Origin of the sequence: Microbacterium algeriense, assembly GCF_008868005.1 — a bacterium.
Lineage (GTDB): Bacteria > Actinomycetota > Actinomycetes > Actinomycetales > Microbacteriaceae > Microbacterium > Microbacterium algeriense.
On the sequence record NZ_WAAO01000002.1, the window covers coordinates 899,979 to 956,523 of the forward strand.

At 69.3% G+C, this 56,545-nt stretch carries 50 protein-coding genes, 1 tRNA gene and 1 other RNA gene (2 of these 52 only partly in view); 24 read left to right on the plus strand and 28 right to left on the minus strand.

Going from position 1 to position 56,545, the window contains the following annotated elements; translation table 11 throughout:
* Window positions 1-1,841, plus strand: partial view of a DNA gyrase/topoisomerase IV subunit A gene (locus F6A08_RS11955; protein WP_017202207.1) — the 3' portion only. Its footprint begins 601 nt before the window's first position; only the last 1,841 of its 2,442 coding nucleotides appear in the window; the start codon falls outside the window, past its left edge; the stop codon is at window positions 1,839-1,841.
* A gap of 72 nt (window positions 1,842-1,913) precedes the next feature.
* On the opposite strand, the gene F6A08_RS11960 is transcribed toward F6A08_RS11955, so the two are convergent.
* Window positions 1,914-4,040, minus strand: a complete 2,127-nt coding sequence (locus F6A08_RS11960) for a DNA gyrase/topoisomerase IV subunit B (protein WP_017202208.1) — start codon at window positions 4,038-4,040, stop codon at window positions 1,914-1,916.
* A 181-nt stretch (window positions 4,041-4,221) separates the two neighbouring features.
* On the opposite strand from F6A08_RS11960, the gene F6A08_RS11965 reads away from it, so the two are divergent.
* On the plus strand, window positions 4,222-4,440 hold the full coding sequence (locus F6A08_RS11965) for a DUF7455 domain-containing protein (RefSeq protein ID WP_017202209.1): 219 nt from the start codon (window positions 4,222-4,224) through the stop codon (window positions 4,438-4,440).
* Between the two features lie 13 nt (window positions 4,441-4,453).
* Here F6A08_RS11965 and F6A08_RS11970 read toward each other — a convergent pair whose 3' ends face one another.
* Window positions 4,454-5,494: an alanine racemase gene (locus F6A08_RS11970; RefSeq protein WP_017202210.1), complete on the minus strand. Its 1,041-nt coding sequence runs from the start codon at window positions 5,492-5,494 to the stop codon at window positions 4,454-4,456.
* The gene (locus tag F6A08_RS11975) at window positions 5,491-6,195 is read right to left on the minus strand and encodes an alanine racemase (protein WP_225855816.1); all 705 of its coding nucleotides are present in this window, start codon (window positions 6,193-6,195) and stop codon (window positions 5,491-5,493) included. The genes F6A08_RS11970 and F6A08_RS11975 overlap by 4 nt, the downstream gene beginning before the upstream one ends.
* An 80-nt stretch (window positions 6,196-6,275) precedes the next feature.
* On the opposite strand from F6A08_RS11975, the gene F6A08_RS11980 reads away from it, so the two are divergent.
* Window positions 6,276-7,292, plus strand: coding sequence for a sugar-transfer associated ATP-grasp domain-containing protein (locus F6A08_RS11980; protein WP_151459534.1), 1,017 nt, complete (start codon window positions 6,276-6,278; stop codon window positions 7,290-7,292).
* Between the two features lie 264 nt (window positions 7,293-7,556).
* Here the strand turns inward: F6A08_RS11980 and F6A08_RS11985 are convergent, their stop codons facing one another.
* The 3 genes from F6A08_RS11985 to F6A08_RS11995 all read right to left on the minus strand — a co-directional run bounded on the left by F6A08_RS11985 (window position 7,557) and on the right by F6A08_RS11995 (window position 10,602).
* Complete coding sequence (locus F6A08_RS11985) at window positions 7,557-8,249, minus strand: coenzyme F420-0:L-glutamate ligase (RefSeq protein WP_192576757.1); 693 nt, start codon at window positions 8,247-8,249, stop codon at window positions 7,557-7,559.
* Window positions 8,249-9,493 (minus strand): RNA polymerase sigma factor, encoded by a 1,245-nt coding sequence (locus F6A08_RS11990; protein ID WP_151459535.1) that lies wholly within the window; start codon window positions 9,491-9,493, stop codon window positions 8,249-8,251. The genes F6A08_RS11985 and F6A08_RS11990 overlap by 1 nt, the downstream gene beginning before the upstream one ends.
* Before the next feature lie 167 nt (window positions 9,494-9,660).
* Entirely contained in the window at window positions 9,661-10,602 is a 942-nt protein-coding gene (locus F6A08_RS11995; protein WP_124895603.1) for a proteasome assembly chaperone family protein, read from the minus strand.
* A gap of 113 nt (window positions 10,603-10,715) precedes the next feature.
* On the opposite strand from F6A08_RS11995, the gene F6A08_RS12000 reads away from it, so the two are divergent.
* The 3 genes from F6A08_RS12000 to sucB all read left to right on the plus strand — a co-directional run bounded on the left by F6A08_RS12000 (window position 10,716) and on the right by sucB (window position 15,404).
* Window positions 10,716-12,188 (plus strand): leucyl aminopeptidase, encoded by a 1,473-nt coding sequence (locus F6A08_RS12000; protein WP_151459536.1) that lies wholly within the window; start codon window positions 10,716-10,718, stop codon window positions 12,186-12,188.
* Window positions 12,189-12,191: 3 nt separating this feature from the next.
* Entirely contained in the window at window positions 12,192-13,565 is a 1,374-nt protein-coding gene (gene lpdA, locus F6A08_RS12005) for a dihydrolipoyl dehydrogenase (protein WP_017202217.1), read from the plus strand.
* Between the two features lie 66 nt (window positions 13,566-13,631).
* Entirely contained in the window at window positions 13,632-15,404 is a 1,773-nt protein-coding gene (gene sucB / locus F6A08_RS12010; RefSeq protein WP_151459537.1) for a 2-oxoglutarate dehydrogenase, E2 component, dihydrolipoamide succinyltransferase, read from the plus strand.
* Between the two features lie 14 nt (window positions 15,405-15,418).
* Here the strand turns inward: sucB and F6A08_RS12015 are convergent, their stop codons facing one another.
* Complete coding sequence (locus F6A08_RS12015) at window positions 15,419-16,870, minus strand: hypothetical protein (RefSeq protein WP_151459538.1); 1,452 nt, start codon at window positions 16,868-16,870, stop codon at window positions 15,419-15,421.
* Between the two features lie 168 nt (window positions 16,871-17,038).
* Between F6A08_RS12015 and F6A08_RS12020 the strand changes: the two genes are divergently transcribed.
* The gene (locus F6A08_RS12020) at window positions 17,039-17,749 is read left to right on the plus strand and encodes a DUF4191 family protein (RefSeq protein ID WP_017202221.1); all 711 of its coding nucleotides are present in this window, start codon (window positions 17,039-17,041) and stop codon (window positions 17,747-17,749) included.
* A gap of 57 nt (window positions 17,750-17,806) precedes the next feature.
* Here the strand turns inward: F6A08_RS12020 and F6A08_RS12025 are convergent, their stop codons facing one another.
* A complete protein-coding gene (locus F6A08_RS12025) occupies window positions 17,807-18,994 on the minus strand; it encodes a RimK family alpha-L-glutamate ligase (RefSeq protein ID WP_017202222.1) in 1,188 nt (395 codons plus the stop codon).
* 17 nt (window positions 18,995-19,011) lie between these two features.
* Here F6A08_RS12025 and F6A08_RS12030 point away from each other — a divergent pair, with 17 nt between their 5' ends.
* Window positions 19,012-19,500: an ATP-dependent zinc protease family protein gene (locus tag F6A08_RS12030; protein WP_040568358.1), complete on the plus strand. Its 489-nt coding sequence runs from the start codon at window positions 19,012-19,014 to the stop codon at window positions 19,498-19,500.
* A 7-nt stretch (window positions 19,501-19,507) separates the two neighbouring features.
* Here F6A08_RS12030 and F6A08_RS12035 read toward each other — a convergent pair whose 3' ends face one another.
* Window positions 19,508-19,936: an RDD family protein gene (locus F6A08_RS12035; protein ID WP_026049732.1), complete on the minus strand. Its 429-nt coding sequence runs from the start codon at window positions 19,934-19,936 to the stop codon at window positions 19,508-19,510.
* 146 nt (window positions 19,937-20,082) lie between these two features.
* Here F6A08_RS12035 and glnA (F6A08_RS12040) point away from each other — a divergent pair, with 146 nt between their 5' ends.
* The 3 genes from glnA (F6A08_RS12040) (at window position 20,083) to F6A08_RS12050 (ending at window position 24,308) form a co-directional block, all read left to right on the plus strand.
* Entirely contained in the window at window positions 20,083-21,507 is a 1,425-nt protein-coding gene (gene glnA / locus F6A08_RS12040; RefSeq protein ID WP_124895609.1) for a type I glutamate--ammonia ligase, read from the plus strand.
* A 174-nt stretch (window positions 21,508-21,681) separates the two neighbouring features.
* Window positions 21,682-23,052, plus strand: a complete 1,371-nt coding sequence (locus F6A08_RS12045) for a serine/threonine-protein kinase (protein WP_151459539.1) — start codon at window positions 21,682-21,684, stop codon at window positions 23,050-23,052.
* Between the two features lie 110 nt (window positions 23,053-23,162).
* Window positions 23,163-24,308 (plus strand): AI-2E family transporter, encoded by a 1,146-nt coding sequence (locus F6A08_RS12050; RefSeq protein WP_017202228.1) that lies wholly within the window; start codon window positions 23,163-23,165, stop codon window positions 24,306-24,308.
* A 39-nt stretch (window positions 24,309-24,347) separates the two neighbouring features.
* Here the strand turns inward: F6A08_RS12050 and F6A08_RS12055 are convergent, their stop codons facing one another.
* From F6A08_RS12055 to F6A08_RS12070, 4 genes are read right to left on the minus strand one after another with little or no spacing between them, the layout of a single operon-like run.
* Entirely contained in the window at window positions 24,348-25,268 is a 921-nt protein-coding gene (locus F6A08_RS12055) for a diacylglycerol/lipid kinase family protein (RefSeq protein WP_124895611.1), read from the minus strand.
* A 50-nt stretch (window positions 25,269-25,318) separates the two neighbouring features.
* Window positions 25,319-28,294 carry a bifunctional [glutamine synthetase] adenylyltransferase/[glutamine synthetase]-adenylyl-L-tyrosine phosphorylase gene (locus F6A08_RS12060; RefSeq protein WP_151459540.1) on the minus strand — a complete coding sequence of 992 codons (2,976 nt, stop codon included), beginning with the start codon at window positions 28,292-28,294 and terminating at the stop codon, window positions 25,319-25,321.
* A 7-nt stretch (window positions 28,295-28,301) separates the two neighbouring features.
* Complete coding sequence (glnA, locus tag F6A08_RS12065; RefSeq protein ID WP_124895613.1) at window positions 28,302-29,639, minus strand: type I glutamate--ammonia ligase; 1,338 nt, start codon at window positions 29,637-29,639, stop codon at window positions 28,302-28,304.
* A 2-nt stretch (window positions 29,640-29,641) separates the two neighbouring features.
* A complete protein-coding gene (locus F6A08_RS12070; protein ID WP_151459541.1) occupies window positions 29,642-29,866 on the minus strand; it encodes an SPOR domain-containing protein in 225 nt (74 codons plus the stop codon).
* A gap of 68 nt (window positions 29,867-29,934) precedes the next feature.
* Here F6A08_RS12070 and ppgK point away from each other — a divergent pair, with 68 nt between their 5' ends.
* A complete protein-coding gene (ppgK, locus tag F6A08_RS12075; protein ID WP_017202234.1) occupies window positions 29,935-30,681 on the plus strand; it encodes a polyphosphate--glucose phosphotransferase in 747 nt (248 codons plus the stop codon).
* 135 nt (window positions 30,682-30,816) lie between these two features.
* On the opposite strand, the gene F6A08_RS12080 is transcribed toward ppgK, so the two are convergent.
* The 5 genes from F6A08_RS12080 to F6A08_RS12100 all read right to left on the minus strand — a co-directional run bounded on the left by F6A08_RS12080 (window position 30,817) and on the right by F6A08_RS12100 (window position 34,741).
* Entirely contained in the window at window positions 30,817-31,377 is a 561-nt protein-coding gene (locus F6A08_RS12080; RefSeq protein WP_151459542.1) for a hypothetical protein, read from the minus strand.
* An 83-nt stretch (window positions 31,378-31,460) separates the two neighbouring features.
* Window positions 31,461-31,817: RNase P RNA component class A (gene rnpB, locus F6A08_RS12085), an RNA gene on the minus strand.
* A 43-nt stretch (window positions 31,818-31,860) separates the two neighbouring features.
* Window positions 31,861-33,561: a bifunctional 3'-5' exonuclease/DNA polymerase gene (locus tag F6A08_RS12090; protein ID WP_151459543.1), complete on the minus strand. Its 1,701-nt coding sequence runs from the start codon at window positions 33,559-33,561 to the stop codon at window positions 31,861-31,863.
* A 22-nt stretch (window positions 33,562-33,583) separates the two neighbouring features.
* Window positions 33,584-34,318 (minus strand): zinc ribbon domain-containing protein, encoded by a 735-nt coding sequence (locus tag F6A08_RS12095; RefSeq protein WP_017202238.1) that lies wholly within the window; start codon window positions 34,316-34,318, stop codon window positions 33,584-33,586.
* Between the two features lie 36 nt (window positions 34,319-34,354).
* Entirely contained in the window at window positions 34,355-34,741 is a 387-nt protein-coding gene (locus F6A08_RS12100) for a YchJ family protein (protein ID WP_151459544.1), read from the minus strand.
* A gap of 114 nt (window positions 34,742-34,855) precedes the next feature.
* Between F6A08_RS12100 and F6A08_RS12105 the strand changes: the two genes are divergently transcribed.
* The gene (locus tag F6A08_RS12105) at window positions 34,856-35,695 is read left to right on the plus strand and encodes an aldo/keto reductase (RefSeq protein WP_225855817.1); all 840 of its coding nucleotides are present in this window, start codon (window positions 34,856-34,858) and stop codon (window positions 35,693-35,695) included.
* Window positions 35,696-35,702: 7 nt separating this feature from the next.
* On the opposite strand, the gene F6A08_RS12110 is transcribed toward F6A08_RS12105, so the two are convergent.
* Window positions 35,703-36,539, minus strand: a complete 837-nt coding sequence (locus F6A08_RS12110) for a helix-turn-helix transcriptional regulator (RefSeq protein WP_124895619.1) — start codon at window positions 36,537-36,539, stop codon at window positions 35,703-35,705.
* A 100-nt stretch (window positions 36,540-36,639) separates the two neighbouring features.
* On the opposite strand from F6A08_RS12110, the gene F6A08_RS12115 reads away from it, so the two are divergent.
* A complete protein-coding gene (locus F6A08_RS12115; protein ID WP_151459546.1) occupies window positions 36,640-37,404 on the plus strand; it encodes an SDR family oxidoreductase in 765 nt (254 codons plus the stop codon).
* A 32-nt stretch (window positions 37,405-37,436) separates the two neighbouring features.
* Here F6A08_RS12115 and F6A08_RS12120 read toward each other — a convergent pair whose 3' ends face one another.
* The 3 genes from F6A08_RS12120 to F6A08_RS12130 form a co-directional block, all read right to left on the minus strand.
* Window positions 37,437-38,390, minus strand: a complete 954-nt coding sequence (locus F6A08_RS12120; RefSeq protein WP_151459547.1) for an L-lactate dehydrogenase — start codon at window positions 38,388-38,390, stop codon at window positions 37,437-37,439.
* Between the two features lie 53 nt (window positions 38,391-38,443).
* Complete coding sequence (locus F6A08_RS12125; protein ID WP_151459548.1) at window positions 38,444-39,331, minus strand: TIGR01777 family oxidoreductase; 888 nt, start codon at window positions 39,329-39,331, stop codon at window positions 38,444-38,446.
* Between the two features lie 90 nt (window positions 39,332-39,421).
* Window positions 39,422-39,494: transfer RNA gene (locus F6A08_RS12130), tRNA-Val, on the minus strand.
* A gap of 153 nt (window positions 39,495-39,647) precedes the next feature.
* Between F6A08_RS12130 and aceE the strand changes: the two genes are divergently transcribed.
* From aceE to F6A08_RS12160, 6 genes are all read left to right on the plus strand, one after another.
* A complete protein-coding gene (gene aceE / locus F6A08_RS12135) occupies window positions 39,648-42,374 on the plus strand; it encodes a pyruvate dehydrogenase (acetyl-transferring), homodimeric type (RefSeq protein ID WP_151459549.1) in 2,727 nt (908 codons plus the stop codon).
* Window positions 42,375-42,402: 28 nt separating this feature from the next.
* Window positions 42,403-43,599: a PucR family transcriptional regulator gene (locus tag F6A08_RS12140; RefSeq protein WP_017202246.1), complete on the plus strand. Its 1,197-nt coding sequence runs from the start codon at window positions 42,403-42,405 to the stop codon at window positions 43,597-43,599.
* Between the two features lie 96 nt (window positions 43,600-43,695).
* Window positions 43,696-44,616 (plus strand): ACP S-malonyltransferase, encoded by a 921-nt coding sequence (locus F6A08_RS12145; RefSeq protein ID WP_151459550.1) that lies wholly within the window; start codon window positions 43,696-43,698, stop codon window positions 44,614-44,616.
* Entirely contained in the window at window positions 44,613-45,614 is a 1,002-nt protein-coding gene (locus F6A08_RS12150) for a beta-ketoacyl-ACP synthase III (RefSeq protein WP_124895624.1), read from the plus strand. Before F6A08_RS12145 ends, F6A08_RS12150 begins: the two co-directional genes overlap by 4 nt.
* 68 nt (window positions 45,615-45,682) lie before the next feature.
* Window positions 45,683-45,931, plus strand: coding sequence for an acyl carrier protein (locus F6A08_RS12155; protein ID WP_017202249.1), 249 nt, complete (start codon window positions 45,683-45,685; stop codon window positions 45,929-45,931).
* A 97-nt stretch (window positions 45,932-46,028) separates the two neighbouring features.
* Window positions 46,029-47,267, plus strand: a complete 1,239-nt coding sequence (locus F6A08_RS12160; RefSeq protein WP_151459551.1) for a beta-ketoacyl-[acyl-carrier-protein] synthase family protein — start codon at window positions 46,029-46,031, stop codon at window positions 47,265-47,267.
* A 73-nt stretch (window positions 47,268-47,340) separates the two neighbouring features.
* Here F6A08_RS12160 and yczE read toward each other — a convergent pair whose 3' ends face one another.
* Entirely contained in the window at window positions 47,341-48,003 is a 663-nt protein-coding gene (gene yczE, locus F6A08_RS12165) for a membrane protein YczE (protein WP_151459552.1), read from the minus strand.
* 94 nt (window positions 48,004-48,097) lie between these two features.
* On the opposite strand from yczE, the gene yczR reads away from it, so the two are divergent.
* A complete protein-coding gene (gene yczR / locus F6A08_RS12170; RefSeq protein WP_017202252.1) occupies window positions 48,098-49,501 on the plus strand; it encodes a MocR-like transcription factor YczR in 1,404 nt (467 codons plus the stop codon).
* 141 nt (window positions 49,502-49,642) lie between these two features.
* On the opposite strand, the gene F6A08_RS12175 is transcribed toward yczR, so the two are convergent.
* Both F6A08_RS12175 and F6A08_RS12180 read right to left on the minus strand, forming a co-directional pair.
* Window positions 49,643-50,146: a DUF3145 domain-containing protein gene (locus F6A08_RS12175; protein WP_026049737.1), complete on the minus strand. Its 504-nt coding sequence runs from the start codon at window positions 50,144-50,146 to the stop codon at window positions 49,643-49,645.
* Window positions 50,147-50,453: 307 nt separating this feature from the next.
* Entirely contained in the window at window positions 50,454-51,227 is a 774-nt protein-coding gene (locus F6A08_RS12180; protein ID WP_017202254.1) for a hypothetical protein, read from the minus strand.
* A gap of 176 nt (window positions 51,228-51,403) precedes the next feature.
* Here F6A08_RS12180 and F6A08_RS12185 point away from each other — a divergent pair, with 176 nt between their 5' ends.
* The 3 genes from F6A08_RS12185 to F6A08_RS12195 are packed head-to-tail and all read left to right on the plus strand — an operon-like array spanning window position 51,404 to window position 55,005.
* Window positions 51,404-53,407 (plus strand): DUF262 domain-containing protein, encoded by a 2,004-nt coding sequence (locus tag F6A08_RS12185; protein WP_151459553.1) that lies wholly within the window; start codon window positions 51,404-51,406, stop codon window positions 53,405-53,407.
* Window positions 53,404-54,660 carry an alpha/beta hydrolase gene (locus F6A08_RS12190; protein WP_151459554.1) on the plus strand — a complete coding sequence of 419 codons (1,257 nt, stop codon included), beginning with the start codon at window positions 53,404-53,406 and terminating at the stop codon, window positions 54,658-54,660. Before F6A08_RS12185 ends, F6A08_RS12190 begins: the two co-directional genes overlap by 4 nt.
* A 54-nt stretch (window positions 54,661-54,714) precedes the next feature.
* Window positions 54,715-55,005: a hypothetical protein gene (locus F6A08_RS12195; protein WP_225855818.1), complete on the plus strand. Its 291-nt coding sequence runs from the start codon at window positions 54,715-54,717 to the stop codon at window positions 55,003-55,005.
* 50 nt (window positions 55,006-55,055) lie between these two features.
* Here F6A08_RS12195 and F6A08_RS12200 read toward each other — a convergent pair whose 3' ends face one another.
* The 3 genes from F6A08_RS12200 to glgA all read right to left on the minus strand — a co-directional run.
* Window positions 55,056-55,313, minus strand: a complete 258-nt coding sequence (locus F6A08_RS12200) for a type B 50S ribosomal protein L31 (RefSeq protein ID WP_017202258.1) — start codon at window positions 55,311-55,313, stop codon at window positions 55,056-55,058.
* 131 nt (window positions 55,314-55,444) lie between these two features.
* Entirely contained in the window at window positions 55,445-56,230 is a 786-nt protein-coding gene (locus F6A08_RS12205; protein ID WP_017202259.1) for an ABC transporter ATP-binding protein, read from the minus strand.
* Between the two features lie 17 nt (window positions 56,231-56,247).
* Window positions 56,248-56,545: the 3' portion of a glycogen synthase gene (gene glgA / locus F6A08_RS12210; protein ID WP_151459555.1), read on the minus strand. It continues 887 nt past the right edge of the window; the window shows 298 of its 1,185 coding nt (coding positions 888-1,185); its start codon lies off the right edge, out of view; it ends in the stop codon at window positions 56,248-56,250.

A 56,545-nucleotide genomic window follows, 5' to 3' on the forward strand; every position in this document is an offset into this window, starting at 1 on the left:
ACCTGCTCGAGAACCCGGATGCGACCACCGAGGACCTGATGGAGTTCGTCCCCGGACCGGACTTCCCCTCCGGCGGCATCCTGATGGGCCTCGACGGCGTCAAGGATGCCTACACGACGGGTCGCGGGGCGCTCAAGGTCCGCGGCAAGACCTCGATCGAGCCGCTCGGCCCGAGGCGCACGGGCATCATCGTGTCGGAGCTTCCCTACATGGTGGGCCCCGAGCGCCTGATCGAGAAGATCCGCGACGCCGTGCAGTCGAAGAAGCTGCAGGGCATCAGCGATGTCACCGATCTCACCGACCGCAACCACGGGCTGCGCGTCGCCATCGGAGTCAAGACGGGCTTCGACCCGAACGCCGTGCTCGAGCAGCTGTACCGGCTGACCCCGCTGGAGGACTCCTTCAGCATCAACAACGTCGCACTGGTCGACGGCCAGCCGCGCACGCTCGGCCTCAAGGAGCTGCTGAGCGTCTACGTGGGGCACCGCCTCGAGGTCATCACGAGACGCAGCCGCTATCGCCTCGCCCGTCGGGAGGAGCGCCTGCACCTCGTCGAGGGTCTGCTCATCGCGATCCTCGACATCGACGAGGTCATCCAGGTCATCCGGTCCTCCGACGACTCGGAGCAGGCGCGCACGAGGCTGCGCTCGGTGTTCGACCTCAGCGAGCTCCAGGCGGAGTACATCCTGGAGCTGCGCCTGCGCCGGCTCACCAAGTTCTCCCGGATCGAGCTGGAGAGCGAACGCGATGCGCTCCTGGCGGAGATCGCCTCCCTCCGCGAGCTCCTCGGCAGCCCGGTGCTGCTGCGTGCCGCCGTCGCCAGAGAGCTCGACGCGGCTGCCGACGCCTACGGCACCCCGCGACGCACGCTGCTGATGAACGCGGCGCCGCCGAAGCCGCGGGCGACCAAGGGCGCCGCGGACCTGCAGATCGCCGACGCCCCGACCGTCCTCGCCCTGTCGACGACAGGGCGTGCGGTCCGTGTGGATCTCGCGGAAGGTCAGGAGCTGGCCGTTCCGGCGCGCCGCAGCAAGCACGACGCGATCCTGGCGACGGTCGAGACCACCGTCCGCGCCGAGATCGGTGCGCTGACCAACCTCGGGCGCGTGGTGCGGTTCTCCCCCGTCGACCTTCCGTCCGTGCCGGCCACGTCCGTCCAGCTCGCCGCGGGCACACCGCTGCGCGACTACCTGGGCATCACGACCAAGGGCGAGCGGATCCTCGGCTTCGTGCGGTTCGACAGCGACGTCCCGGTCGCGATGGGAACCGCGCAGGGGACCGTCAAACGCATCGTCCCGTCGACTCTGCCCGTGCGGCCCGACCTCGAGGTCATCGGCCTGAAGGCCGGGGACGCGGTCGTCGGCGCGGCGGAGGCTCCGGACGATGTCGAGCTCGTGTTCGTCACCACCGATGCGCAGCTGCTGCACTTCCCGGCATCTGCCGTGCGCCCGCAGGGTGCGCCCGCCGGAGGGATGGCCGGCATGAAGCTCGGGTCCGACGCGTCCGTTCTCTTCTTCGGTGCCGTCGACCCGGCATCGGACGCCGTCGTCGCGACGGTCTCCGGCGCGGAGAGCATCCTCCCCGGCACCGACCCCGGGCGCGCGAAGGTGTCGTCCTTCATCGAGTACCCGGGCAAGGGACGAGCCACAGGCGGTGTCCGCGCCCACGCGTTCCTGAAGGGCGAGGATCGTCTCACGGTCGCGTGGGTCGGCCCGAATCCGCCGCAGGCCGTCGACCCGACCGGCGCGGTGCGCAAGCTCCCCGAGTCGGGAGCCCGCCGCGACGCCTCCGGGCAGCCGATCGACGGCGTGATCGGCAGCATCGGCCGCACCATCGTCTGATCGCCCGCCGCAGACGGAGAAGGGGAGGGAACCGGTCGCCCGGGTCCCTCCCCTTCTCCGCGCGGTGATGCGTCAGGCGTCGATGGACTCGCGTGACAACCGGTCGGAGGAGTCGACGATGAACTCGCGGCGGGGGGCCACCTCGTTGCCCATGAGCAGTTCGAACACGCGACCAGCCGCCTCGGCATCCTCCATGCGCACCCGTCGGAGCAGACGCCCTGAACGATCCATGGTGGTGTTGGCCAGCTGCTCGGCATCCATCTCGCCGAGTCCCTTGTAGCGCTGGATCGGCTCGTGCCAGCGCTTGCCGGCCTTGCGGAGCTTCGCGAGCAGGGCGTGCATCTCCTGCTCGCTGTAGGTGTAGATCGTCTCGTTCGGCTTCGAACCCGGGTTGATCACGATGATCCGGTGCAGCGGCGGGACGGCGGCGAAGACCCGGCCGTGCTCGATCAGCGGTCGCATGTACCGGAAGAACAGCGTCAGCAGGAGCGTGCGGATGTGCGCACCGTCGACGTCGGCATCGCTCATCAGGATGATCTTGCCGTAGCGGGCCGCCTCGATGTCGAAGGTCCGCCCCGACCCGGCGCCGATCACCTGGATGATCGAGGCGCACTCCGCGTTGGAGAGCATGTCGCCGACCGACGCCTTCTGCACGTTGAGGATCTTGCCCCGGATCGGCAGCAGCGCCTGGAACTCGCTGTTGCGCGCGTTCTTGGCCGTGCCGAGCGCCGAATCGCCCTCGACGATGAACAGCTCGCTGCGCTCCACGTCGTTCGTGCGGCAGTCGACGAGCTTGGTCGGCAGCGTCGACGACTCGAGGGCGTTCTTGCGCCGCTGCGTCTCCTTGTGCGCCCGCGCCGAGACGCGGGCCTTCATCTCCGAGACGATCTTGTCGAGGAGCTGCGATGCCTGGTTCTTGTCGTCGCGCTTGGTCGAGCTGAAACGCTGTGCCAGGTCCTTGCGGATCACCTGTGCGACGATCTGCCGCACGGCCGGGGTGCCGAGCACCTCTTTCGTCTGGCCCTCGAACTGCGGCTCCGGCACGTTCACCGTCAGGACCGCCGTGAGCCCGGCGAGCACGTCGTCCTTCTCGAGCTTGTCGTTGCCGACCTTGAGTCGACGCGCGTTCTGCTCCACCTGGGCGCGAAGGACCTTGAGGAGCTCCTGCTCGAAGCCCTGCTGGTGCGTTCCTCCCTTGGGCGTCGCGATGATGTTCACGAACGAGCGGACCTTCGTGTCGTAGCCGGTCCCCCACCGCAGGGCGATGTCCACGGCGCACACGCGCTCCACCTCGGTGGCGACCATGTGGCCGTCCGCCTGCAGCACCGGAACGGTCTCCTTGAAGGTGCCTTCGCCCTGGATGCGCCAGGTGTCGGTGACCGGAGGGTCGATCGCCAGGTAGTCCACGAACTCCGAGATCCCGCCTTCGTAGAGGTACGAGGTCTCGATGACGCCGGTCTGCCCGGTCGTGTCCTCCGCATCGCCGGCGACGTCGGCCGTGCGATCCGTCCGCTCGTCGCGCACGACGATCTCGAGTCCAGGCACGAGGAACGCCGTCTGGCGCGCTCGGGTCTCGAGGTCGCCCAGCTGGAATGCGGCGTCCTTGGTGAAGATCTGCCGGTCCGCCCAGTAGCGGACGCGCGTTCCGGTGACCCCGCGCGGCGCCTTCCCGATCACCCGGAGCTCGCTGTTCTCCTCGAAAGGAGTGAACGGCGCATCGGGGCGCTTCTCCCCGGAGTCCTGGAAGATGCCCGGCTCACCGCGGTGGAACGACATCGCGTAGGTCTTGCCGCCGCGATCCACCTCGACGTCGAGACGCTCGGACAGCGCGTTCACGACCGAGGCGCCGACACCGTGCAGACCACCGGAGGCTGCGTAGGAGCCACCGCCGAACTTTCCACCGGCGTGGAGCTTCGTGTAGACGACCTCGACGCCGGTGAGGCCGGTGCGCGGCTCCACGTCGACCGGGATGCCGCGACCACGGTCGTGCACCTCGACGCTGCCGTCCGCGTGCAGGATGATGTCGATCCGCGTCCCGTTGCCGGCGACAGCCTCGTCCACCGAGTTGTCGATGATCTCCCAGAGGCAGTGCATGAGCCCGGGCGAACCGTTCGAGCCGATGTACATGCCTGGGCGCTTGCGGACGGCCTCGAGGCCTTCAAGCACCTGGAGATGATGGGCGGAGTACTCGGCATTCACAATCTCCGAGTCTAATCTCGCGCACCCCGCCCACCCCGCAGACACTCCCCGCCCACGCCACACGACGGGCCGCGCCGTACGCGCTGAGCGAAACACGCCGTCAACCGGGCATGCCCACAGGTGGGGCGTGGTTGTATTGAGCAGATCACCCAGCGAAGCCGACACCCGAGGAGGCACCGAGATGAACGCAACGACCGAACGTGAGACCTCCACTGTCGAGTTCCGCCTGACCGCCATGGATCGCTGTGATTCGTGCGGCGCTCAGGCCTACATCGCCGCTGAGGTCAACGGATCCGAGCTTCTGTTCTGCGCCCACCACGGCCGCAAGTACGAAGAGAAGCTCCGCGCCATCGCCACCAGCTGGCACGACGAGACCGCTCGACTCGTCGAGACGGTCTGACCGGCCTCTCCGGTCAGTCGACGACGACCCTCCGCACGCGCGGCGTCAGCCGGGTGAGGATCTCCTCGCCGACGGTGTCGATGCGCTCGGCGAGGGTGGTCGCCGATGTCTCGCCCCGATCGCCGGTTCCGAACAGAGCCACCTCGTCCCCGACCTGAGCCCCTTCCCAGCCCTGAACGAGACACGACGTGTGTCCGATCGCTTCCAGGATGCGGCCACCGACCGGTGTGCCGACGACCGATCCGACGAGCGTCGAGGGCAACCCGTCGAAGCTGCCGATGCCGATCGTCACGCCGTCGTCCGAGACGTCCGTGACGGGCGCGACCAGGCTGGCGGCCGGACGGATCCCCTCGAGCTCCGGGCCTTCGGCGGAGCGGATTCCGTAGCAGAAAGCGCCGATACGCGAGAGCGTCCCCCGCAGCTCGGGGCGCCACCAGGAGGCCGCTGAGGCGGTGAGGTGGAGGAAGGCGGGAGTGGCTCCCGTCGCCGCGACGGCGCGCACGGCATCGACGAACACCTCCTGAGCCTCATCGTCCTCGGCATCGCTCGCCTCGGCGATGTGGCTCCACACACCGACGAGTTCGATCGACCCGGCGCGCTCGGCTCGCCGGGCCTCGGCGACGGCTGCCTCCCAGTCCTCGGGGAGGATGCCGTTGCGGTGCAGGCCGGTGTCGATCTTCAGGTGCACGCGCGCCGGCGTTCCGAGTGCTTCCGCCCGGGCGATGACCCGCCGGAGGTAGTCGACCGTCCCCACTCCGAGGTCGATCTCCTGCAGCAGGGCGTCGTCGATCTCGGCGTCCGGCGAGGTGACCCAGGCGAAGATCCTGGCTGCTCCCCCGGCGAGCCGTCGGATGGCGACGCCGCTCGCGATGTCGTAGCTGCCGAACCACTCCACGCCTGCGTGCTGAGCGGTCTCCACCGCCCAGGAGAGCCCGTGCCCGTAGGCGTCGTCCTTGAGCACGAGCATGAGGGCCGACGGTCCCAGCCGCGTCCGCACCGCCTCGATGTTGGCGCGGAAGACGCCGCTGCTCAGCCGCAGCTCCGGACGGCTCATGCCTCCCACCCCCGCACCGCGTGTGCGCCGACGACCGTGACGAGCTCCGCTGCATCCATGCCCGTGACCTCGGCCCACGCGACGATGCCGGCGGCGACCGGACCCTGCCCGCCGAAGAACGTCACCTCGGCGCCCGTCTCGACCTCGGCCCCGTCGAGTTCCACGACGCACACATCCATGGCGACGCGCCCGACGATGCGTCGGGCGACACCACCCACCTCGACGTCGGCGTTGTTGCCGAGCGCCCGGACGATGCCTTGCGCGTAGCCGCCGGTGACGAGCGCCACCGTGGTGTCGGTGGCGGCCCGGTAGGTGTAGCCGTACGAGACGGCGTCACCCGGGCGCAGGCGCTTGGTCGAGAGCACCTGACCGCTCAGCCGCATGACGGGGCGCGTCGCGAGCGCGCCACGGGCATCCGGGAGACCGTACAGCAGGTCGGCGGCGATGTCGGGCTCACCGGTGGTGACGGCGGCGATGCCCTCGAGCCGGAGGGCATCGACCTCGCCCGGCGCGTCGACGCGCACCCGCTCCGCGCCCGCAGCCGTCACAGCCTGCGCGACGGCGAGGAGTCCGTGACCCCACGCATCCCGGCGGAGATCGGCCATGCGTCCGCCGGCGAGAACGGCTGCCGCGGCCCCCGCAGCAAGCGCCGAGCGGGAGATGATGGCCCGTGGCAGGGCGCTGGAAGTCGTCTCACACACGTGCTCCAGCCTAGCTTCCGCCTCCCAGGTCGGCCGTCCGAGCCCCCGTAGACTGGTGGTGACCCCGACCCTGGAGCCTCATGTCTCGTCTTTCCCTCGCGCCCCGCATCCGCTATCTGCTGGGACGTGCTCGCCGCATCGACGTCGGATCGGTGGTGGAGCGCGCCAAGGAGGCCTCGGAGCAGCACCACAAGCCGGTGCCTGCCATCGTCGTCGACATGCTCTGGTCCGCCGCACGGCACAACGTCGGCTTCCAGGACTACATCGACTACGACTTCGCCATGCTGAACAAGGCGGAGCGCGAGACGTACATGACCCACCCGGTGTCCAACCAGCTCTCGCAGCGGTACGACCACCCGGACTACCGCTGGATCTTCCAGGACAAGGTCGAGTTCGACAAGCAGTTCTCCCGGTTCCTGCGACGCGAGTGGATGGTCGTCGAGGAGGGGAACGCCGAGGCCCTGCGGGAGTTCACCCAGCGTCTCGGCACGATCGTCACCAAAGAGCCCGTCGGCCAGGCGGGCACCGGAGTGCACCGCTACCACGCGGCCGACATCGAAAACTGGGACGAGTTCCACCGCGGACTCCTCCAGCGCGGTGAACTGCTGATCGAGGAGGTCATCCGACAGCACGACGCGCTCGCGGCGGTCTGCCCCGGCACCGTGAACACCACCCGCATCACGGCGTTCTTCGACGGCGAGAAGGCGCACATCCTGGCGATGGCGCAGAAGTTCGGCCGCGGCGCGGTGAGCGACCAGATGACGTTCGGCGGGTTCTACACGATGCTCGACGAGAACGGCCACGCCGTCGGCGCCGGATACGACTCGCACGGCCACGTGCACGAGACGCACCCCGACTCGGGGTTCCGCATCGCCGACTTCCAGCTTCCGTACATGGACGAGGTGCGCGCGTTCATCGACGAGGTCGCCCGGGTCGTTCCGCAGGTGCAGTACGTCGGCTGGGACATCGTGGTGTCGCCCGACGGCCCGGTGCTCGTCGAGGGCAACTGGGGCGCGGGTGTGTACGAGAACAAGCCCAGCGTCACCGGCATCCGCACCGGACACAAGCCGCGTTACCGCGAGGTCATCGGCTTCTGACCCTTCGACGAGCTCAGGGACCCCAGGCACGACGAGCTCGGGGACCCAGGGCACGACGAGCTCAGGGACCCAGGGCGGATCAGGGCCCCGGGGCGCGACGAGCTCAGGGACCCAGGGCACGACGAGCTCAGGGACCCTCGGCGGATCAGGGAGCCCCGGTGGGTCGCTGAGCCTGTCGAAGCGGCCGGCGCCAGGACAGACGAACCGGCCCCCTGCTTTCGCGCGCAAGGGGCCGGTTCGGCCGTGGAAGAACGGGTCGTGGACTCAGAGCTCGCGGACGATGCCCAGCGGCGTGGACTCGAGGCCCTGGCCGAGCGGGTTGTCTCCGAGGATCTTCACCAGGCGCTGCTCCCCCGCCTTGTCCAGAGTGGACCCGAGGATGTTCCCTCCGAGGTCGTTGATGTCGACGACGGCCACCTCGGCGTGTCCGCCGATCAGCGTCTTCAGATGCGCGGCGACGCCATCCGGATCCTTGGGTCCGAGCACGACCGCCTCGTTGTACGGCGGGATCGTGTGCTTGGTCGGTCCGTCGATCGCGCGCGCCTTGTCCCCCGCGATGCGGTAGAAGTCGCCGCGGCGACCGAACGCCTTGGTGACGGCGGCGACAGCGGAGGCGAACAGGATGCGCGGCGTGCCGCACTCCCGGAGCGCCATCTCCATCGTCTCCGGCATGCCCAATCCGATGCCGTACGGCGTGCGGGTGACGTACTTGGAGAGGAACAGCGCGAGCTTCCGCGGCTTGATCTCGTCGAGACGGTACGACCGTCCCTGCGTGATCGCCACGATCTTCTCGGTCACGAACAGCAGGTCCCCGGGCTGCACGGCGCCCTTCGCGTACTCCGTGATGACGGCGTCGAGGTCGTCATCCGGCATCACGACGCGCGTGCGCAGCGGGATGCGTGCGTAGCTCTTGCCGTCGACGCTGGTCTCGAGCGCCTTGCCCTCGTTCGCCTGCATCACTCGAGGTAGTCCCGCAGCGACTGCGAGCGGCTCGGGTGGCGCAGCTTGGCCATCGTCTTGGACTCGATCTGACGGATGCGCTCACGCGTCACGCCGAACGTGTCGCCGATCTGGTCGAGCGTCTTCGGCTGACCGTCGCCCAGGCCGAAGCGCATGCGGATCACGCCGGCCTCGCGCTCGGAGAGCGAGTCGAGGAGCTGCTCGAGCTGACGCTGCAGCATCGTGAAGCCCACCGCGTCGGCGGGGACGACAGCCTCGGTGTCCTCGATGAGGTCACCGAACTCGCTGTCTCCGTCTTCACCGAGCGGGGTGTGCAGGGAGATCGGCTCACGGCCGTACTTCTGCACCTCGACCACCTTCTCCGGGGTCATGTCGAGCTCACGGCTGAGCTCTTCCGGAGTGGGTTCGCGACCGAGGTCCTGCAGCATCTGCCGCTGCACGCGGGCGAGCTTGTTGATGACCTCGACCATGTGCACCGGGATGCGGATCGTGCGGGCCTGGTCGGCCATCGCGCGGGTGATCGCCTGACGGATCCACCAGGTGGCGTAGGTCGAGAACTTGAAGCCCTTGGTGTAGTCGAACTTCTCGACGGCGCGGATGAGGCCGAGGTTGCCCTCCTGGATCAGATCCAGGAACTGCATGCCGCGCCCGGTGTAGCGCTTGGCGAGCGAGACCACCAGACGGAGGTTCGCGCCGAGCAGGTGGCTCTTCGCACGCTGACCGTCACGGGCGACCCACTGCAGGTCGAGTCCGAGCTGGCTCGTCTTCTCGGCGGGCGACATCGCGGAGAGCTTCTCCTCGGCGAACAGACCCGCCTCGATGCGCATCGCGAGTTCGACCTCTTCGGCCGCGTTCAGCAGCGCGACCTTTCCGATCTGCTTCAGGTAGTCCTTGACCGGGTCGGCCGTGGCTCCGGTGATCTGCGTCGAGTAGACCGGGACGTCCTCGTCGTCGTTCGACGAGATGACGATGGCGCCGGTCGGAAGCGGCTCGGTGAAGGCAGGCTTCGCGTCCTCGTCCTCGTCCTCGCTCTCCTCCGCAGCGCCTGCGGCGGGAGCCTCGTCCTCTTCGACGACGTCCTCGGACTTCTTCTTCTTCACGGGGGCGCGCTTGGCAGCGGCGCGCTTGGCCGCACTCAGCGGCGCGGGCTTCTCGGTCGCCTCAGCCTCGGCCGAAGCGTCGGCGGTCGTCTCTTCGGCAGCCTTCTTCGTCCGGGTGTTCTTCGTCGTGGCAGGAGTCACGTTTCGCCTTTCACGGAGCTGCTGTGTAGCTCCGGGACATTTCGGACACTAGTAAGACCCTTGTCAAGTCCAGCGCTCGAAAACACTGATTGACAACGGGTCAGAGTCCTAGTATCGCACACGTGTGGCGATGCGGACGCATTCCGTCGAACTTTTGCGGATCTGTCTCAACCGCGGCCGGGCTTGTCCTCGTCGCCGGACGGTCGCGTCGCCAGATAGCGCTCCAGCTCCGCGGCCAATTCGTCGGCGCTCGGGAGGTCGCGCTCGCTGAATCCGCCCTCGTCGTAGGAGTCGTCGTCGGGATTCCGCCCTGCCATGTAAGCGTCGTAGCGGCGCTCGAGGTTGTGCACCATCTGCTGGAGCTCATCGTTGCCGAGGACCTGCTCATCGACCCGGGCGACGTAGTCCTCACGGCGCTCCTGGACCGCATCCAGCATCAGCACCAGACCCGTCGAGGCCATCAGCCGCTCAGCAGCCGCGATCACCGCATCCGGGTTCTCGGTCTCGGCGAGGTAGTGCGGCACGAGCAGGACGAATCCGACCACACGCTCCCCTCGCTCCGCGAAACGGAACTCCAGGAGATGACCGGCCGTCGCCGGCACCTTCGTGCGCGGACGCCACACCGAGTGCGCGACGGCCAGATCGCGCCGGTTGCCGCTGACCGTCGTGCCGATCGGGCGCGTATGCGGCACGGGCATGGCGATCGAGTGCACCCAGTGCAGACCGGAGACCTCGAATTCAGCGGCCAGATCGAGCACGGTGCTCGCGAAGGCGTTCCAGGCGAAGTCGGGCTCGTATCCCGCCAGCAGCAGGAACGGGCGGCCGAGAGCGTCGGTCGCGAGCGACAGTTCGAGCCGCGGCGGCCGGAACTCGGTCAGGTGGTCCTGGTCGAAGGAGATCACGGGGCGACGAGCGCGGTAGTCCAGCAGGACGTCGTTGTCGAACACGGCGATCGGCTCGGGAGAAGCCGTCTCGCGCAGGTGATCGATGAGTCCCGAGACGGCGCTGCCGGCATCGGTGAAACCTGTCAGAAGCAGCACCAGGGGCAGGCCGTGCGGCACTGCGGGCGCATCCGCGACGCGTTCGTAGATATCACCGGAGAAGGGCATGTCTCCATGCTACGAGCAGCCCCGGACCCCGGGGCGCGGCACGTCATGCTGAGAGCGAACACGCGCACGGTCGGCGCGCGACGGCGCCGCGAGGGAGATCCTAGGATGGAGGCATGACGCTTCCCGTGCTCTCGCACACCACCGATCAGTTCCCCGGAAGCGCTGCAGATGCCGCAGTGCTCGTCGTCTCGGCTCTCCCCGAGTCCGCCGCATCCCTGGCCGACCACCCCGGCCTCGCCGACGCCCTCGCCGGCATCGGGTTCACGGGCGCAGCCGGATCCTTCACTCGCGTGTACGCACCGGATGTGACGGCGCTGCCGTTCGCCGTCGTGGGTGCGGGCGCCGATCCCGATGCCGCCGCCGTGCGTGCCGCAGCCGGCGTCGCGCTGCGCAGTCTCACGGGCTTCGACCACGTGGCGCTCGGCCTCGCAGACGGACTCGAGTCCTTCGCCGAGGCCGCGGCGGAAGGCGCGATCCTGGGCGGGCACCGCTTCGACGGCTACCGCACCGAGAAGGGGAAGACGCGCGCGACCGCCGTCACCCTCCACGCGAGCCTGGACGACGCTGCCGTCGCCCGCGCTCAGGCGGTCGGAGACGCCGTGGCCCTCGTCAAGGATCTCGTGAACGTCCCGGCCGAGTGGCAGAGTCCCGCGCAGCTGGCGCAGAGTGCCGCCGACAGCGTCGCCGACCTCGACGTCACGGTGGAGATCCTGGACGAGACCGCTCTCGCGGAGCAGGGCTTCGGCGGCATCCTCGGTGTGGGGCAGGGCTCGGACCGCCCGCCCCGCCTCGTGCGCCTCGACTACTCTCCCGCCGGCGCGACCAGGCACATCGCCCTGGTCGGCAAGGGCATCACCTTCGACACCGGAGGCCTCTCCCTGAAGCCGGCCGCATCGATGGTCGGGATGAAGTTCGACATGGCGGGTGCCGCGACCTCGCTCGCAGCGCTGCGCGCCATCGCCACGCTGGGCCTCCCCGTCCACGTCAGCGCCTGGCTCTGCATCACCGACAACATGCCCTCCGGTCGCGCACTGCGCCCCGGCGACGTCATCCGCATCCTCGACGGCACGACCGTCGAGGTGCAGAACACCGACGCCGAGGGCCGGCTGGTCCTCGCGGACGGCCTGGTCGCCGCGAGTCGCGAGCAGCCGGACGTCATCATCGACGTCGCCACGCTCACCGGAGCGATCGTCGCCGCGCTCGGACACCGCCACACCGGCGTGTTCGGAGACGACGACACGGTGGCGGAGTTCCTCGCCGCTGCGGAGCGGGTCGACGAGCCCGCCTGGCACATGCCGCTGCCGGAGTACATGGAGGAGTCGCTGGAGTCCCCCATCGCCGACCTGCAGAATGCGAACATGGGCGATCGGATGGGCGGCGCCTCGTTCGCCGGCCTCTTCCTCCGACGCTTCGTCGGACGCACCACCGACGCGGACGACGCGCCCCGCATCCCGTGGGTGCACCTCGACATCGCGGGCTCCGGGGAACACGCCGGAGCACCGTACGGCTTCACTGAGAAGGGCCCAACGGGGGCGATGGTCCGATCGATCGTCGCCTTCGCCGAAGCATCCCACCCGGAGGCATGACACATGACAACCCACACCTTCGACATCGTCGTCCTGGGCGGCGGCAGTGGCGGATACGCCGCGGCATTGCGCGCGAGTGAGCTCGGCAAGTCGGTCGCGCTGATCGAGAAGGACAAGGTCGGCGGGACCTGCCTGCACCGCGGTTGCATCCCCACCAAGGCGCTGCTGCACGCGGCCGAGGTGGCGGAGCACGTGCGCGATGCCGCCGCCGTCGGTGTGTCGGCGACGCTGGACGGCATTGATCCCGCCGGTGTCCGCGCCTACCGCGAAGGCATCGTCGCCAAGAAGTACAAGGGTCTCGAGGGCCTGGTCAAGGCGCGCGGCATCACCACGGTCGCGGGTCTCGGCCGGCTGAACACCGATCGGACGGTCAGCGTCGGCGACGACGTCTACGCCGGCACGGATGTCGTGCTCGCGACCGGCTCCTACAGTCGCTCGCTGCCGGGGCTCGAGATCGGCGGGCGGATCCTCACGAGTGAGCAGGCCCTGGCTCTGGATGTCATCCCCGAGCGCGTGCTCATCCTCGGCGGCGGCGTGATCGGCGTCGAGTTCGCCAGCGTATGGCGGTCCTTCGGCGCCGAGGTCACGATCATCGAGGCGCTGCCGCACCTCGTGCCGAACGAGGACATCGCCCTGAGCAAGGGCCTGGAGCGCGCCTTCCGCCGCCGCGGCATCCAGTACTCGCTCGGCGTCCGCTTCCAGACCGCGACCCAGGACGATTCGTCCGTGACCGTCACGCTCGAGGACGGCAAGGAGTTCACCGCCGATTATCTGCTGGTGGCGGTCGGGCGCGGCCCCGTGACCGCCGACCTCGGATTCGAAGAGGCCGGCGTGACCCTGGAGCGCGGTTTCGTCACGGTCGACGAGGAGCTGCGCACCGGCGTCCCCGGCCTGTGGGCGGTGGGTGACATCGTTCCCGGTCTCCAGCTCGCGCACCGTGGTTTCCAGCAGGGAATCGCCGTCGCCGAGCGCATCGCGGGCCTGTCCCCCACGAACATCCCGGACTCCCAGATCCCGAAGGTCACCTACTCCAGCCCGGAGGTCGCCTCGGTCGGCGTCACCGAGGAGGCGGCGATCGCGGAGCACGGGGCGGACGCGGTCGTCGCGTACGAGTACAACCTCGCCGGCAACGGCAAGAGCGAGATCATCGGTACCAGCGGCCTCGTGAAGGTCGTCCGGATCAAGGAAGGCCCCGTCGTGGGTGTGCACCTGCTCGGCGATCGAGTCGGGGAACTCATCACCGAGGGGCAGCTCGCGGTCGCCTGGGAGGCGCACCCCGAGGACATCGCTCCCCTGATCCACGCCCACCCGACCCAGAGCGAGGCACTCGGCGAAGCCTTCCTCGCACTGGCCGGAAAGCCCCTGCACGCCCTCTGAGCACCAACCGGTGCCCGAGTCACTAAGCTAGACAAGCGTCATACAACTTCTGAAGGAGACTCAGTCATGAGCACATCCGTGGTCCTCCCCGCTCTCGGTGAGAGCGTCACAGAGGGTACGGTCACCCGCTGGCTCAAGCAGGTGGGAGACACCGTGCAGGCGGATGAAGGCCTGCTCGAGATCTCGACCGACAAGGTGGACACCGAGATCCCCTCCCCCGTCAGCGGCGTGATCGAGGAGATCCTCGTGGCCGAGGATGAGACCGTCGAGGTCGGCGCCCTGCTGGCGCGGATCGGCGACGGCAGCAGCCCCGCCCCCGCCGCGGACGCCCCCGCCGCCGCCGAGCCCGCCGCAGAGCAGGCGTCGGCTGAGCCCGCGCCGGAGCCCGAAGCACCCGCGCCCGCCGCGGAGCCCGAGGCTGCACCGGCCGCTGAGGCCGCGCCCGCCGCCGCTCCTTCCGGCGACGCCACCGACATCGTGCTCCCCGAACTCGGCGAGAGCGTGACCGAGGGCACCGTCACGCGCTGGCTGAAGCAGGTCGGCGACAGCATCGCGGTCGACGAGGCGCTGCTCGAGATCTCCACCGACAAGGTCGACACCGAGATCCCCTCGCCCGTGGCCGGCGTTCTCCAGGAGATCGTCGCTGCGGAGGACGAGACGGTCGAGGTCGGTGCGGTGCTCGCTCGCGTAGGCTCCGGGGCCCCGGCGCAGGCGGCCCCCGCCGCTGAAGCTCCGGCTGGCGAGTCCGCGCCGGCTGCTCCGGCTCCCGCCGCCGAGCCGGCACCCGCCCCCGCTGCCCCGGCACCCGCCGCTCAGCCGGCTCCTGCCGCTGCACCGGCACCGGCCGCAGCCCCGGCACCCGCCGCAGCACCGGCACCCGCCGCAGCACCGGCACCCGCCGCAGCTCCGAAGCTCGCGCTGCCCACGGAGAACGACAACCTCTACGTGACGCCGCTCGTCCGGCGCCTCGCCACACAGCAGGGTGTGGATCTCGCCACCGTCACCGGAACCGGTGTCGGCGGACGCATCCGCAAGGAAGACGTGCTGAAGGCTGCGGAGACCGCTTCGTCGGCTCCCGCTGCCGCGGCGTCTGCTCCCGCCCCCGCTCCGCTCGAGGTGTCTCCGCTGCGCGGCACGACGCAGCCGATGTCGCGTCTGCGCAAGGTGCTCGCCAAGCGTGCGGTCGAGTCGATGCAGCAGACGGCTCAGCTCACGACCGTCGTCGAGGTCGACGTGACGGCCCTCGCCGAATACCGCGACAGCGTGAAGGCCTCCTTCCTGGAGAAGACGGGCGACAAGCTGTCGTTCCTGCCGTTCTTCGCGCTCGCCACGGCCGAGGCGCTGCAGGCGTTCCCGATCGTGAACGCGACGGTCGACGGGGAGAACATCGTGTACCCGGCCAGCGAGAACGTGTCGATCGCGGTCGACACCGAGCGCGGCCTGCTCACGCCGGTGCTGCGTGACGCGGCGTCGAAGAACATCGCGCAGATCGCCCACGAGATCGCGGACCTCGCCGCTCGCACCCGCGACAACAAGCTGAAGCCCGACGAGCTCGCCGGCGGCACCTTCACGCTGACCAACACGGGTTCGCGTGGCGCGCTGTTCGACACTCCTGTCGTCTTCCTTCCGCAGTCGGCGATCCTCGGCACCGGCACGGTCGTCAAGCGTCCCGGCCTTGTGAAGGTCGGCGGCGCGGACGCGATCGCCATCCGCTCGTACGTGTACCTCGCGCTCTCGTACGACCACCGGATCATCGACGGTGCCGACGCGGCACGCTTCCTCGGAGCCGTCAAGGCTCGCCTCGAGGCCGCGCAGTTCGCCTCGCAGCTCGGAGCCTGACTCCGGAGGACCGATCATGGCTGGTCCGCGACGTCGTAGGCGTCGCGGACCAGCCATTTCTGTTCCGCGCGGATGAGTACCACCATCTTCTCCGCGGAGGAGACCGCTTCGTCATTCCTCAGACTCTCGACGCGGAGGCGGACCACCGCCACGTCGCCGTACTCATCCACGAGCTCTGCGGTCGAGCTCGCCGTGTCGACGCCGGCGAGAGCATCGACGACGCCCGTGGAGCCCGTCGCCACCGCGCCGGAACAGGAGTCGTCGCCTGCCGTTCGGCAGCCGCCGATCGTGGCGAGCAGTTCGGCTACGGCACCGACCGCATCACCGGCCGCGGCGCTCGGAGCCGTGGCCGACGGGGCCGTCTCGGCCACCTCGCCTGCCCCGTCCAGAGTCGGAACCGCTGCCGGCCGGGTGGGAGGCGCGGTGACCGCGGGGGACGGCGACGCGAGGCTTGCCCTTTCAGCGGTGCCCGTGGCCTCCCCTTCCGGCCAGAGCAGCCCCGCCGCGAGCACAGCCGCGGCAGCGGTCCCCGCGATGACCACGACACGACGCCGTCCCACCGGCGCAGCGGTCTTCTCCTTCCGCGGTGCAGCCCGCCGAACGGGAAGCGTGCCCCGGACACGGGCGATGGCCGCCTCCCCGGCGTGCACGGCAGCCTCCACCGCATCGGAGACCCTCCGCGACCGAGCGTCGTCTCGCCGCCTCGCGCCGGTGCGGGAACGGTGCGCGCGCAGCCGCTGGCGCTGTGACGCCGCGCTGGGCTCACGGGACGCCACCGTCCGAGCGACCTCTCGCGCGCGCTCGGGTGTCGAACCGCGGCGCTCCAGCGGCTGCGGTGCGGCGATCGACAGGAGCTCCTGCTCCCACGAGGCGAGGAGCCGCCGAGGCAGCCGAGGCTGCGCGCCGACTCGCCGGATCCCCTCCTCGATCGTCGCGAGCGACCGCCTGAGCAGTCTGTCCGCGCTCTGCTCCCCCAGTGCTCCGACGATCTCCAGGACCCCCGTCCGGGCATCGGGTCCTTCCCCGAGCACGCACACCGGTCGGCCGCGATCCGTGAGCCACCATGTGCCGCTCCGCGGGGCCTCGACGCCCTCCTCCATCTCGTCGAGACCCCGCAGGAGACTGATCGCGAGCGTGGTGCACTCGCCGGGCGTCAGGACGGCTCCCACAGCCGCCCGACGGTCGACGAGGCCCCGCAACCGATCGGAGCACCACGGCAACAGCACGTCGTGCCCGACGCGGCGTCGGATGACGTCGAGCGGCGCGGCCACATGCTCCGCGCCGCAGAACCGCCACCCGGCCCACCCACCGAGCGATGATTCATCCACCCGCACCGCCACCCCGTCCCCCCGGGTGACCAGCGTGCCGGCGAACGGCCCCTCCCGCGCATCGAGGGCACGGATCACACGGTGCGCCCCCGGAACCAGCGCGCTGCCCCGGTCGTGTGCCGTCTCGACGTCTGCCATGCGTCCATCAGAGCGCACCGAGGTGACGTGGCGGCCGGTTCGGGCCCGATGTGGACGCTTCCGCTCCGCGCCGACGACTGTGCAGGAGGACTCAGACCAAAGCAGCGCCGCTCCGCTTCGCGCGAACGCGGGCATCAGGAGGGCCACGGAATCGGTAGGCTGGTCCTCATGGCAAAGCGTGCTCCTGAACCCGAAAAGCGTCCTGGGTTCTTCTCCCAGATCAAGTCCCTCTTCCGGTTCACGCGTGAGGCCTACCCGTGGCTCCCCTGGGCGCAGGCCGCGATCCTGGTCGGCGGAGTGCTCCTCGGCCTCGTCGCCGGATACCTGATCCCGCCCGTCCAGGTGTGGACCGTCATCCTGTGGGGCATCACCGGGCTCATGCTGGGCATCCTCGGCGCCCTGTTCCTGATGACCCGACTGTCGACCTCCGCGATGTACACGAAGATCGACGGCATGCCCGGAGCGACCGGCCACGTCCTCAGCACGAGCCTCGGCCGCAGCTGGCAGGCGTCCGAGACTCCGGTCGGGATCAACCCGAAGACGCAGGAAGCCGTGTACCGCACGGTCGGACGCGGCGGCATCGTCGTGGTCGGCGAAGGCGCGCGCGGCAGGCTCACCCGTCTCGTGAACGAGGAGCGCAGCAAGGCGCAGCGCGTCGCCCACGGCGTTCCCGTGACGGTCCTCTACGTCGGCCACGGTGAGGACGAGGTCGCGATCGCGGATCTCGCCAAGACCATCAAGAAGCTTCCGAAGGCGATCGACAAGGCCACGATGGCCGCGGTGATCCGTCGCATCGACTCGGTATCCCAGTCGCTGTCGTCGCTGCCCATCCCGAAGGGGATCGACCCCACGAAGGTCCGCTCTCAGCGACCTCGTTGACCCGCTGTCCGCGTTGCCGGAGCGCGGCCGTCCCTCACGGGGCGGCCGCGCTCTCGTTCATTCGGAGAGCGGCTGGCGGGGCAGGCGACGCACCTTCGCCCTCCGGCGACGCCGCTCCGGGACCATCGAGCGCATCTCGTCGAGCTTGCCGAAGCAGAAGAGCCGGTCGTCCGCCTCGAGCACCACGTGCTTGCGCGGGTTCGGGATCACGCTGACCCCGCGGTGGAGGGTGAGCACCGTGATGTCGCGCTCCCAGAGCCCCGCCTCCCCCAGCGTCTTGCCCACCAGATCCACGGCACCGTGCACCATGAGCTCGGCGACGCCGTAGCCGGTCGACACCGTGAGGCGCTGCCGCACATCGATCTCGGGGAAAGCCACCTGACCGGCGATGTAGTCGATGATGGCGCCCGCCACATCGAGCTTGGTCGCCGTCTCGATCCCCTGGAGCCCCGGGGAGGAGTTGACCTCCATGACGAGGGGCCCGTCGTCGCCCTCCAGCATGTCGACACCCGCCACACGCAGACCCATGATCTGCGCCGACCGCACGGCCGCGCGCTCGTAGACGGGATCGAGCTCGATCGCCTCGACCGATCCGCCGCGGTGCACGTTCGACCGGAACTCATCGCCGGCGGCCGAGCGGCGCATGGCGGCCACGACCCGGTCCCCGACCACCAGGGCGCGGATGTCGCGTCCGCGACTCTCGGAGATGAACTTCTGGATCAGCACGTTCTGCTTGGTGGAGTGCAGCGTCTCGATGATCGCCTCCGCCACCTTCACCTGTGGCGCGAGGATGACGCCGATCCCCTGCGTGCCCTCGAGCAGCTTGATGACGACCGGCGCACCGCCGACACGCTCGATCGCGGGACGCACGTCGGCGCGATTGCGCACGAACGCCGTCGGAGGCATCGCGATGTTGTGCCGCGAGAGGATCTGGTTCGCGCGGAGCTTGTCGCGCGCGCTGGAGATGCCGTTCGCCGTGTTCGGCGTGTACACGTCCATCTGCTCGAACTGCCGCACGACGGCGGTGCCGAAGTATGTGATCGAGTTGCCGATCCGGGGCAGGATCGCGTCGTAGTCGCTCAGCTGGCGTCCCCGGTAGTGCAGGTCCGGTTCGTCGGACGTGAGATCGATCGCGAAGCGCAGCGTATTGAGCACTTTGACGTTGTGCCCTCGCTGAAGCGCGGCTGCGCGCAGTCGCTGGGTGGAGTACGCCTGCGGCGCGCGGGAGAGCACTGCGATCTTCACGGGGAATTCCTGCCAGGATGTATCAGGTGAGTAGGTCTACCCATTCAAACACCCTTACGGGGTGGCGAGAGTGGGTCAGCCTGCCCGATCTCGAGGTCGACTGGATCAAAGCCAAGATCGACACCGGTGCCCGCACCTCCTCACTGCACGCGTTCGACATCCGCGAGTTCGACCGCGAGGGCGAGGCGTGGGTCCGCTTCCGGGTGAAGCCGTGGCAGGACAGCCAGGAGGATGCGGTCGTGGTCGAGTGCCCCGTGCACGATCGCCGCGCGGTGCGCAGCTCCTCCGGTCATGCCCAGGAGCGGCTCGTCGTGCAGCTGCGCATCCGCCTCGTCGACCGCGAAGTGCTCGCCGAGATCACGCTCAGCAACCGCGACGAGATGGGCTTCCGGATGCTGATCGGCCGGGAGGCGCTGCGCCGCGGATACATCGTCGACCCCGCGCGGTCCTTCCTCGGCGGGCGTGCGCCCCGCGAGGCTCGTCGCCGCAACCGCGGTCGCGACTGAGCGCGGGTCAGGTGCGGACCAGGACGGTGCCGACGACCTTGTCGTGCAGCCCGCGCTGATCGGCGTCCCAGATAACGGCCGGCACGACCACGACGAGAAGCAGAGTGCGCACGATCGGACGCCACAGCCCGACCCATGCGCCGTCGAGGCGAACGACACGCATGCCGAGGATGCGGTGCCCCGGGCTGCCGCCAGCGGTCGGGATGAAGAGGATCTGCAGCACGGCGAACACCAGCATCGGCGCGAACTGGGTCAGACCGGCCTCGGTGGGCAGCGCGAACTGGTTGAAGCCGAGGAACCCGGTGGCGATGATCGTGGCGGCGGCGTAGTCGATCAGGAGTGCCCCGATGCGGCGGCCGGGACGCGCGATGCTCCCGCTGCCGGATTCAGGGAGTCCGAGGCGTTCGCCGGGGTACGAGTTCACAGCATCCGTCACTCCCCCAGCCTACCGAGCGCGGAATACCGGTCAGGCGCCCCGCTCCTGTAACACGCCCGAAACAAAGCGGATACCGTAGAGAAATCCCCCGTCCGTACTCTGCAGAGTGGCCGTGAAGCCATCGATCCGCATTACAGGAGTCGTACATGTTCAAAGATTCGTCCGAGGTACTGTCCTACATCCAGGAGAACGACGTCAAGTTCCTTGACATCCGTTTCACCGACCTCCCTGGTGTGCAGCAGCACTTCAACATCCCTGCGGCGACGGTCGACGAGGCGTTCTTCACGGACGGTCAGCTGTTCGACGGCTCCTCTATCCGGGGCTTCGCGAGCATCCACGAGTCCGACATGCAGCTCATCCCGGACGTGACCACGGCCTACATCGACCCCTTCCGCGAGGCCAGCACCCTCGTGATGCTGTTCGACATCTACAACCCGCGCACCGGCGAGATCTACTCGAAGGACCCGCGCCAGGTCGCCAAGAAGGCCGAGAAGTACCTGGCCTCGACCGGCATCGCCGACACCGCGTTCTTCGCCCCCGAGGCGGAGTTCTACATCTTCGACGACGTGCGCTACTCCGTGACCGCCGGCGAGAGCTTCTACAAGGTCGACTCCGAGGAAGCCGCCTGGAACACCGGCCGCGAGGAGGAGGGCGGAAACCTCGCCAACAAGACCCCGTACAAGGGCGGCTACTTCCCCGTCAGCCCGGTCGACAAGACCGCTGACCTGCGCGACGACATCACCCTCAAGCTCATCGAGGCCGGGTTCATCCTCGAGCGCTCGCACCACGAGGTCGGCACCGCGGGCCAGCAGGAGATCAACTACCGCTTCGACACCATGGTGCACGCGGCCGACGACATCCTGAAGTTCAAGTACATCGTCAAGAACACCGCCAACGAGTGGGGCAAGGTCGCGACCTTCATGCCGAAGCCGCTCTACGGCGACAACGGCTCCGGCATGCACACGCACCAGTCGCTGTGGAACGACGGCAAGCCGCTGTTCTATGACGAGGCCGGCTACGGCCAGCTCAGCGACATCGCGCGCTGGTACATCGGCGGCATCCTGGCCCACGCGCCGGCGCTGCTCGCGTTCACCAACCCGACGCTGAACAGCTACCACCGTCTGGTCAAGGGCTTCGAGGCTCCGGTCAACCTGGTCTACTCGGCCGGCAACCGGTCCGCCGCGATCCGCATCCCGATCACGGGGTCGAACCCGAAGGCCAAGCGCATCGAGTTCCGCGCCCCCGATGCCTCGGGCAACCCGTACCTCGCCTTCGCCGCGCAGCTCATGGCCGGCCTCGACGGCATCAAGAACCGCATCGAGCCGCACGAGCCGGTCGACAAGGACCTCTACGAGCTGCCGCCCGAGGAGGCCAAGAACATCCCGCAGGTTCCGAACTCGCTGCTGGACTCGCTCGAGGCGCTCCGCACCGACCACCAGTTCCTCCTCGAGGGCGGCGTGTTCACCGAGGAGCTCATCGAGACCTGGATCTCCTACAAGTACGAGAACGAGATCCTGCCGATCGCGCAGCGTCCGCACCCGTTCGAGTACGAGCTGTACTTCGGAGTCTGAGCCGCACTTCCGCTCGAGAGCCCGTTCCCGCTTCGCGGGGGCGGGCTCTCTGCGCGTCCGCGGGCACCTTGCAGGTCGTCGCGTGCGAGTCAAGCCCGATGTCAAGCGTCGTCGGCGCCCATAGAGTCATGAGCGTCGTCGGGATGACCCGATCCGGGCGACCAGGAGGCAGCGATGTGGACCCAGGATGCACCGCCGACGGAGGCGCTGCTCGACGCGCGCTATCGACTCGCGGAGATGGTCGGCGAAGGCGGCATGGCCACCGTGTACCGCGCGGAGGACATCCTTCTCGGCCGCACGGTCGCCGTGAAGGTCATTCGACGCGAGCCTCGGGCCGTCGTCGGATCCGCCGACAGGGCGCACACCGAGAAAGCCCTGCTCGCCTCGCTGAACCACCCGTCCCTCGTCACCCTGCTCGACGCCCGGCTCGACCCGGGGCGCGAGCAGTACCTCGTCATGGAGTTCGTCGCCGGGCCGACGCTCAGCACACGGATGGCGCGGTCGGCCATCCCTTCGCAGGAGGTCGCGCATATCGGAGCAGACATCGCCGAGGCCCTGCATGTCGTGCATGCGGCGGGAATCGTACACCGGGACGTCAAGCCGTCGAATGTCCTCCTCGTCCCTCCGTCCACGGACGGCGACCGCTGGCGGGCGAAGCTCGCGGACTTCGGCATCGCCTGCACGCTGGACGCCTCACGGGTGACATCCCCCGGCTTCGTGCTCGGCACGGTGGCGTACATGGCCCCGGAACAGCTGCGCAACGCCGACGTCCACCCCGCGCTCGACATCTACGCTCTCGGACTTGTGCTGCTCGAGGCACTGACCGGGCAACCCGGATTCCCCACCGGACTCGGCGTGCAGTCCGCACTGTCGCGGCTGCACATCCCGCCGGAGATCCCGGCTTCGCTCGGGCCGGGATGGGTCGACCTCCTCACGAGGATGACGGCACTCGATCCGGACGAGCGGCCGCGTGCCCTCGAGGCCGCCAGGACAATCAGGGAGATCGCCGCGTCTCCAGCGGCTCCCGTCGCGAACGCCGCAGCACCGCTGCCGCCCGCCGTTCCCGCCGTTCCCGCCGTTCCCGCCGTTCCCGCGGCCACACTGCTGCTGCCCGCCGCGGAGAGCGCACCGGTCACGGCGCCGACGCGCCGGCTTCGCCACAGACGAGATGGGCGCCGGCGTTCCCGCCGTCTCGTCCTCGTCGGAGCAGCCGTCGCGGCGATCGTCGTCGGGTCGGCGACGTCCGCGGCGTGGATGAGCGGCAGCACGGAGCCGGAGCTCTCCCGTTCGGCGGTGACCGCTCCCCCGCGGACCGCGCCTTCCGCAGCTCCCGTGGAGCAGTCTGCGCCGCCCGCAGAGGAGACCACGACCGTGGTCCCCGCGTCGACGAGTGAGGACGACGGCGGGCAGAAGTCGGAGAAGGGCCCGAAGGCCGAGAAGGGTCAGGGGCCCGGGAGCACCAACGACAACGGCAACGGCCCGGGAAGCAACAACGGCAAAGGGCCGGACAAGAAGGACAAGCCCAGCACGGGCGACGACAAGTGAGCTGACGATCCTCCTCGGTTGCCGTCGGCGCGCCCCGTAGGGTGTCGCTGACCGTGCGCGCGCGTCGCGTGGAGGAAGATCGACTGAGTTCGGAAAGAGGGAGGGGCCTCATGCGCCGCAAGAGAGTGATCGCGCCCAATGAGCCGCAGACGGTGGCGGCTCAGCGCCGGTCGACCACGACGGTCGCCGCGGCCGCACGCGCCAACCCGTTCATGTTCGGGCTCCTCGGTGCGCTCGGCGTGCTGGTCGCCCTCGCCATCGGCGGAATCGTGGACCAGCTCGCGACCGTGCTCGTGTATATCGGCGTCGCGCTCTTCCTGGCCCTCGGCCTCGACCCGATCGTCACGTTCATCGAGAAGAAGCTCCCCCGCCCCGCGGCCGTGACCATCGTGGTCGCGGTCGTCATCCTCGCCTTCGCGGGCATCATCCTCGCGATCGTCCCGGTGCTGGTCGAACAGATCAGCAACCTCATCAAGGACGGCCCGAAGATGGTCGAGGACTTCATGGAGAGCCAGTGGTTCAAGGATGTGAGCGGCCAGTTCGGCACGACCATCCAGGATGCGGCGCAGGGTGTCCTCGACTTCGTCCAGAACCCCGACAACTTCCTCGACATCGGCGGCGGCGTCTTCGCGGTCGGTGCCGGTATCGCCGGCGGCCTCACCGGCGTCACGATCGTGCTGATCCTCACGCTCTACTTCATGGCGTCGCTGCGCAGCATGAAGCGCACCGCCGCGCGCTTCGTCCCGTCCTACCAGCGCGACACGTTCAGCGAGCTGCTGGAGGACGTCTCCGGTGCGGTCGGACGCTACGTCATGGGCCAGGCCAGCCTGGCGCTCATCAACGGCGTCCTCAGCCTCATCGTGCTGTCGATCATCGGCGCTCCGGTACCGGCCCTGCTCGCGCTCATCGCCTTCATCGGATCGATGATCCCGCTCGTCGGAACGTTGACGGCCTCCATCATCAACTCGCTGATCTGCCTGTTCGTCTCGCCTGTGACGGCGCTCATCGCCTTCGGCTACTACCTCGTCTACATGCAGATCGAGGCATACGTGCTGTCGCCGCGCATCATGAGCCGCGCCGTCGCCGTTCCCGGGGCTCTCGTGGTCATCGCCGCCGTGGCCGGTGGCGCACTCGGCGGCATCCTCGGTGCTCTCGTCGCCATCCCGGTCGCCGCGAGCATCATCATCATCGTGCAGAAGGTGATCTTCCCCGCCCAGGACCGCAAGAAGGCCCCGCCTGTGATCACCGCCCCGTGACCTGAGCGACGGGGCGGGGCTGGCTGAGGCGGGTGCGCCTCAGTGGACGAGCAGGGCTCCCGGCTGCACGCGAACGTCGAAGGCGGAGACCTCGCCCATCTCCTCGCCGTCGATCTCGAAGACGAGAGGCGTCTTCAGCTCCACCGAGACCGTCTCGACGGGGAGGTGACGCGCGGAGTCGGTGCTGACGGCCTCGTCGGCTGCCCCGAAGATTCGGCGGATTCCGTTGTCCCAGACGAAGGTGCGCAGCGTGTCCAGCCACTGCAGGGCCCCGTCGGCGCTGATCATCAGCACGTCGAGCTTGCCGTCGTCGAGTACCGCGTCCGGCAGCAGCCGGATCCCGCCCTGGACCATTCCGCAGTTCCCGATGAGCATGGTGTGACCGCGCACGGCGACCGCTTTGTCGCCGTCGATCGCGATCGTGATGTCGGTCATCTCGGTCCCGGCGAGAGCCCGGCCCATCGCCTCCACGTAAGCCAGCCAGCCGGCCTTCGACTTGAGGTCGTCATCCGTCTCCACCAGCATCTGCGCATCGATGCCGAAACCGACCATGACCGCGAAGGCATACTCGGCTCCGTCGTACGACACCCAGCCGAGGTCGATCCGACGCGGCTCGGAGTCGCGGATCCGCTCGAACGCCGCGGCCACGTTGTTCAGCGGGATCTCCAGGTTGCGCGCCAGCAGATTTCCCGTGCCCTGCGGCACGATGCCGAGCGCGGTATCCGAGCCCGCGAGTGATTCAGCGACGGCCCGCACGGTCCCGTCCCCGCCCACCGCGATGACGAGCTCGCGGCCGTCCTCCTGAGCCTCGCGAGCCATGCCGCGACCCGGGTCCTCGGGCGTGGTCTCCCACCACCGGATGTCCTGCTCCGCACCGAACACGTCGCTTGCGGCGGTCTGCAGAACCTCCTTCTCGACCTTCGAGGGGTTCCAGACGATGCCGATGCGCGAGTAGGTCATATCGCCAGCTTGCGACAGCCGGTTCGATACCGCAAACTCGCTGCCACCGGCTAACCGTAGAACAGCTGCTCGAAGGTCTTCCTCGCACGTCGCGTCACGCCCAGATAGTCCTCCTCCAGCTCCGTCGCGGAACGATCCGGGTACCCCAGCAGCCGTCCGATCGCGTCGAGCTGACGCCGGTCCGCGGGCAGCACGTCGCTGGTCTGACCGGTGAGCAGGGTGATCGCCGAGCGCAGTCGGCTCGACAGCAGCCAGGCCTCCCGAAGCCGTGCGGCGTCATCCTCCGAGACGAGATCCGCGGCGACTGCGGCATCCAGCGCTCCGAGCGTCGAAGTGGTGCGCAGGCCCGGCACAGCATGCGCGTGCTGGAGCTGGAGCAGCTGCACGAGCCACTCCACGTCGCTGAGCGTGCCAGGACCGAGCTTGAGGTGACGCCGGGGGTCGGCGCCCTGAGGAAGACGCTCTCCCTCGACCCTCGCCTTGATGCGCTTGATCTCGCGGATGCCCTGCAGATCCACCGACTCGGGATAGCGGATGGCGTCGGCCAGCGACGTGAAGCGCGCGATGAGCTTCGCGCTTCCCGCGACACCGCGGGCGCGCAGCAGCGCCTGGGCCTCCCACGAGAGGGACCAGCGGCGGTAGTACTCGGTGTAGGCGTCGAAGGACCGCACGAGCGGCCCGTTGCGCCCTTCCGGCCGCAGCCCGGCGTCGAGGTCCAGCGGCAGACGGTGGTCGGTGAGCTGCTCGCGCAGCCCTGCCACGATCCGGGTGGCGAGTCGCTGCGCCTGTTGCGGATCGACGCCGTTCGCGTCGTAGACGTACAGGATGTCGGCGTCCGATCCGAAGCCGAGCTCGGCTCCCCCGAATCGTCCCATCGCGATCACCGCGAAGTCGAGCGCCTCGTCCTCCGGGGGGACGACCTCGCGCATGACCGCGCGCAACGCGGCCTGGATGGTCGCCTCCGTGATCTCCGTGAGCGCGGTGGCCACCTCCTCGATCGTGAGCACGTCCAGCACGGCCCCCATCGCCGTCCGCAGCAGCTCCCGGCGGCGTAGCGCTCTGACCGCCCGCAGCGCATCGCCGATCGTCTCGTGCCGGGTCTGGATCGCGCGTGCCTCCTCGTCCAGCGCCGCCGCGCCACGAGGTCGCAGGCGTCCGGCGTTGTCGAGCCACGCCACCGACTCGGGGATCCACTCCAGCAGCTCGCCGATGTAGCGGGATGACGACAGCAGGCGGGTCAGGCTCTCGGCCGCGCCCGAGGAGTCGCGCAGCATCCGGAGGAACCACGGAGTGTCCCCGAGCCGCTCGCTGATGCGGCGGAAGGCCAGCAGCGCGTAGTCGGGATCGCTGCCGTCGGCGAACCATCGCACCATGACGGGCATCAGATGTCTCTGGATGGTCGCCTTGCGGCTGAGCCCGCTCGTGAGGGCGCCGATGTGCCGCAGAGCACCCGTGGGGTCTCGGAACCCGATCGCCGCGAGCCGATCGTGGGCCTGGGCGGCCGACAGGGTGCGTTCCTCTTCCGGCAGCCCGGCGACGGCGGAGAGCAGCGGCCGGTAGAACAGCCGGGTATGGATCTCGCGCACCTCGCGGCGCACGGTCTCCCACCGCGACCACACGCCCTCGCCGCTCTCCGCCAGTCCGCTGCTCCGTGCCAGGATGCGCAGGCCCGCCGGCGTCCGCGGCATCAGGTGCGTGCGACTGAGCTCGCGAAGCTGCAGACGATGCTCCATCAGGCGGAGCAGACGGTAGTCATCGGCGAAGGCCGCCGCGTCCACGCGTCCGATGTACCCGCCCTCCACCAGGGCGTCGAGGCTCTCGAGCGTTCCCCGCGTGCGCAGGGACTCATCCGTGAGTCCGTGGACCAGCTGCAGCAGCTGCACCGTGAACTCGATGTCGCGTAGTCCCCCGGCTCCGAGCTTCAGCTGATACGGAGCGTCCTCGGGGTCGATGTGCTCCATCACGCGCTCGCGCATCCGCTGGACGCTCTCGACGAAGTCGTCTCTCGCCGCGCTGGACCAGATCTTCGGCTGCACCGCGGCGATGTACTCCGCGCCGAGCTCGGGGTCCCCGGCGAGGGGACGCGCCTTCAGCAGTGCCTGGAACTCCCAGCTCTTCGCCCAGCGGTCGTAGTACGCCAGATGCGAGCCGAGCGAGCGGACCAGTGCGCCCTGCTTGCCCTCCGGCCGCAGCGCGGCGTCCACCTCCCAGAGCGGCGGCTCGATCTCGATCGCACTGAGGTTGCGCATGGTCTCGCGCGCGAGACGGGTGGCGATGTCGATCGATCGGGCCTCGCTCACGACCTCTTCGTCCCGCGTGCCGCCGACGAAGATCACGTCCACGTCACTGACGTAGTTCAGCTCCCGGGCGCCCGCCTTCCCCATGCCGATGACGGCCAGACGCGTCGCGGCCACCTCCGCGTGTCCGAGCGACTCCTGCAAGCGGGCTCTGGCCACCGCCAGAGAGGCCTCCAGTGCGGCACCGGCGAGGTCGGCCAGGGCGGCCGAGACCGCGGCCACTTCAGTCTGCGGGTCCCGGCTCGTCAGATCGTAGGCGGCGATGGCGGCCAGCTCGCGACGGTAGGCGACACGGACCGCTGTGATGGCGTCGTCGTCCCCCGCCCCGGCGAATCCGTCTCGTGCTCCGACGGACGCGAGCAGTCGCTCCTCCAGGTCCTGCGCGGCAGGGAGAGCATCCAGCGCACCGTCGAGGATCGACAGCTGGTCCGGGTGCCGGAGGAAGAACTCCGCCAGCCCCTCGGAGGCGCCGAAGACCCGCCACACCCGCCGCCGAGTCGCCTCGTCGTCGAGAAGCCGCCGCAGCGGCGTTTCGTCGCGACGAGCGACGCGGAGGAGTCCGCGCACGGCGGCGTCCGGGTCGGCGGCGTCGGACGCCTCAAGCAGCACGCTGCGGGGCCGGTCGAGGATGCTCGACAGCTCGGTCAGAGCCGCCGCTGCCTCGCTCAGCTCCGCGAAGCCGAGTCTCGCCAGCGCCGAGAGCGAGACCGAATCGTCGGGACGGGCCATGCCGCGCTCAGAGGAGCTCGAGGTTGTTCTTCAGCTCCAGCGGCGTGACCTGCCCGCGGTAGGCCTCCCACTCCTTGCGCTTGTTGAGCAGCACGTAGTTGAACACCTGCTCGCCGAGCGTCTCGGCGACGAGCTCCGACTCCTCCATGTACTCCAGCGCGTGGTCGAGGCTCGCAGGCAGCGCCGAGTAGCCCAGCGCACGGCGCTCCGCATCGCTGAGCGCCCACACGTTGTCCTCGGCCTCGGGCGGAAGCTCGTAGCCTTCCTCGATGCCCTTGAGTCCGGCGGCCAGCATGAGCGCATACGCCAGGTACGGGTTCGCCGCGGAGTCCAGAGCGCGGTACTCCACCCGGGAGGACTGCCCCTTGTTCGGCTTGTACATCGGCACACGGACGAGCGCGGAGCGGTTGTTGTGACCCCAGGTGATGAAGCTCGGGGCCTCGTCGCCGCCCCACAGACGCTTGTACGAGTTGACGAACTGGTTCGTCACGGCGGAGATCTCGTTCGCGTGCCGGAGGAGTCCCGCGATGAAGTGGCGGCCGGTCTTCGACAGCTGGTACTTCGCGCCCTCCTCGTAGAAGGCGTTCTGGTCACCCTCGAACAACGACATGTGGGTGTGCATACCGCTGCCGGGGTGGCCGCTGAGCGGCTTCGGCATGAACGTGGCGTAGACGCCCTGCTCGATCGCCACCTCCTTGATGACGGTGCGGAACGTCATGACGTTGTCCGCCGTCGTCAGAGCATCCGCGTAGCGGAGGTCGATCTCGTTCTGCCCGGGTCCGCCCTCGTGGTGGCTGAACTCCACCGAGATCCCCAGGTCCTCCAGCATGCGCACGGAGCGGCGGCGGAAGTCGTGGGCCGTGCCGCCCGGCACGTTGTCGAAGTAGCCAGCCGAGTCGACCGGAACAGGTCCCTCGGGTCCGAACGACGACGACTTCAGCAGATAGAACTCGATCTCCGGATGCGTGTAGAACGTGAACCCCGCGTCCGCTGCCTTCGCGAGCGTCCGCTTGAGCACGTGCCGCGGGTCTGCCACGGCCGGCTGCCCGTCCGGAGTCGTCAGGTCGCAGAACATGCGCGCGGTCGGGTCGATCTCCCCGCGCCACGGCAGCGTCTGGAACGTCGTCGGATCGGGCTGCGCGAGCAGATCGGACTCGTAGGTGCGGGTCAGGCCCTCGATGGCAGAGCCGTCGAACCCGATGCCCTCCGCGAAGGCGCCCTCCACCTCAGCCGGCGCGATCGCCACGGACTTGAGCGTTCCGATGACATCGGTGAACCAGAGCCGCACGAACTTGACGCCGCGCTCCTCGATCGTCCGGAGGACGAAGTCCCTCTGCTTGTCCATGTCTACTCTGCACCCCGGCCCTTTGCGTCGCTCGTGACGTCCCAGCCCTGCTCCGCGGCCTCTTCTTCGGCCCAGGCGCGCGAACGCTCCTTCACGACCTCGGGTGCGCGGCGGGCCTCGGCCTCCGTGTCGAAGGGCCCGATGCGGTCGATCGAGGGCGAGATCATGCCGAACTCGACCTCGCCGGTTTCGGAGTTGTACCAGTACTTGTGGTCACCGTCAGACATGTCTGCCCCTTCGTCTCGTGATGTCATCGATCCTACTGGCGTCCACCGCGGTCGCTAAGCTATCGGCCATGGCAAAAGCGATCGGCGTCGACATCGGCGGCACGGGAATCAAAGCAGGAATCGTCGACCTCGAACACGGCACCATGGCCTCTGATCGGGTGCGCGTCCCGACGCCGGAGGGCGCCGCTCCCGAAGACGTGCTCGTCGCCGTGCAGACGGTGCTCAAGACCCTCGACGTGCACGAGTCGACCCTGCCGCTCGGCGTCGCGTTCCCCGCGATCGTCAAGCGCGGCAAGACGCTGTCGGCCGCGAACGTCTCGAAGGAATGGATCGACTTCGACGCGGAGCGCTTCTTCCGCGACGGTCTCGGGCGCAACATCGTGTTCGTGAACGACGCCGACGCCGCCGGCGTCGCCGAGGCCCGCCACGGAGCAGCCCGCGACGTGCTCGGCTTCACGCTGCTGACCACCCTCGGCACCGGTATCGGCTCCGCGTTCCTGTACGACGGCGTCCTGCTGCCGAACACCGAGCTCGGACACCTCAACTTCCGCGAGTACGAGTCCGTCGAGACCTACGCCGCCACGTCGGCGCGCGAGCGGGAAGGCCTCAGCTGGGCGGAGTGGGCCGAGCGCCTGCAGGCGTTCTACTCGCACATCGAGTTCCTGTTCAGCCCCGACCTCTTCGTGGTCGGCGGCGGCGTGTCCAAGAACGCCGGGGACTTCCTGCCGCTGCTCGACCTCAAGACCCCGATCGTCCCGGCGATCCACCGCAACAACTCGGGCATCATCGGCGCGGCCTCCCTCGCCGGCGACTGACCCTCCGACAGGCTCAGGGACCGCCCTTCGACAGGCTCAGGGACCCAGACCGATGAGCTCAGGGACCCAGCGACGAGCTCAGGGATCCGGCCACGACACCGGGGGTTGACCCGCTGTGAACGCGTTCATCCTGCCTCAGCGCTGCGGGGGCAGGATGAACGAAGCCTCGTAGGAGCGCACCTCGCCGTTCACATCGCCGACGCTGGTGATGGTGTACGGGTTGAGATTCAAGGTGTCGCCCGCGTAGAGCGGGGTGAGGTACGCCTGGGAGGTCGGGTCGACGGAGTGGACGCTGCCGCGACGCACGGCGTTCAAGGCATCCAGGGAGTACGGCCCCACGCAGAGCCGTTCGAGGATCGCCTCGTCGTGGTCACCGGGCGCGACCACGTATGACGCGAGGGTGCCGTCGGGCGCGTAGGCCACGGTCCCGTTCGCGCCCTCGCGCGGGCCGTAGTCATGCATCTCCGAGTACAGCTCCACGTTCAGCGGCTCTCCGGTGGAGATGGTGCCGTCTCCACCGGGCCGCCTGCACACCGGCTCCGCTGCGGCCGTCGGCTCGCTGCTCGGCGTCGCCACGGGCCGCTCGGCAGCCGACGTCTCGACCGCCTCCGAGTCCGGCGCCGTGCACCCGGTGAGTGCGGCGACGAACAGAGCGGCGAAGAGCGTCGTGGTGACGACGACGGAGCGGTTCGGCATGAACGTACGCTAGCCGGGGCCGTCGCCGGACGCCAGAGAAGGCGAGGCGCTGACCAGGAAATACCTGATCAGCGCCTCTCATGCGAATGGGCCGACCTGTACGCCGGGTTCTGTTCCGGGGTTCTTCGCCCCTTCGACGGCCATCTCTCTCGGCGACACGTTGCCGTGGCACTCTAGCGGTCTACCCGAGGACTCGGCGGGCCGCGTCATCATCCTCTGTCTGACCTTGCTCCGGACGAGGTTTACCTGGCGGGCCATGTCACCATGGCCCCCGGTGGTCTCTTACACCACCCTTTCACCCTTACCCCTTGCGGGGCGGTCTGCTCTCTGTGGCACTTTCTCGCGGATCACTCCGGGTGGGCGTTACCCACCGTCCTGCCCTGAGGAGCCCGGACGTTCCTCGGTGCGGTCTCCCGCCACGCGACCGTCCAGTCGACCCATTCGCACCCCCAGTCTACGTTCTCCGGCGGGAGCTTCCGGCGGCTACTTCGCCGCGGACTCCGCGATGCGCAGGTCGAGGGGCACGTCGATCGGGAACGACCCGAACAGCCGTGTCGTCGCCACCGCCGCTGCGTCGCGCACGGCCGCGGCAGCGGCTTCCGCGTGCTCCTGCGGAACGTGCAGGATCACCTCGTCATGCAGGAAGAACGCCAGATGCGGAACCCGAGCGAACGGGCCGGAGGCCTCGGCAACAGTGAAGACCTCCGGGATCTGCTGCAGACGGTGGCGGATCTCGGCGAGCCAGATCAAGGACCATTCGGCAGCCGTCCCCTGCACGACGAAGTTGCGGGTGAACCGGCCCCAGTCACGCGCTCGGCGCCGCGCGAGGGCGACGACGGCAGGGTCGGCGTCGGCGTCCGTGGCCTCCGACTGCAGACGCATCCACTCCGCCGACGGCCGCGGCGACGACCGGCCGAGCCACGTCGACACGATGCCGCCGTCCTCCCCCGTGCGGGCCGCGGCATCGACGAGCGCCATGGCTCGCGGGTACACCTGGCGCAGCCGCGGCACCAGACGGCCGCTGTCGCCGGTGGTGGCGCCGTACATCGCTCCGAGCACCGCGTACTTCGCCTCCTCGCGCGTCGCGACAGCCCCGGAGTCGACCACACCGGCATAGAGGTCGCTCCCCCGTGCCGCCCGGGCCATAGCCTCGTCGGAGGACATCGCGGCGAGCATCCGCGGCTCGAGCTGGGCGACATCCGCCACCACGAGCGTCCATCCCGGATCGGCGCGCACGGCGGGTCGCAGGCTGCGCGGCAGCTGCAGAGCGCCTCCTCCCGCGGACGCCCAGCGGCCGGTGACCACGCCGCCGGGGATGTACACGGGACGGAAGCGGCCGTCGCGCACCCATTCGGACAACCACGTCCAGCCGTTCGCGCTGAGTAGCCGAGAGAGCTTCTTGTATGCGAGGAGCGGCTCGATCACGGGGTGGTCGTGCTCCGAGAGCTCCCACCGGCTCGTCGACTCCGCGTTCACTCCCACCCGGTGCAGCGCGCGCAGCAGTTTCGGCTGGCTGTCGAGGTGGAGCGTCTGGTCGTCGAGGAGCGCCCGGACCCGATCCCCCAGCTCGACCATGTGGCTCGGCAGTCCCCCGGCGACCGGCCTGGTCCCCAGCGTCGCCGTGAGGATCGCATCATGCACACCCTCATCCCAGGGCAGACCGGCGATACGCATCTCCTCGGCGATCAGTCCACCCGCCGACTCCGCCGCGCAGAGCAGCGTGAGCCGCCCGTCCGCAGAAGCCGACAGCACCCGGCGTTGCGCGCGATACTGCTCCAGGGCTCCGTCGACGGCGTCGTCGCCGCTGTCGTCGTCGAACACGTCGAACAGCGACGGTGCCGCCGTCATCGGCTCCCGCCGTTCCCACGCCGCGGACGGCGCGAGCGGCGAGGCCACAGATGCGGTGTCCCGCAGGATCGCGTGGCACAGCACGAGGTCGTGGCTGCGCCCCAGCCGAACGCCGTCTCGCAGCAGCGTGGCGTAGACCTCCCCCGCGCTGCGGATGATCCATCGCGGGCCATCGGCCGCCTCGACGGAGGAGACCCAGCCGGCGAACTGCTCCGCGGCCAGCGGAGTGCGTTCCACCTCGCGATCCTCGCCGTCGAGCTCCACCGCCGTGTACTCCCGCGGGCCCACCGCGATCAGGGCGATGCGTCGTTCCGAGCCCGGGGCGGGTGCCGTCATCGCCGGTGTACGTGGACGAGGCTCATGCGAGCCCGGATTCCTCCGTGCGCACGAGGATGCAGCCGCACTCGGGGCACGAGACCACGAGGTCTTCGGGTGCTCGGCGGATCTCGTTCAGATCGGTGCTGGGAAGGAGGATACGACAGCCCTCGCACGTGCCGCGGGTGAGGAGCGCTGCGCCGGCACTGTTCGCCGCGCGACGCGTGTACTCCGCCAGAAGCTCCGGGGACACGCCCTCGGCGACCGCTGCACGATCGCGGGCCAGTTGTGCCCCGAGGTCGGTGGCCGCGGCGACATCGGACTTGGCCTGCGCGGTCAGGGACGAACCCTCCGCTGTCGTGGCGTCGAGAAGCGCCTGCTGCGCCGCGACCGCGGCTTCGGCCTCCTCCAGTCGACCCATGACGTCGAGCTCCGCGTCCTCGAGGTCGCTCTGTCGCCTGGCCAGACTCGCCAGCTCGTGCTCGAGCGCCTGCGCGTCCTTGGGATTCGTCGCCGTGGCGAGACGCTCGGCGTCGCGATTCCGGCGCTGCTCGACCACCGCGACGTCGGACTCCAGGCGCTTCAGCTCGGTGCGAACGTCGTCGCGGGTGCCCGTGAGCACGGTCAGCTCGCGCAGCTGCTCCTGACGGATGGCGACGAGCTCGGTGATCCGCCCCGCCTGGCTCGGCTTCGTGCGGGCACGCTCGGCCTGCGCGATGCGCCGATCGAGGTCGGCGATGTCGAGCAGGGTGCGCTGGTTCTCGGGGCTGGCGTTCACGCTCTCAAATCTAGCCGCTGCGACGACATCCGCCCATCAGCGGACCTCGCCGTCGACGTAGAACCAGGTCCGATCCTCGCGGACGAAGCGGCTGCGCTCCCGCAGCGAACCGCGTTCGTCGCGCTGCCGCCAGAACGCCTCGAACTCGACGATGCCGTCCCGATCGAAGGGACCGCCGGCCGCCTTGTCGACGATCACCAGTCGCCGCCACTCGAGATCGGGCTCGAGTTCCAGGGTCCGCGGGCGCGTCGACGGGTGCCAGGTGCGCAGCAGGTGCTCGGCGTCCTGGAGCACGAACGCCGTGTACCGGGAGCGCATCAGACGTTCGGCGGTCGGTGCAGGGGCGCCCGCGATCAGCGGAGCGCAGCAGGCGTCGAAGGTGTCACCCGAGTGACAGGGGCAGCGCGAGGCGGCGACGGTCATGGTCGCACGAGGAGAGAGGGCATGATCGCCAGCATCGCGCAATCCGCCGTCATCGTCCAATGCCGTGGCGGCGGTCACGGCCTACGCTGAAAGCACGCCGACGAAGGAGCCATGATGACCACTGTCCCCCTCTTCACCGCCCACAACGGTTTCGCTCTTCCGGCGATCGGCCTGGGCACGTATCGCCTCGACGGCGACGCGGGCGCCGACGCGGTCGCGGCCGGCATCGGAGCCGGGTATCGGCTCGTCGACACGGCGTTCAACTACGAGAACGAGGGCTCCGTCGGCCGCGGCGTCGCCGCCTCGGGCACACCACGCGGCGAGATCATCGTCACGACCAAGCTGCCGGGACGGCACCACGCCACGGCGAAGGCGCGCACCAGCATCGAGGAGAGCCGGTCGCGTCTCGGAGTCGACGCCACCGATCTGCACCTCATCCACTGGCCCAACCCGAGCCAGGGTGAGTACGTGCAGGCCTGGGCGGCGCTCGTCGACGCGCAGTCCCGCGGCGTCGTACGACAGATCGGGGTCTCGAACTTCCTGCCGGAGCATCTGGAACGCATCGAACGCGAGACCGGAGTCCGTCCGGTGGTCAACCAGATCGAGGTGCACCCGTACTTCCCGCAGGAGGAGCAGCTCGCCTACCACCGCGAGCAGGGCATCCTCACCGAGGCGTGGAGCCCGATCGGACGCGGCGAAGACCTCCTCGAGGAAGCCGTCGTCGGCGAGGTCGCGGCGGCGCACGGCATCACGGCCGCGCAGGCGGTGCTCGCCTGGCACGTCGCCCGGGGCACCGTGGCCATCCCCAAGGCGTCGTCGCTGGAGCATCAGGCGGCGAATCTCGCCGCAGCCGAGATCGTGCTCGACGACGCCGAAGTCGCCGCGATCACCGCTCTCGGCCGGCCGGACGGGCGGCTGTTCGACGGCGACCCGCGGACGCACGAGGAGTCCTGACTGGGGATCAGACCGTCTGCGTGCCGAGCACCCGCAGGAACTCGAGCTTGCTCGCCGCCTCGCTGCCCGGCGCGGCGGTGAGCACGATCAGCGCCTGCGACTCGTCCTCCGTGAAGAGGGCCTGGCAGTCCACCTCGATCTCCCCCAGCTCCGGGTGCACCATCACCTTGTGCTGTTCGAACCGGCGACCGACCTCGTGCGCCTCCCACAGCCGCACGAACTCCGGACTGCGCGACGACAGTTCCGCCACGATCTCCCCCGCCCGCGACCGGCCTCCCATGACGCCGTACGCCGCGCGGAGCGCCCCCACCAGGGCACGCGACTGCCGGGCATGATCGACCGCGCGATACCGTTTCCGCTCCTGCTCGGGATCGGCGAACCAGCGGTAGATGCCGCTGCGCTGGAAACCCTCGAGGCCGCTCGCGTCGCCGATGAGCGCGCGCGATGCGTCGTTCTGCACCAGCACCTCGTCGAGCAGGGACACGACGAATGCGGGTGTGTCGTGCAGGCGATCGAGCACGCGCAGTATCCCCGGTCGCACGTATTCCGTGGCATGAGCACGGTCCGGGGCGCTGTACCCGCAGAGACGGAACAGGTAGTCGCGCTCGTCCTCGGTCAGGCGCAGCGCCCTCGCCAGCGCAGCGAGGATCTGCACGCTCGGCTGCGGGCCGCGACGCTGCTCGAGGCGCGTGTAGTAGTCCGTCGACATCGTGGCCAGCTGCGCGACCTCCTCCCGACGCAGACCTGCCGTCCTGCGGCGCGCTCCCGTGGAGAGACCGACGTCCGCCGGCGTCAGGGCCTCCCGTCTGCGCAGGAGGAACTCGGCCAATGCGTCACGATCCACCTCTGAAGTATCCCCCGCTCAGGACCTCGCATCCAGGGACCGGGGATCCCTGGATGACCCCTCCCTGGAGACCGCCGCCCGCTCGGTCGACGCTGGAGACATGAACATCAGCGGAAACACCATCTTCATCCCCGGCGCGACCAGCGGCATCGGTCTCGCGCTCGCCCTGCGCCTGCACGATCGCGGCAACACCGTGATCGTCGGCGGCCGTCGGGAGGATCGCCTCGCGGCCATCGCCGCGGAGCACCCCGGCATCAGCAGCGTCCGCATCGACACGGCGGACGCGGACAGCATCGACACCGCCGCACGGACCGTGCTCTCCGCGCACCCCGACCTGAACGTGGTCATCGCGATGGCCGGCATCATGCGTGCCGAGGACTGGACCACGCGGGAGGGGTTCCTCGCGACGGCCGAGGAGACCGTCGTGACCAACATCCTCGGTCCGATCCGCCTCATCGGCGCATTCATCGAGCATCTGCGGGCGCAGCCGGACGCCACGATCATGACCGTGTCGTCGGGGCTCGCGTTCGCTCCGTTGCGCGTCACACCGACGTACAACGCCAGCAAGGCGGCGATCCACATGCTGAGCGAGTCGCTGCGGCTCCAGTTCGCCGGAACGAGCGTCTCGGTGCTGGAGCTCGAGCCGCCCGCCGTGCGCACCGCGCTCATGCCGGGACACGAGGAGAACGAGTCCGCCATGCCGCTCGACGAGTTCGTCGACGAGGTCACCTCTCTGCTCGAGAACCAGCCGGACGCGACCGAGATCCAGGTCGAACGGGTGAAGTTCCTGCGGTACGGCGAGGCACGCGGTGACTACGCCACCGTCGTCGCCACCCTGAATCGGACCGATCCGCACACGCGCTGAGGTCCGAGGGACGTCGGTGCCCCCGGCGTCCCTCAGGGGCGCAGCGAGGCGGCGGCCGCGGTGAGCGCGTCGGCCGACTGGCGCAGCAGCCCCAGCTCGTGCTCCGAGAAGGACGTGTTCCGGATGGGCACGGCGCCGGCAGCACTCACGATCGAAGGCACCGAGAGCGCGACGCCGTCGAGTCCGTGGAAGTCGCGCAGGACCGTGCTCACCGGCATCACGGCGTGCTCGTCGCTCAGGATCGCCTCGACGATGCGCGCACTGGACAGCCCGATCGCGTAGTTCGTCGCCCCCTTGCCCTGGATGACCTTGTACGCGGCGTCGCGCACGTCGACCGCGATCTCCTCCAGCTCATCGAGCGTGAATCGCGGATGGTCGGCCGTCTCCCACTCGAGGATCGGGACCGTGCCGATCGTGGCGCGCGACCACAACGGGAACTCGGTGTCCCCGTGCTCGCCGATGATGTGCGCATGCACGCTCGCGGTCGACACGCCGGCACGCTGACCCAGCTTCCACCGGAGCCGTGAGGTGTCGAGCACGGTGCCGGAGGCGAAGATCCGCTCGGGCGGAAGACCGGTCTCCTCCTGAGCGATGACGGTGAGCACATCGCACGGGTTCGTGACGATGACGTACACGGCGTTCGGCGCGACCGCGAGCAGCTCCGGCATCATGCGACGGATGATCCCGGCGTTGACCTCTGCGAGTTCGATGCGTGTCTGACCGGGGTTCTGCTTGGCACCCGCGGTGATCACGACCACGTGCGAACCCGCGGCGACGGAGATGTCACTGCCCCCGATGATGTCGCTGGAACCGGTGAACTGCGTGCCGTGGGCGAGGTCGAGCACCTCCGCGTCGACCTTCTCGGTCGCGATGTCGTAGAGGGCGACGTGCCGCGCGGACCCGCGGATGAGCGCGGCATAGGCGACGCTGGATCCCACACTTCCCGCACCGACGACCGTGAGCTTCGAGTTCTCGATGATCTCCATGCGCTCAGTCTCGCAGCGGCGCGGGCGATTCGGCAGGGGTCGGGACCGAAGATTCAGATCGCCGCGGCGACAGCCTCCGCCGCGGTGGCGTGTCGGAATCGGAAGCCCGAGCGCTCGAGGATCTCCGGGCGAACGTCCGCGTCGCCGAGGAGCAGCGAGTCCGCCGCTTCGCCGAGGGCGAGACGGAGCGCCCATGCCGGTGCCGGCAGCCAGAACGGCCGGTGCATGCGTGCGGCGAGTGCTCGACCGATGTCGTTCGCCGTCGCAGGGACAGGACCGGTGAGGTTCACCGGACCCGCGATCCGCGCGTCGATGACGTGGCGGATCGCTCGGACCTCGTCGTCGAGCGAGATCCAGGGCCAGATCTGCGACCCGCCGCCGAGGGGACCCGAGACGCCGAAGCGCGTGAGCTGGATGAGCGGTTTCAGGACGCCTCGGCGGTGGATCACGGGCGCGGTGCGCAGCAGCGCCACCCTGGTCTGGTCCTCGGCTCGTCGCGCCTCGCCCTCCCAGCGCACGGCGAGGTCGGCGAGGAAAGTCGCTCCCGCGGCGGAGTCCTCAGTGAGCACCTCGCCCGGCGCAGAGCCGTAGTAGCCGACCGCGGATGCCGACACCAGGGTCGGAGCGTCGGAGCGCAGTGCGCGCAGCGCGGTGGTGAGAGTGCGCGTCGGCTGAATCCTCGAATCGATCAGCTCACGGCGGTACCGCCTGGTCCACGGCAGACGACCGACGCTCGCGCCCCCGAGGGCGACGACCGCATCCGCACCGGCGAGCACCTCCGGGTCGAGGGCGCTCTCCCCCGGCGCCCACTGCGTCTCGTCCTCTCTGCGCGGTTCTCGGCGGACGAGCGTCCCGACCTCCACGCCATCGGCGCGCAGAGCCGCGGCCAGCGCGGAGCCGATCAGGCCGGAGGCCCCGCTGATGACGATCCGTCGCGCCATGGTGGCTCTCCGATGCTCGAGTCGAACGGTGCGGTCCACGCTACGCCCTGTGCGATGGATTTCGAGCCCGGAGCCAGGTGTCATCAGGTGTGGGCCCTGCCGGGATCGAACCGACGACATCCACGGTGTAAACGTGGCGCTCTACCAGCTGAGCTAAAGGCCCTGGTGCGCTCAGTCTATCCGGCACCCGATGCGCACCCGTGTCGTGGAAGAGGGATAGGCTGAATCCGGCGCGCGTTGTGCACAGCTGACAAGGCTGCCCGTGTCGCTTCCCGTTTCCTTGGCATGACCTGCCAGCTTGACGAAAGGTTCCCCCGTGACCGTGCACGACCAGGATCCGTACTCCCAGGGCCCCCTCGACAGCGATCCGGAGGAGACCGGCGAGTGGCAGCAGTCCCTCGATGAGCTGGTCGATGCCAAGGGCCACGGCCGCGGCCGCGAGATCATGCTCAGCCTGCTCAAGCGCTCGAAGGAGCTGCACCTGGGCGTGCCGATGGTCCCGACGACGGACTACATCAACACCATCGCCCCGGAGAACGAGCCCGAGTTCCCGGGCGACGAGGAGGTCGAACGCCGCTACCGCGCCTGGATCCGGTGGAACGCCGCGATCACGGTGCACCGTGCGCAGCGTCCCGGCATCGGCGTCGGCGGTCACATCTCGACCTACGCGTCCTCCGCCGCTCTGTACGAGGTGGGCTTCAACCACTTCTTCAAGGGCGCGGACCACCCCGGTGGCGCCGACCAGATCTTCATTCAGGGTCACGCCTCTCCCGGCACCTACGCCCGTTCCTTCCTCGAGGGTCGCCTGACCGAGGACCAGCTCGACGGCTTCCGCCAGGAGAAGTCGCACGCGCCGAACGGCATCCCCTCCTACCCGCACCCGCGCCTGATGCCGGAGTACTGGCAGTTCCCGACCGTGTCGATGGGTCTCGGCCCGATCAACGCCATCTACCAGGCGATGTCGAACAAGTACCTCGAGAACCGCGGTATCAAGGACACGTCCCAGTCGCACGTCTGGGCCTTCCTCGGTGACGGCGAGATGGACGAGGTCGAGAGCCGCGGTCAGCTCCAGGTCGCCGCGAACGAGGGTCTCGACAACCTCACGTTCGTCGTCAACTGCAACCTGCAGCGCCTCGACGGCCCCGTGCGCGGCAACGGCAAGATCGTGCAGGAGCTCGAGTCGTTCTTCCGCGGTGCCGGCTGGAACGTCATCAAGGTCGTCTGGGGCCGCGAGTGGGACGATCTGCTCGCCCGCGACACCGAGGGCGCGCTGCTCAACCTCATGAACGTCACGCCCGACGGCGACTACCAGACGTACAAGGCCGAGTCCGGCGCCTACATCCGCGAGCACTTCTTCGGACGTGACGAGCGCACCGCCGCCCTCGTCAAGGACTACTCCGACGACGACATCTGGAACCTCAAGCGCGGTGGCCACGACTACCGCAAGGTGTACGCCGCGTTCAAGGCCGCGACCGAGCACAAGGGCAAGCCCACCGTCATCCTCGCCAAGACCGTCAAGGGCTACGGCCTCGGTCCGCAGTTCGAGGGCCGCAACGCGACCCACCAGATGAAGAAGATGACGCTGGACAACCTCAAGACGTTCCGCGACGCGATGCACATCCCGATCACGGATGCGCAGCTCGAGGAGAACCCGTACCTGCCCCCGTACTACAACCCGGGCCCCCAGGACGAGACGATCCAGTACATGCTCGAGCGTCGTCGGGCTCTCGGCGGCTTCCTCCCGGAGCGCAGGTCCACGCACGTCGGACTCTCGCTTCCGGACGACTCCGCGTACGCCCTGCCCAAGAAGGGCTCCGGCACGCAGGAGATCGCCACGACCATGGCGTTCGTCCGCCTGCTCAAGGACCTGCTGCGCTCCAAGGAGTTCGGTCACCGCATCGTCCCGATCATCCCCGACGAGGCGCGCACGTTCGGCATGGACGCGTACTTCCCGACGGCGAAGATCTACAACCCGAACGGCCAGCACTACACCTCGGTCGACCGCGAACTGCTCCTGGCCTACAAGGAGAGCCCGCAGGGCCAGATCGTGCACGTCGGCATCAACGAGGCCGGCGCCGTCGCGGCGTTCACCGCGGCGGGCACCTCGTACGCCACGCACGGTGAGCCGCTCATCCCGATCTACATCTTCTACTCGATGTTCGGCTTCCAGCGCACCGGCGACGCCCAGTGGGCGGCCGGCGACCAGATGGCCCGCGGTTTCATCATCGGCGCCACGGCCGGTCGCACCACTCTGACCGGCGAGGGCCTGCAGCACGCGGACGGACACTCGCACCTGCTCGCGGCGACCAACCCGGCGACGGTGTCGTACGACCCCGCCTACGGATACGAGATCGCGCACATCATGCGGTCCGGTCTGGAGCGCATGTACGGCGGCCAGCACGAGGACCCGAACGTGATGTACTACCTCACCGTGTACAACGAGCCTCTCGTGCAGCCGAAGGAGCCGGAGGACGTCGATGTGGACGGCATCGTCCGCGGTATCCACCGCGTCTCCGTCGGCGAAGGCGACGGCCCTCGCGCCCAGCTGTTCGCCTCGGGTGTCGGACTCCCCTGGGCCCTCGAGGCACAGGAGCTGCTCAAGAACGACTGGGGCGTCGTCGCCGACGTGTGGTCGGTCACCTCGTGGACCGAGCTGCGCCGCGACGGCCTCGCCACCGATGAGCACAACTTCCTGCACCCCGACCAGGAGCCGCGCACGGCGTACCTGACGCAGAAGCTCCAGGGCGCCGAGGGTCCGGTCGTCGCGGTGAGCGACTTCATGCACGCCGTGCAGGACCAGATCCGCCCGTGGGTGCCCAACCGGTTCGCCACGCTCGGCGCCGACGGCTTCGGCTTCTCGGACACCCGTGCCGCGGCGCGGCGGTTCTTCAAGATCGACGGACCGTCGATCGTCGTCCGCACGCTGCAGTCGCTCGCCGAAGACGGCAAGGTCGACCGCTCCCTGGCTGCGCAGGCCATCGAGAAGTACCGCCTGCACGACGTGAACGCCGGGACCAGCGGCAACGCGGGCGGCGAAAGCTGAGCCCTCGGTGACAGGATCCCCTTCCGGCATGGACAAGGCCGCGACGCTCACCTGGCTGCGCCGGATCTCCGGTGACATCGCCTCGGTGACGATCAAGCGCCTGGAGGACACCCTCCCGTGGTACGCCGACATGCCACCAGCCCGCCGTTCCGCGGTCGGGCTGGTGGCCCAGGCGGGCATCACGTCGTTCATCCAGTGGTATGAGGATCCGACCTCCACTCCGTGGATCGCGGCGGACATCTTCGCCGCGGCGCCCCGAGAGCTGCTGCGCAGCGTCAGCCTTCAGCAGACGCTCCAGCTGATCCGCGTGACCGTGGAGGTCACGGAGGAGCGCGTCGCGGGACGAGGAGACGACCTCCGCGAGGCCATCCTGCTCTACTCGCGCGACGTCGCCTTCGCGGCCGCCGACGTGTACGCCAGGGCCGCCGAGGCCCGCGGACTCTGGGATGCGCGACTGGAAGCACTCGTCGTCGACTCGATCCTCACAGGCGAGGCGGACGAGGAGCTCCCGAGCCGGATCGCTGCGCTCGGCTGGCACGGTCATGGCGAGGTCGCCGTGCTCGTCGGCACGACTCCCCCGCAGTTCGACGTCGATCTGGTGCGCCGCACGGCGCGCAAGCTCGCCGTCGACGTGCTCATCGGCGTGCAGGGCTCGCGACTCGTCCTGGTGCTCGGCCGCGCGCGTGTCGAAGGTCAGGAGGGCGAGGAGGAGGAGCTCGGCTTCCTGGAGATCGCGACCCGCCTCGAACCGTCGTTCGGCCCCGGGTACGTGGTGCTCGGCCCCGAGGTCGCGGCACTCGTGGATGCGAGCCAGAGCGCGCGCGCGGCACTCGCGGGATTCGCGGTCGCCCGCGCGTGGCGCGGTGCGCCCCGTCCGGTGGAAGCCGACGACCTGCTCCCGGAGCGCGCCCTCGCCGGCGACCCTCTGGCGAAGCAGACGTTGATCGAGCGCATCTTCCGACCGCTCCAGGCGCACTCGACGGATCTCGTGACCACGCTCTGGAGCTATCTGGACAACGGGCGCTCGCTGGAGGCGACGGCCCGCGAGCTGTTCGTGCACCCGAACACCGTGCGCTACCGCCTCAAGCGCGTGAGCGAGGTCATCGGCTGGGATGCCACCGGGCCTCGCGAAGCGCTCATCCTGCAGACGGCGCTGATCCTGGGTTCCATCGGCGCGGCGGATCAGGGGCGTCGACGCACCCCGCTGCGACGCCCTCCGCGCTGACACCGCGGGAGGATCTGTACGCCACACACAAGGGTTTTTCGGAATCTTGTGATGGATCATCCACCGCTCGGCCACAATCGTTGGCAGACTGGGTGGGTGATTGTCGTCGTATGCCCTGGACAGGGCTCGCAGACCCCTGGATTCCTCGCCCCCTGGCTCGAACTCGACGGAGTGACCGAGCGCCTCGCCGCGTACTCCGACGCCGCCGAGGTCGATCTGCGTGAACACGGCACCGTGTCTGACGCCGACACGATCCGCGACACGCGCATCGCGCAGCCGCTCATCGTGGCCGCTTCGCTGATCGCCGGCGACGCCCTGGTGCAGAGGGCGGGCCGTCGCGCCGACGGCATCGCCGGGCACTCGGTGGGTGAGATCGCCGCCCTCGTCGGCAGCGACGTCATCGACGCCGAGACCGGCATGCGCCTGGTCGGCATCCGCGGCCGCGCGATGGCCGACGCCGCCGCGCGGACCCCCACGGGCATGAGCGCGGTCCTCGGCGGCGACGAGGAGGCCCTCCTCGCCCGCCTCGCCGAACTCGACCTCTCGCCGGCGAACTACAACGGCGGCGGACAGATCGTCGTCGCCGGCGCCCTTCCCGCTCTGGCGGCTCTCGCGGAGGAACCCCTCAAGGGCACCCGTGTCGTACCTCTGCAGGTCGCCGGCGCCTTCCACACGCGTTACATGACCTCCGCCGTCGCCGCACTGCGCGACGCGGTCTCCGACGTCGTACCGAAGGATCCGGACATCACCCTCTGGTCGAACCGCGACGGATCCGCGGTCGCGGACGGCGCGCAGGCGCTCGAGTATCTCGTGGACCAGGTCTCGTCGCCTGTGCGCTGGGACCTGTGCATGCAGTCCTTCGCCGAGGCGGGCGTCACCGGAGTGATCGAGCTCGCGCCGGCCGGAGCGCTGGTCGGGCTCGCCAAGCGCGGACTCCGCGGCGTGCCGACCGTCGCCGTGAAGACCCCCGAAGACCTCGATGCGGCCGTCGCGCTGCTGAACGGAGAAGCCGCATGAGCGCCACGCTCGCCCAGGCCACCGGCCCTGCCTACACGCGCATCTACTCCTACGGCGCGGCCCGCGGAGAGAACGCGGTGCCGAACGACGACCTGATCGGACCGATCGACTCCAGCGACGAGTGGATCCGGCAGCGCACCGGAATCATCACGCGCGTCCGCGCCGACAAGGACACGGACGCGATCGACCTCGCGACGACCGCGGCGGCGGAGGCGATCGAGAAGGCAGGGGTGCCCGCCGACCAGGTCGACCTGGTGATCGTGGCCACGGTCAGCAACCCGAAGCAGACCCCCTCGGTCTCGGCCATCGTCGCCGACCGCGTCGGAGCCAACCCCGCCGCCGCCTATGACATCAACGCGGCCTGCGCCGGATACGCCTACGCCATCGCCCAGGCCGACGCGCTGATCAAGGCGGGTACGGCGCGCTACGCGCTCGTGATCGGCACCGAGAAGCTCTCCGACATCGTCGACCCGGCCGATCGCAGCATCTCGTTCCTCCTCGGGGACGGTGCCGGCGCCGCGCTGATCGGTCCCAGCGACACGCCCGGCATCTCGCCCGCCGTCTGGGGTTCGGACGGTTCCAAGGCGGACGCGGTGGGCATGAACGCCACTCTCACCGAGTTCCGCGACGGCGAGGTGCCCTGGCCCACTCTGCGGCAGGAGGGGCCGACGGTCTTCCGCTGGGCGGTGTGGGAGATGGCGAAGGTCGCGCGCGAAGCGCTGGACAGGGCAGGCGTCGAGCCGTCCGACATCGCCGCGTTCATCCCGCACCAGGCCAACATGCGCATCATCGACGAGTTCGCCAAGCAGCTCAAGCTGCCGGAGACCACCGTGATCGCCCGCGACATCGAGACGACCGGCAACACGTCCGCCGCATCGATCCCGCTGGCCAGCCACCGGCTGATGGCCGAGCACCCGGAGCTCTCCGGGGGCCTCGCGCTGCAGATCGGCTTCGGCGCCGGTCTCGTCTTCGCCGCCCAGGTCGTCGTCCTTCCCTGAGAATGCGCTGACCTTCCCTAGACTGTTCCACGGTTCCGAAAACAACCCGCAAGAAAGAGGAAGACCACATGGCTTTCACCAACGATGAGGTCCTCGCCGGCCTCGCAGAGCTGATCACCGACGAGACCGGCATCAACGCCTCGGAGGTCGCCCTGGAGAAGTCGTTCACCGACGACCTCGACATCGACTCCATCTCGATGATGACGATCGTCGTCAACGCCGAGGAGAAGTTCGGCGTCACCATCCCCGACGACGAGGTCAAGAACCTCAAGACCGTCGGCGACGCCGTCAACTTCATCGTCGCGGGCCAGGAGTAATCCCGGCAGGATGCCACCCCCGCCCCGGCGGGGTGTGGCATCCTCCGTCCTGCCCTCCTCCCCCCGTTCGACTTCGTTTCGACAAGGAACCACCCCCATGACCAAGCGCATCGTCGTCACCGGCATCGGCGCCACCTCCGCCATCGGCGGGACCGCACCCGAGAACTGGACGAACCTGCTGGCCGGCGTGTCCGGTACCCGCGCCCTCGAGCACGACTGGGTGGAGCAGTTCGAGCTCCCCGTCACGTTCGCGGCCGAGGCGGTCGTCCGCCCGGAAGAGGTCCTCCCGCGCCACGAGGCGAAGCGTCTCGACCCGTCCTCGCAGTTCGCGCTGATCGCTGCACGCGAGGCATGGGCGGATGCCGGCTCGCCCGAGGTCGCGCCCGAGCGCCTCGGTGTCGACTTCGCGACGGGCATCGGCGGCCTGTGGACACTCCTCGACGCCTGGGACACCCTGCGCGAGAAGGGACCGCGCCGCGTCATGCCGCTCACGGTCCCGATGCTCATGCCGAACGCGGCGGCCGGGAACCTGTCGCTGCAGTTCGAGGCGCGCGCCTACGCGCAGACCGTCGTCAGCGCCTGCGCGTCCAGCACGGAATCCATCATCCACGCCTTCCACCACCTCCAGGAGGGCCTCGCAGACGTCGTGATCGCCGGCGGCACCGAGTCCGCGATCCACCCGATCACGATGGCCTCGTTCGCTTCCGCGCAGGCGCTGTCGCGCCGCAACGACGACCCGGCGCACGCCTCGCGTCCCGGCGCGATCGACCGCGACGGCTTCGTCATGGGCGAGGGCGCCGCCGCGCTCATCCTCGAGACCGAGGAGCACGCGCAGGCACGCGGCGCCAAGATCTACGGCTACGTGCTGGGAGGCGGCGTCACCGCCGACGCCTACCACATCACGGGCAACGATCCCGAGGGCAAGGGGGCGGCACGAGCCGTGACGCAGGCGCTCGCGGAGGCGGGCATCACCGCCGACCAGGTCACGCACATCAACGCGCACGCGACGTCGACCCCGGTCGGCGACCCCAACGAGTACGTCGCGTTGAAGAAGGTCTTCGGAGACCGCATCGACGAGATCCCGGTGTCCGCCACGAAGGCGTCCACCGGACACCTCCTCGGTGGCACGGGAGCGCTGGAGGCGATCTTCTCGCTCCTCGCACTGCGCGACCGTATGGCGCCGCCGACCATCAACATGACCGAGCCCGACCCCGCTGTCCCGTTCCGTCTGTCCGGAGAGCCGACGCCGCTGGGTGACGGTCCGCAGTACGCGATCAGCAACTCCTTCGGCTTCGGCGGCCACAACGCCGTGCTGGTCGTCGCCGGCACCGACTGACCTCGGCCCGATCACGCAGAGAGGCCCTCGGACGATCCGAGGGCCTCTCTGCGTGCGAGGAGGGCGTCGTGCGCTAGGAGCGCGTGACGGCGAGTCGGCGTGAGCGCGCCGCGCGTCTGCGCGTGATGCGCGGCAGGAACCACCCGATGAGCGGGCCGATGCCGAAGGCGAACAGCACGGTGCCCACGCCGACCGGGCCGCCGAGCAGGAAGCCGATCAGCAGGACTCCGCCTTCGATCAGAGTGCGCACGAGCCACACGGGCCATCCTGTCCGGCCGACGAGTCCGGTCATCAGCCCATCACGCGGACCCGGGCCGAAGTCGGCGGCGATGTACAGGCCGGTCGCGAAGGCGAGCAGCAGCATGCCGAACACGAACATCGGAGCGCCGATCCAGACGGAGTCCGGCTGCGGGATCACGGCGAGAGCGAGATCGGCGCTGGGGCCGACGAGCAGAGCGTTCAGGACGGTTCCCAGTCCGAGACGCTGACGCAGCGGGATCCATAGCACGAGGACGACGATCGAGATCAGGACGGTCATGATGCCGTAGCCGATACCCGTCTGTCCCGCCAGGCCGAGCGCCAGCACGTCCCAGGGCGAGACGCCGATGCTGCCGCGCACCATTAAGCCGAGGGCGACGCCGTAGAGGAACAGGCCGACGAGAAGCTGGACGAGGCGTTCGACGAGGTCCCGCCGACTCGTGGCGGCGACGGGGAGGAGCACGGCACGGAGGAGCATGATCCCACTCTGACGCGTGGACGTATCGGGACAGGGAGGCCAGTGCCGGAAAGTGGCCTGCATTTTTCAGGCCACTTTGCGGCATGCTGGGGGAATGGGATCACGACTCGTCGAACAGCTCGGAGCGCACCATGTCGCCGGCGCGACAGCGACCGCCCTGGCTGACCAGATCCGCGCGCTGATCCTCGACGGGCGGCTCACGGTCGGCGAGCGTCTGCCCAGCGAACGATCGCTCGCGCTCGAACTGCGACGATCGCGCTCGACCATCACGCGCGCATATGGGCTGCTGGAGGCCGACGGGTACGTCTCGCGCGTGCACGGCGGAAGCACCCGCGTCACGCTGCCCCACGCTCACGCAGCTCCGGGGACCGACGCCGAGGACGGTGCGATCGACCTCTCCATCGCGTCGATGGACTCGACCCCCGGCCTCTACGACGCCACGGTGCGCTCGCTCCCCCGCCTCGCGGCGCTCCGCGGAACGAGCGGCTACTCGCTGCGAGGACTCCCCGAACTGCGCGACGCCGTCGCACAGCGCTTCACCGAGCGCGGCGCGCCGACCTCCGCTGACGAGATCATCATCACCTCGGGCGCACTCAACGCCGTGAACCTGATCCTCGCGGCGATCGGACGCCGCGGAGAGCGCGCCCTGGTCGAACAGCCGACGTTCCCGCATGCGCTCGAAGCCCTGCACCGCCACGGCTACCGTCCGGTGCCCACGCCGGTCGATGTCGACGGCTGGGACACGCGGCACCTGACCGAGACGCTGCTCAGCACACGGCCGCACATGGCCTATCTCATCCCCGACTTCCACAACCCGACCGGAGCCACCCTCGGCGACGAGGACCGGGCACGCGTCACGGCGACGGCCCGCAACGTGGGCACCCACCTCATCGTCGACGAGACGACGACGGAGCTCGACATCGACCGCGGGTGGGCCCCCGCCCCTATGGCGGCGAGCGGACCGAACGTCATCACGGTCGGATCGATGTCGAAGATCGCGTGGGGCGGCATGCGCATCGGCTGGATCCGCGCAGAGCGGCCCCTCATCGCACGACTGCTTGCCGTGCGCCCGTCGTTCGAGCTCGGCACCGCGCTTCTCGAGCAGTGCATCGCCGTCGAGCTGCTGTCGGACATGTCCGCTCTGACCGCGCACGTCCGCGACCGCCTCAGGGAGGGGCGGGCAGCCGTCGAAGCCGGGGTGACCGCGATTCCCGGCTTCGTGGTCCCGCGGACGCCGGGGGGCCTCTCGGCCTGGGTCGACATCGGTTCGCCGTCCTCCACGGCGCTGTCGCTCGCCGCCCGCGAGCGAGGCCTGATCCTGCCGCCCGGCCCGCGTTTCACGACCGGGGGCGTGCTCGAACGTCGACTGCGCATCCCCATCACGCTGCCGCCCGAACGGACCGCTGAGGCGATGGGGCGCCTGTCACAGGCCTGGCAGGACGTCCGCGGCGGGACCGCCTCCCGCGCGGAGGAGCTGCGCCACGCCGCGGTGATCTGAGGCGGCGACGACGAGGACCCCGCCTCGTGCCCGGGGCGGGGTCCTCGTCGTGCGGAGCGGGGGGACGTCTTCTCAGCGTCCGGGATGAGTCACCGGCATCCGATACTCACGCCTCCCCCGCTCCCGGTCCGTGTGGTCGGGTCAACCGACCTTGTGCAGCCACACGACGCGCGCATCGTCGCTGGCGTGGCGGAAGGGCTCGAGCTCCTCGTCCCAGGCCGAACCCAGGGCAATGTCGAGTTCGCGCTGCAGCTCGACGGCGCTGCCTGCCGCGATCTCCATCGCGTAGCGGATGCGGTCCTCGCCGATGACGATGTTCCCGGCGGCATCGGTCTGGGCGTAGTGGATGCCGAGGTCGGGCGTATGCAGCCACCGTCCGCCGTCGCTGCGGGGCGTCGGATCCTCGGTGACCTCGAAGCGGAGGTGCTCCCAGCCGCGGATCGCCGTCGCGAGAGCGGCACCGGTGCCGACGGGGCCGTCCCAGTAGAACTCCGCGCGTCGCGAGCCCTCGAGCACCGGTTGCTCGGTCCAGTCGAAGTTCACCGCACGCCCGATAGCGCGACCCACCGCCCATTCCAGGTGCGGGCAGAGCGCGCGTGGCGCAGAGTGGATGAACACCACTCCGCGTGCGTAAGCCGTCGCCATGATCTCTCCGTTTCATCAGGTGCGTCTTCCCCTACGACCTGAACCACGAAGTGGCGAGAATATGCGGTTGTGCCCTCATTCTCGCGGAGTTCTCCGCAAATCACAAGCATGTGATTCGACGACGAAGGCCCCGGTCACCGGACCGGGGCCTTCGTTCGCTTCGACGAGCTCAGCGACCCATCGTGAGGACGCTCAGCGACCCATCGTGAGGACGCTCAGCGACCCATCGTGAGGACGCTCAGCGACCCATCGTGAGGACGCTCGGCGACCCATCGTGAGGACGCTCAGCGACCCATCGTGAGGAGGGTCAGGCCTCGCTCATCGCCTGCTTGACCTGCTGGCCCTTGGCGGCGTAGTAGGCCGCGCGCGCGGCGTCCTTGCGAGCCTGCTCGGCGTAGCCGAACTCCAGCGTCTCCTGGTCGACCTCGTAGTTGGGGACGTCGTCGGTGCCGTGGTACTTCTCGATGTACGCGTCGAGCTCGGGACCCGAGGTCCACGACGTGATGAGGCAGTAGCGCGGCTCCGTGCCGTTGTGCGTGGCCGCGTGCCACAGACGCTGGGTGTCGACGATCAGCTGAGCGCCGGCCGGAAGGGCGATGCGGTACTCGATGCTCGGGTCGGTGCGGTTCTCCCGCAGGACGAAATAGCTGTCCTTGTCGTCGGTCAGGTTGAAGAAGCCGCGGACGACCCAGCCCGTGCCGTCGGGGTTCAGACGGTTGTTGTCGTCCTGGTGAAGGTTGTAGAGGCAGTCGCCGTAAGGGGTCGGCTGCAGCTCGATGACGCGGCAGCGGCCGACGTTGGCGCCGGGCTCCTGCGCGCGGCGCGTCAGGTTCGGGGCCTTCGCGACCTGCGAGTCGATCCAGACGCCGTCCTTGTCGGTGCGCGGCGGCTTGTGGTTCCAGAAACCGTTGCACTCGATCTCGCCGAAGGCGCTGGCGAGGGGCGCGAAGCGGGTGTCGCCGGACGACTTCCAGTCGTTGTACTCGAGGTCGAGCCACTCCTTGGGGTCGAGTTCCTGGTTGTAGCTGTCGAGGACGACGAAGCCCTTTTCCTCGAGCGCAGCAGACTTGATGTAACCCATGATCGAGTCATGTTCCTTTCATCGGGGGCCAGCACGTTTTAACAGGCCCTGATAAGGCAAGCCTAACAGCGGCACCCGTGCGCCCCTCGGAGGTGCGCCGTGGATAACGGAATAGACTGATCGGGGCGCCCGGCCGGTCCTCGGCGTCCGTCGCCACGAGAGGACGAGACACCAGTATGAGCACCGCGACCAACGTCGAGGCGACAGCAGTCAACACGATCGAGTGGCTCGCGGCAGGCACGACGGGCATCGTGGTCCCCGTCTATCAGCGGCAGTACCGGTGGGACATCGGCGGCTGCGAACGGCTGCTCTCCGACATCCGCGCCGTCGCCGCGGAGGACGCCGACCACCGCCACTTCATCGGCTCGATCCTCTCGGCGCAGGACGGCTCCTCCGCAGACAGCGACCTCATCCTCATCGACGGCCAGCAGCGCATCACGACCCTGATGCTGCTGGTCGCTGCGCTGCACCACGCCGTGCGCGAGAGCGACCCCGGTCTGGCCGCGGAGCTGTCGCGTGTGCTCGTGCGCCCGGACGGGACCGGCCGGACCAAGCTGCGCCCGCACGACGCGTGGGCCGAGCTCTACGAGTCCGTGGTGCTGGACCGCAGGGACGACACGGAGCGCGAGTCCCGCTTCGACGACAACTACGCGTTCTTCCGCAGCCAGATCCACGTCGAGGAGGCGCCACTCATCTGGCAGGGGCTGCAGAAGCTGGAGCACGTGTCGATCACGCTCGGCACCAGGGCGAACGCGCAGCAGATCTTCGAGAGTCTGAACTCCACCGGCGAGCCGCTACGCGATCACGAACTCATCCACAACTACATCCTGATGGGACTGAGTCACGCCGAGCAGCGCGACGTCGAGGAGCGCTTCTGGCTTCCGATCGAGCGCCACACCGGCGAGGCGATCGGCGCGTTCTGGCGCCACTATCTCGTCATGGTCACCGGACGGGAGCTCGCGGCGAACGGCGAGCACGGCGTGTACAGCGCGTTCCGACAGTCGTTCCCGCGCGTCGACGTCACCCATCTGCAGTCCGACGCGGAGACCTGGCGGCACTTCGCCGAGATCTACGGCATCCTCCTGGACCCCTCGCTCGAACCGGACGAGGAGATCGCCCGCCACCTGCGGTACGTCGGCACGTTCGGACGTTCATCCGCCCCGCTCGTGATGAGCGCCTACAGCGACCATGCCCGCGGCGTCATCGACCGGGCCGAGCTGATCCAGACCCTCGAGTGGCTCCAGGCGCTGTACCTGCGCCGCGCCCTGGTGAACCTGCCCGCCGAGCGACTCATCGCCCGCCTCTGCCGAGCCCGCGAAGAGGGCAGGGAGTCCCTGGCCCGGGCGTTCGCGCGTATCACCCCCTCCGACGAGCGGGTCAGCGCCGTGCTCAAGTACAGCGAACTCCCCTATCCCGCGTATGTGCTCGGACGCCTCGAGGGGGTCGCCGATACCGATGACTACGACGTCGAGCACATCGTGCCCGCTGTGCCGGGCGATGCCTGGTCGGGAGACGGCGTCCGCCCGTGGAGCGAATACTCCGAGGACGAGCAGAACAGCCACCGCGCGCTGGCTCCGACCCTCGGGAACCTCACCCTGCTCGAGCAGGGGCTGACCGAGCGGGTGTTCGGCGCCTCGTTCCCGGTCAAGCGCGACGAGGCCTACGCCCGCAGCGCCGTCGCCGCGACCAGGGAGCTCGCGGACGCGGGGTCCTGGGGAACGGCAGCCATCACACAGCGGACCGTCGCGCTCACGGCCGATCTCGTGCGGATCTGGGCCCGCCCCGCGCTACCGGAGATCGACGACGACGGGCTGACACCCATCCTCGACGCCGTGCGCCGCCGCGGGTGGCCCGCCGGCTGGGAGCGCGAGTTCGACTACGTCGAGTACCGCGGTGAGCGCTGGGAGGTGTACGACGTCAAGCACCTCTTCAACCGGGTGTTCCGTCGCGCCTGGACGGACACCACGGCCGCGGCGCTCGCATACTGCGCGGCCCACGGCGGTCCCATCTACGACGAGAGGGCCTGGAAGGGCCAGTGGGATGAGCTCGACGACACCCACTTCCTCTACATGGGCTGGGACTCCAATTACATGATGACCGCGGTTCAGGGCGTGCTCGAGGAGTCGGGCATCGCCTCGGAGGTCTTCGTGAAGTACTCCTACATCGGGAACGTGATGTGACCATGGCCACCGTCATCCGCCGCCAGCTGCTGGATCTCTCCGTCGAGGAGCACACCCTGACCGTCCCGCTCGTCTGGGACGATCCCGCTGACGCGCGCACGATCGACGTGTTCGCCGCCGTCGTCTCCCGCGAGGGCGGGGAGTCGCTGCCCTACCTGGTGTTCCTCCAGGGCGGCCCGGGACACGAAGCTCCCCGACCGTTCCACTCCCCGACCGCCCCGGCGTGGCTCGACCAGGCACTCGCCCACTACCGCGTCGTGCTTCTCGATCAGCGAGGGACAGGACGATCGACCCCCGTGGGGGACGACGACCTGACGCGCGGAGCCGATGCCGTCGCCGAGCATCTCACCCACCTCCGCGCCGACGCGATCGTGCGGGACTGCGAGGCACTGCGGGCGCATCTCGGCGCCGACCGCTGGAGCGTGCTCGGCCAGTCCTTCGGCGGGTTCACGACCCTGGCGTACCTCTCCACGCACGCATCCTCCCTGCAGGACGTCTTCGTCACGGGCGGCCTCAGCGCCATCGGCCGACGCCCCGACGACGTCTACGCGCTCTGCTACGACAAGATGCGCACGGCGAGCGAACGGTACTACCGACGTTTCCCCGAGCATCGCGAGGCCATGCGCCGGCTCGTCGACCTCGCCGACGACGGGAAGATCGTGCTGCCGGACGGCGAGGTGGTCTCCCGGTCGCGCCTGCGCTCGGTCGGCTCCGCGCTCGGCACGGATGACGGCTGGCAGACGGTGTGGTCCCTGCTCGAGCGCGACCCCTCGTCGAACGCGTTCCGCTACGATCTCCTGCACGCGATGCCCTTCGACGGTCGCAATCCGCTCTACTTCGCGTTCCACGAGTCCAGCTACGCGGACGGGCACGCCACCCGGTGGTCGGCGGAGCGCACCGAGCCGGACGACTTCCGCGACGATCCAACGCTCTTCACGGGCGAGCACATCCGGCGGGAGTGGACCGAGACCGTCCCGGCCTTCCGCCCCTGGCGCGACGTGACCCTCGCACTGGCGGAGTTCGCATGGCCGCGGATCTACGACGCGGACGCGATCGCCGCGTCGGATGCGACCGGGGCGGCCGCGGTCTACGTCGACGACGTCTACGTTCCCGTCGACTTCTCCCTCGAGACCGCCCGGCTGCTGCCGGGGGTGAAGCTGTGGGTGACGAGCGAGCACGAGCACAACGGCCTGCGCACCGGTCCTGTCCTGTCTCGGCTCATCGACCTCGCACACGGGCGTCGCGTCCGCTGAGGGTCCGCCTCGAGGAGGATGCCGCGCGTCCAGACCCGGCTTATGGTGGGGTCCATGAAGGATGTCATGGCGTGGACGACGCTGGCCTTCGTGCTCGTCACGGGGCCTGCGCTCCTCATCATGGGGATGATGCACACGTTCTCCCGCAAACCGGTCGAGCAGAAGTACGAGCACGGCGCGGGCGGCGGCCTGGTCGGGGTCTTCGACGCCGTGTGGTCGCCCAGCGCGCACGAGGCCGGCCAGGAGCGTGACCGGCAGACCAGGCGCACAGCACCGGCACCCGCCCCCGGCGATCCGCCCGGCGCGCTCGAGGACGGCCGGATCGTCATCCACGTCCGCGAATGACGAAGGCCCCTCGATTCCGGGGAATCGAGGGGCCTTCGCGGAAGCGGTCGTTACTTGGACGACCCGCCGAAGCCCTTGAAGCGCTGGTTGAACTTCTCGACGCGGCCGGCCGAGTCCATGATGCGCTGCTTGCCCGTGTAGAAGGGGTGCGAGGCCGAGGAGATCTCGACGTCGATCACCGGGTACTCCACGCCGTCCAGCTCGATGGTCTTGTCGCTGGTCACGGTCGAACGGGTGAGGAACGTCTCGCCCGAGCCGAGGTCGCGGAACACGACAGCCTTGTAGTCGGGGTGAATGTCAGTCTTCATGGGATTCCTTAGTTGCTGCCCTGGATTGTGCCAGGGACGAGGGAAGTCTGCGGTGCAGAGAGCACCAAGGGTCGATTCTATCAGTACTTCGACCAGCTCAGTAACCCAGGCGGATGAGGTCGGCGCCGGGGTCAGGAGGCGGCGCGAGCCGCGTACCGACCGTCTTCGCTGGTCAGGGTGATCGGCATGCCGAAGGTCTCACCGAGTGCCTCGGCGGTGAGCGTCTCCGCCAGGGGGCCGGCAGCGACGACCGAGCCGTCTCGGATCAGCATCACGTGCGTGAACCCGACGGGGATCTCCTCGACGTGATGCGTGACCATGAGCATGGCCGGGGTGGTCGGCGCGGAGGCGTATCCGCTGAGTAGCGCCAGCAGCTCCTCGCGGGAGCCGAGATCGAGGGAGGCCGTGGGCTCGTCGAGGAGCAGCAGCTCAGGGTCGGTCATGACCGCTCGCGCGATCTGCACGCGCTTCTGCTCGCCATCGCTGAGCGTGCCGAAGGTGCGATCGGCCAGGTGCTCCAGACGCCAGTCGCCCAGCACACGCAGCGCGCGGCGCTCGTCGATGGCTTCGTAGTCCTCGTTCCAGCGACCGAGGACGGAGTAGGCGGCGGTGAGGACCGTGTTCAGGACGGTCTCGTCGCGGGGGATGCGCTTGGCCATCGCGGACGACGCGAAGCCGATACGCGGACGCAGCTCGAAGACGTCCGTGCGTCCCAGGGTCTCCCCCAGGACGGTCACCGTTCCGGATGTCGGGTGCATGAGCGTGTCGGCCAGCTGCAGCAGCGTCGTCTTGCCCGCGCCGTTCGGTCCGAGGATCACCCACCGCTGATCGTCCGCGACCTCCCAGGTCACGTGATCGATGATGTTGCGCCCCTCTCGGCGCACGACGACGTCGGTGAATTCCAGAGCGCTCGGCATGGTCCCAGCCTATCGGCTCAGGCGGTCAGCTCCGCGTAGAGCGCGCGCGTCGTCTCGGCGATGGCGGCCCAGCTGAAGTCGGCTCGCGCACGCTCGCGCCCCGCCTCGCCGTACGCGCGCGCCCGCTCCGGATCCATCGCGACCTCGGTCAGCACGGCGGCGAGGTCGGCGACGTAGCGATCCGGATCCACGGGGGTCCCTGTGCCGTCCTGCAGCTGCTCGATCGGGACCAGTCTTCCCGTGACATCGTCCGCGACCACCTCTGGGATGCCGCCCGTGGCGGTGCCGACGACCGCAGCCCCACAGGCCATCGCC

Bases quoted from the DNA above. Each gene is read 5' to 3' on its own strand.
- F6A08_RS12200 (WP_017202258.1), bottom strand. From the start codon at position 55,313: ATGAAGACTGACATTCACCCCGACTACAAGGCTGTCGTGTTCCGCGAC.
- F6A08_RS12150 (WP_124895624.1), top strand. From the start codon at position 44,613: ATGAGCGCCACGCTCGCCCAGGCCACCGGCCCTGCCTACACGCGCATC.
- F6A08_RS12090 (WP_151459543.1), bottom strand. From the start codon at position 33,561: ATGACGGCACCCGCCCCGGGCTCGGAACGACGCATCGCCCTGATCGCG.
- F6A08_RS12155 (WP_017202249.1), top strand. From the start codon at position 45,683: ATGGCTTTCACCAACGATGAGGTCCTCGCCGGCCTCGCAGAGCTGATC.
- F6A08_RS12120 (WP_151459547.1), bottom strand. From the start codon at position 38,390: ATGGAGATCATCGAGAACTCGAAGCTCACGGTCGTCGGTGCGGGAAGT.
- F6A08_RS12020 (WP_017202221.1), top strand. From the start codon at position 17,039: ATGGCAAAGCGTGCTCCTGAACCCGAAAAGCGTCCTGGGTTCTTCTCC.
- F6A08_RS12160 (WP_151459551.1), top strand. From the start codon at position 46,029: ATGACCAAGCGCATCGTCGTCACCGGCATCGGCGCCACCTCCGCCATC.
- F6A08_RS11965 (WP_017202209.1), top strand. From the start codon at position 4,222: ATGAACGCAACGACCGAACGTGAGACCTCCACTGTCGAGTTCCGCCTG.
- F6A08_RS12055 (WP_124895611.1), bottom strand. From the start codon at position 25,268: ATGACCTACTCGCGCATCGGCATCGTCTGGAACCCCTCGAAGGTCGAG.
- F6A08_RS12105 (WP_225855817.1), top strand. From the start codon at position 34,856: ATGACCACTGTCCCCCTCTTCACCGCCCACAACGGTTTCGCTCTTCCG.
- F6A08_RS12115 (WP_151459546.1), top strand. From the start codon at position 36,640: ATGAACATCAGCGGAAACACCATCTTCATCCCCGGCGCGACCAGCGGC.
- sucB (WP_151459537.1), top strand. From the start codon at position 13,632: ATGAGCACATCCGTGGTCCTCCCCGCTCTCGGTGAGAGCGTCACAGAG.
- glnA (WP_124895613.1), bottom strand. From the start codon at position 29,639: ATGGACAAGCAGAGGGACTTCGTCCTCCGGACGATCGAGGAGCGCGGC.
- F6A08_RS12195 (WP_225855818.1), top strand. From the start codon at position 54,715: ATGAAGGATGTCATGGCGTGGACGACGCTGGCCTTCGTGCTCGTCACG.
- yczE (WP_151459552.1), bottom strand. From the start codon at position 48,003: ATGCTCCTCCGTGCCGTGCTCCTCCCCGTCGCCGCCACGAGTCGGCGG.
- ppgK (WP_017202234.1), top strand. From the start codon at position 29,935: ATGGCAAAAGCGATCGGCGTCGACATCGGCGGCACGGGAATCAAAGCA.
- F6A08_RS12030 (WP_040568358.1), top strand. From the start codon at position 19,012: ATGTATCAGGTGAGTAGGTCTACCCATTCAAACACCCTTACGGGGTGG.
- F6A08_RS12015 (WP_151459538.1), bottom strand. From the start codon at position 16,870: ATGGCAGACGTCGAGACGGCACACGACCGGGGCAGCGCGCTGGTTCCG.
- F6A08_RS12045 (WP_151459539.1), top strand. From the start codon at position 21,682: ATGTGGACCCAGGATGCACCGCCGACGGAGGCGCTGCTCGACGCGCGC.
- F6A08_RS12070 (WP_151459541.1), bottom strand. From the start codon at position 29,866: ATGTCTGACGGTGACCACAAGTACTGGTACAACTCCGAAACCGGCGAG.
- F6A08_RS12000 (WP_151459536.1), top strand. From the start codon at position 10,716: ATGACGCTTCCCGTGCTCTCGCACACCACCGATCAGTTCCCCGGAAGC.
- F6A08_RS12050 (WP_017202228.1), top strand. From the start codon at position 23,163: ATGCGCCGCAAGAGAGTGATCGCGCCCAATGAGCCGCAGACGGTGGCG.
- F6A08_RS12175 (WP_026049737.1), bottom strand. From the start codon at position 50,146: ATGGCGACGGCTTACGCACGCGGAGTGGTGTTCATCCACTCTGCGCCA.
- F6A08_RS12125 (WP_151459548.1), bottom strand. From the start codon at position 39,331: ATGGCGCGACGGATCGTCATCAGCGGGGCCTCCGGCCTGATCGGCTCC.
- F6A08_RS12080 (WP_151459542.1), bottom strand. From the start codon at position 31,377: ATGCCGAACCGCTCCGTCGTCGTCACCACGACGCTCTTCGCCGCTCTG.
- F6A08_RS11980 (WP_151459534.1), top strand. From the start codon at position 6,276: ATGTCTCGTCTTTCCCTCGCGCCCCGCATCCGCTATCTGCTGGGACGT.
- F6A08_RS12060 (WP_151459540.1), bottom strand. From the start codon at position 28,294: ATGGCCCGTCCCGACGATTCGGTCTCGCTCTCGGCGCTGGCGAGACTC.
- F6A08_RS12180 (WP_017202254.1), bottom strand. From the start codon at position 51,227: ATGGGTTACATCAAGTCTGCTGCGCTCGAGGAAAAGGGCTTCGTCGTC.
- F6A08_RS11970 (WP_017202210.1), bottom strand. From the start codon at position 5,494: ATGAGCCGTCCGGAGCTGCGGCTGAGCAGCGGCGTCTTCCGCGCCAAC.
- F6A08_RS12205 (WP_017202259.1), bottom strand. From the start codon at position 56,230: ATGCCGAGCGCTCTGGAATTCACCGACGTCGTCGTGCGCCGAGAGGGG.
- glnA (WP_124895609.1), top strand. From the start codon at position 20,083: ATGTTCAAAGATTCGTCCGAGGTACTGTCCTACATCCAGGAGAACGAC.
- lpdA (WP_017202217.1), top strand. From the start codon at position 12,192: ATGACAACCCACACCTTCGACATCGTCGTCCTGGGCGGCGGCAGTGGC.
- F6A08_RS11985 (WP_192576757.1), bottom strand. From the start codon at position 8,249: ATGCAGGCGAACGAGGGCAAGGCGCTCGAGACCAGCGTCGACGGCAAG.
- F6A08_RS12100 (WP_151459544.1), bottom strand. From the start codon at position 34,741: ATGACCGTCGCCGCCTCGCGCTGCCCCTGTCACTCGGGTGACACCTTC.
- F6A08_RS12140 (WP_017202246.1), top strand. From the start codon at position 42,403: ATGGACAAGGCCGCGACGCTCACCTGGCTGCGCCGGATCTCCGGTGAC.
- F6A08_RS12185 (WP_151459553.1), top strand. From the start codon at position 51,404: ATGAGCACCGCGACCAACGTCGAGGCGACAGCAGTCAACACGATCGAG.
- F6A08_RS11995 (WP_124895603.1), bottom strand. From the start codon at position 10,602: ATGCCCTTCTCCGGTGATATCTACGAACGCGTCGCGGATGCGCCCGCA.
- yczR (WP_017202252.1), top strand. From the start codon at position 48,098: ATGGGATCACGACTCGTCGAACAGCTCGGAGCGCACCATGTCGCCGGC.